We start from the raw sequence: 57247 nt of genomic DNA on the forward strand, positions 1-57247 counted from the left end.
CCGCTGTTGATACGCGCTGTCCCAGAACATCCATTCTAATTTTGCGCCGTTCGTGTAAGCCGCATGCATTTTTTCACGTGTATCTGCATCACAGCGAGCCGCCACTCGATCAATGGTTTGAATCACATTTTGTACAGCGCTGTTGAAGTCTTGACCTGAGTAGGTGTCGATCCATGCTTGGTAAGGGTTATTCGGCACAGATTGGCTGACAATGGCTTTGCCGACTTCAGCATAGATCCAAAAGCAAGGCAGGAGTGAGGCAAGGACCACAGGGTAACTTTCTGACCATGCTGTCGCTGTTAGAAATGAAGTGTAATGATGGCAGGCAAGGGTCAGTGGAGTATTTTCAAACTGTTCTTTGCTGATGTTGAAACCTTGCATAAAGTCATTGTGCAGACTGCGTTCCACCACGATGGCAATTTTTGCCGCTTCAGAAAACTGAATCACATCGTCGGCATCAAACGCCTTGGCTGCACACACTGCAAGCGCACGACCATAGGCCAATAAATAATGGGCATCCTGAATGACATAGTGGCAAAAGGCATCGCGGCTTAAGCTGCCCTGAGCCAATTCCTGATTAAACGGTAGATGGAGAATCTGCTGATATAACGCGGTATTACGTTGCCAAACTTCTTCAGAAAAACGCATTGAACATTCCTGTCGTTAAAAATGAAAGACGGGTCTACACCATGATGCGATGTAATTGAGAGCCTCCATCTTAGAGTGTTTATTCAAAATGTAACGAATAATTTTTGGTTTCAATCCTGAAAAGCGGCATAATTGCGCCATAAACTTAGCTTCAAACTGGGTATTCCCTCATTTTGAAATCTTATTGAATGAATAGGTCGATCTATCATGATGAAACATTTTGGTTTCTCAATCGTCTTTACGATCGTGTGTCTTGCCATTTCTGCATATTGGGGTCTGAATCATGGCCCAAATGCAGGTGTGCAAGCCATGCTGACAGCACTGACCATTACTGTAATTTTGGCAGTGATGGAAGTATCATTGTCATTTGATAACGCTGTAGTGAATGCATCGGTACTCCGTGGTTGGGATCATTTCTGGAAAATGATTTTCTTAACTGTCGGGATCGTGATTGCTGTATTCGGTATGCGTTTGATTTTCCCAATCGTCATTGTTGCTGTAACGGCTGACATGGGCGCTATGGAAGTGGTGCAATTGGCATTGAATAATCCAATTGAATACTCTGCAAAATTGATGGCACATCATGCAGAAATTGCGGCCTTTGGTGGTGCTTTCTTATTGTTGGTGTTCCTGAACTTCTTCTTAGATGAAGGGAAAGATACCCATTGGTTCCGTTGGTTAGAGCGCCGTTTGGCCAATCTTGCAAACGTTCCTGCGATGTCCGTGTTTATTGCCCTAATTGCGTTATTGGTAATGGCAGCAAACGTGGCCGAAGTCTCTCGTCTAGCGGTAGTGATGGCGGGTATCTGGGGGATCGTGGTGTATATCGGTGTCCAAGTACTGAGTCATTTATTGGGTGGTGAACCTGAAGTTGATGAAAACGGTAATGCGGTTGGACATGACGCAAATGGCGTACCGACGGGCGTGATCAAAGCAGGTTTTGGTGGTTTCCTTTACCTTGAAGTACTTGATGCCTCATTCAGTTTTGATGGTGTGATTGGTGCATTTGCGATTACCTCTGATGTGGTAATCATTATGCTCGGTCTTGCTATTGGTGCTATGTTCGTGCGTTCGATGACCATATACTTGGTGGATAAAGGCACCTTAGATGCTTATATCTTCCTTGAACATGGTGCGCATTATGCGATTGGTGCTTTGGCCTTCATTATGTTGGCGAGTGGCACAGGTCTGCATGTCCCTGAAGTGGTAACGGGTCTGATTGGTGTGGCATTTATTGTTTGGGCGGTGATTGCCTCAATTCAATATAAAAAGCGCCAAGAAAGTCTAGGCTAATTTAAATTTGCCTGAAATCTCCCAAAAAGCGCAGCATCAGCTGCGCTTTTTATTTGTCCAATCATCAGGATATTTAAAATCAATAAAAATCCTGCTTCGCTTTAAGCTGAATGTCCTATAATCCCATTCCAAGATTAATGAATTTTTAACCAGCTATGATGAATGCTCTTGAACGACGCTCAACTTTTGCTTTGAGTAGTATTTTCGCCTTACGTATGCTGGGGCTGTTCATGATTATTCCTGTTTTCTCTGTGGCAGGTCAGCAATATGCAGGGGCAACACCGGCACTCATTGGTTTGGCGGTTGGTGTCTATGGGTTGACCCAAGCGATATTACAGATCCCGTTTAGTCTGATTGCAGACCGTTATAGCCGTAAACCGTTGGTGGTCATTGGGCTGCTGTTGTTTGCTTTAGGCGGTGCAATTGCAGCAATGTCCGATAGTATCTATGGCGTAATTATCGGGCGTGCGATAGCCGGTGGTGGCGCTGTGTCTGCGGTAGTGATGGCTTTGTTAGCCGATGTCACACGTGAAGAACAGCGCACTAAAGCCATGGCGATGATGGGGATGAGTATCGGTCTGTCCTTTGTGGTGGCATTTAGCCTTGGACCTTGGCTCACAGGTTTAGTCGGTATCTCGGGTTTATTTTGGGTGACCACCATCATGGGACTTGCTGCGATTGCGATGTTGCTGTTGGTGCCGAAAGTGACGCGTCATCACCGAAATTTCCAACAAGGTTATCTGACGCAATTGAAGCAAGTGCTGAAAATGCCTGATCTAAATCGGTTGCACGTTTCAGTCTTTGCATTGCATTTACTACTCACAGCGATGTTTATTTATGTGCCATCTCAGTTGATTGACTTCGCCAATATTCCCTTGCATTCGCATGGTCTGGTATATTTGCCGCTTTTGGTCGTGAGCCTGTTTTTTGCCTTTCCGAGCATTATTCTGGCGGAAAAATATCGCAAAATGCGTGGCATTTTCTTGACCGCCATTGGTGGCATTATTCTAGGATTGGGCATCTTAATTTTTGGTTTCGAATCTAAATATATTCTGCTTACTGGCTTAGGATTATTCTTTATTGCATTTAATGTGATGGAAGCATTATTACCGTCATGGTTATCGAAAGCGGCTCCAATTCAGTCTAAAGCGACAGCCATGGGCGTGAACGCCAGCAGTCAGTTTCTGGGGGCATTTTTTGGTGGTATGATTGGCGGGCAACTTTTGTTGCTAAATGATACGGCAATGGGATGGGGCATCCTGACAGGGCTAGCCATTTTATGGTTGATCATTAGTTTTGGGTTGGCTCAGCCGCGTTATTTATCGTCTATGGTTTTCAGTTTGCCTGAAGATAAAGAAACGGATGAATGGACTTCTCAGCTTTTAGCAATTCGTGGTATTGAAGAAGTTGTGGTGATGTCTGACCAGCAAGTGGCTTATGTAAAAGTGGATAAGCAGCAGATGGATGAATCTGCGCGACAACATTTAACGCACTTGTTAGGGAAAGAGGTAGCCATTTAACCATAACTCTTATAAAGTAAATAATAGAAACAAATAGGAAGAATACGTCTGATGCGTGGTGTAAATAAGGTCATTTTAGTTGGTACTTTGGGTCGTGACCCTGAAACAAAAACTTTCCCAAATGGTGGTTCTCTCACTCAGTTCTCAATTGCAACGAGTGATTCATGGACAGATAAAAATACAGGTGAACGTAAAGAGCAAACAGAATGGCACCGTATTGTGTTACATAACCGCTTAGGTGAAATTGCACAGCAATATTTGCGCAAAGGTTCTAAAGTTTATATTGAAGGTTCATTACGTACTCGTCAGTGGACAGATCAAGGCGGTCAAGAGCGTTACACGACTGAAATTCGTGGTGAACAAATGCAAATGCTTGACAATAATCGCCAACAAGGCGAACAAGGTCAAGGCGGTGATTTTGGTCAGCCTCGTTTTAATAACCAACAAGGTGGTTATAACAATAACCAAAACCAAGGTGGCTACGGTAATAACTCAAACCAAGGCGGTTATGGCAATAACCAACCGGCTCAAGGCAATAGCTATGGCAACAACAACCCAGGTGGTTTTGCGCCAAAACAACAGCCTGCACCGACACCGGCTCCTGCAGCAGCAGATTTAGATGATGACTTACCGTTTTGAGACACACTAGAGATATATTTTTGTAAAGTTTATAAAATTATTCTTTATATATAGTAAGTTAAAAGAAAGTTTACAGATATTAGAAATAATTCTGTAAACTTTTTTATTATTTTACAGTTCAAAAGTTTTATTTGATTATCAGTAACTACATGACAATATTTGTGACTTTTACCAGTGCCCCATTAGTTCCAAGTAGTGCAGCCTGATAATAAAATACAAATTACTGTTAAAAAATAGACCTCTTTCATAAATCATTTTTACTCAATTCCGAGTTATAGATTCCTGCGATTAAACGGAATCTCAAACCCAGCCTTTTACCTCTATTTCGGTAACGTTCAGCAAGAATTTTAAAGGTCTTCAGGCGACCAAATACATGCTCGATCCCGATTCTTCTTTTGTTGATTGCCTGATTATAGATTTTGAGTTCAGGTTCCAGTTTACAGCGTCTTTTGGCTTTTAACGGCAATAGGCTATTAGGGTACACAGCATAAATTCCCTGATAGCCTTTATCTGCAAGGATAAAAGCACCTGAAGGAATCTGCTTTAAATTGCGTTTTAATAGCTCGAAATCGTGCACCATACCGCGATCAGTGCATAAACTCAGAATTTGCTGAGTTTTATAATGAATGATGGCCTGTACTTTAAAGGTATGCGTCTTTTTCTTGCCACTATAGCTTTTCTTCTGTTTTTTTAGGCCTTTGAATTGGAATTTCTGTGGCATCCACGATCACCACATTCCAGTCGATCCCTTCGCCTTCAGGCAAATTCTTCGGTAAATTAAACAGATTGGATTGAATCAGGCAATCTTCAACATGACGTACAATTCTTGAGGCTGTTGACTCTGAAACCCCGTAACTCGTAGCAACGTGAAATAAAGTTCGGTATTCCCGCCAATAGCTCAGACAGAGTAGAACCTGATCCTCCACACTTAACTTGGGTGGTCTGCCTTTAGCTGGAACATGCTTCTGCAATTGCTCAACCATTAAATAAAAGGTTGACCATGAGATGCCGGTATATCGCTTAAACTGTGTTTCAGAAAGCTTCTTCTTTGAATCAATGTATTTCATCCGCAGATTATGCATGAATGCTAAGAAAGTTAGAGTACAAATATCAATCAAAAAGGTGCTCGTTTTTTGATTTATGCAAGATGTCTAATATAAATTATATTTATTCATTACATTCTCTTAGTACTTAATTTTTTATCAATATATCAATTAAATTTTACAAATTTTGATAAATATAATTTAAACGTATAGTTTAGAAATTAATAACACGATCAATATTTAATAATCGAGGGAAAGACCAATGAAAACAAGTATTAAACTAGCTTTAATGACTTCAATGTTTATAAGTGCTGGTTGCTCCCACGCAAACAATAATTCTGAGGGTTCAAGTTCAATGGTTGATTTAAAAAACGGTAAAAGTTTTTGCGCTGGCAGATACACAATTCAATTGCCAAAAAATGCCGTTCAATTTGGTGGTGGAGATAAATACAACTCATTCCAAATTACGAGCAAGACTGGATCATCTGTAGCTGATTTGAATGCTGAGTATGCAGCAGTAAAGAAATACTTCTCAGGAAATGTTTCTCAGATCACTTTAGATACTGAATTGAAAAAAGTTGGATCTAAGTCAGTGCGTATTTTCTCAGGGAAACCGGGAACTATTAAAAATGCTCCGCTCCAACTTAAATTTTGGGTATTAGATCGTAACACTCTATTCAAATTTGAAATTCCCTACATGCTAGATAAGAAAGAAATTGTATTTGATGAGATGAATAAGATCATTGCGAATATCAGTGCTCGCAACAACAATACAATTCCAAATGAAAAAGGTGTATGTATTTTAAATGGATTTATTAAAGATCCTGATTCACAGTTCCGTAAAAGCACCCATACGATTGCTTTCAATATGAGTGGTATGCCTTCTGTGAAAATGAGTATGCAAGTCGATGCTGTTGCTCAACAATTACCAGATCTAATTACACGTACAGAACGCAATCTTAAGCGTGATGGAATACTTCATTTAACGCATTCATCTTTCAAAACAATCAGAAAAGGTACAAAAAACCAAACTAGTGGTGATCAACTCACTGGATCGGAATGGGTAAGCAAAGCTCCAATGAAAGGCAGAAATGGGATTATTGCAACTTGGGAACATGCAGGAACAGCTCAGAAGATTAATGATCCAGCGGTAAAGTATGAGTTTGATTCTGGATACGATGGAAGTAATGTTCGGACTTCAGACCTTTCAGAAAAAGAAGCCCTAAAAATATATGAATCAATTCTTGAAACAATAAAAAAATTCTAGGAATAATTATGACGATTGAAAAAACTCCTATTGATAGTACTGGGGGATTGCTTCAAGTCTGTTGTGACTCCAAGCACTAATAAAACTATTTGCAATGCCGTTATTGGGCCTAAATTGGTTGTGCCTATTATTTTTATACCGGGCATCATGGGCTCAAATGTTGAACCAATGGAATCTAAGAAAGTATGGTTCCCTGCAACCGAAAGTTATTGTCGGGCATGGTTATCACATAAAGTCAAAACGCCACCATCACACTATAAACAACAGTTTACACAGGCTGCTTGGCAGACCCTCTTTATGGATATAAAGCCTTGCTCTCATTGAAATTGATTGGTTTTCTCGATGGAAAGGCAAAGATTGATTTAAATAGTAAATCTAAAAATCCGATAGTTTTTATAAAAAAGTTCGGTTTTACCTATGATTTGATAAGTCGTATTCTAGCTTCAACAAATAAGCAATCCCTGAAATGAGTTAGAGGAATATCAAATGAGTTTAATTAATACTGAAGTAAAACCATTTAACGCTACCGCTTACCAAGACGGTCAATTTATTGAAGTTTCAGAAAAAGACTTCTACGGTAAATGGTCTGTGGTGTTTTTCTATCCTGCTGACTTTACTTTTGTATGTCCAACAGAATTAGGCGATCTTGCTGATCACTATGCTGAATTCAAAAAAATGGGCGTAGAAATTTATTCAGTATCTACTGATACACACTTCACGCATAAAGCTTGGCACGATTCTTCTGAAGAAATTAAGAAAATCGAATACCCAATGGTTGGCGATCCAACTTGGACACTTGCGAAAAACTTTGATGTTTTAATTGAAGCAGACGGTCTAGCTGACCGTGGTACTTTCGTAATTGACCCTGAAGGTAAAATCCAAATCGTTGAAATCAATGCAGGTGGTATTGGTCGTGATGCTTCTGAATTGATGCGTAAAGTAAAAGCTGCTCAATATGTACATGCACACCCAGGTGAAGTATGTCCTGCAAAATGGAAAGAAGGTGAAGCGACGCTTGCACCATCGATCGACCTAGTGGGTAAAATCTAATTTGGTGATCCAACCGTAGATTTAAAAAAGCCAGAACTCAGTTCTGGCTTTTTTGTGGTCTAGAACATTAAACTAAATAGCCATCAAGCTCCGGAGCATAGTCACGAATTCCAGCGACTAAATAGTCAATTAATCTTTCCATGACTAGGCGCTGACCTTTTCGCGAAGCATATACCAATTGTACCGTACCGACATTTGAGCACCATTCGGGGAAGAGGTGAATTAAACGACCTGCCTCAATATCTGCTTGTACCGTTAAATACGGTAAGTCTGCGATGCCTAAACCATCGAGTACCGCATAATAAGCACCGGCTAAGTCATTGCTTTTAATCCGAGGTTGTAAGGCAATTTCAATCTGCTCTTGCTGTCCCGTATGATGCAAATGCCATTGATAGCGGTTTTTCTGTGTACCCAAAACGATACTCGGAAATTCTGTCAATTCGAAAATATGCTTTAACTCGCGTCCTTGTAAAAGTTCAGGACTAATCACTAAGCAATGCACGGTTTTAATCACGTCACGTACAATAATGCTCGAGTCTTCATTTTTACTAAAATTGGTACGAATCGCTAAATCAATGTCGTCATGCAAGACATCTACACGGCGGCTAGACAGCTCAAGTTCGACCTGAACTTTGGGATGATCTTTTAAAAATTGATTTAACAAGGGGCGAATTTGATGTTCCATCATGACCGGTGGACAACTAATTTTAACCAAGCCTTCAAGTTCACTTTTTTGCTTCAGGAGCACCTGATGCGCACATTCAACTTGTTCGATTACTTTTATGCATTCTTCATACAATTCTTGGCCTAATGTCGTGACCTTAAAGTGTCGGGTAGAACGCTGAATAAGGGTGACATTATATTTGGCTTCAAGATCTAAAATGCGTCGGCTTAATTTTGATTTTGTAATATTCGATGCTTCACTTGCAGCGCTAAAACCGCCATGTTTCACCACCAAGTAAAAGTAGTAATAATCATCAAATGAATGCATGGATCACCTTATGCAGTGAAAATTATTTCAATTCAAATCATCATACGTCAATTTATACATCAGGTATAAAAAAAGCGGCTCGAAGCCGCTTTTTACTACTGAAGGATTATTTCTTTTCAGTATTTTGCGTATAGCTGTTGATTAGGTTGCGGTAGTCCGGTATATGGTTGCCGAAAAGCGCACCTAAACCTTCAATATCATTACGCCAGTCGCGGTGTAATTCACACGCGGTACCAAACCACGTCATAAGCTGCGCACCCGCTTGCGTCATACGTTGCCAAGCTGAGTCACGGGTTAAATGGTTGAATGTACCTGAAGCATCGGTCACCACAAAGACGTCAAAGTCTTCTTCTAAAGCAGACAAGGTTGGAAATGCAACACAAACCTCAGTCACTACACCGGCAATAATCAATTGCTTTTTGCCTGTTGCTTTGACGGCTTTCACAAAGTCTTCATTGTCCCAAGCATTAATTTGACCTGGGCGTGCAATATAAGGTGCGTCAGGGAACATCTCTTTGAGTTCTGGAACCAATGGACCGTTTGGACCTTGTTCAAAACTGGTGGTGAGAATCGTTGGAAGATTAAAATATTTTGCGGCTGCAGCCAGTGCGAGCACATTATTTTTAAATTTATCTGGATCAATGTCGCGAACCAATGAAAGTAGACCTGTTTGATGGTCAACTAAAAGTACCGCGGCATTATCTTTGTCTAAACGAACGTAAGGTTTGCCCCATTTTATTGTCCTCTTTCCTGTTTGCAACTACGCAGGATCAGATGAAATCTGCGTGTTAACTAGATTTAGAATAGTTGTAAAAATGAGACAATGAAATGGGTTTAAATGAGAAGCTCAATCATAAAATTGGGATAATTCATCGTTGTATATGTCTTAAACCTTAGAATTTCGAAATTAATGCTTGGTTTTGAGTGAGGTGCAGATTTTATGTCTGAGTATTGTTCTAATTTTGAGATATAGAATGCTATCTGGAAGATGGTCAGTAAGTATTTCAAAGCTTAAAATAAGCGCTATGTTCATCCTATCGTATGAATATAGGAGCTAAGAAATGAAAAAAGTAATTGGTGTTTATCGTAATCAGCAAATGCACTGGGTGGGCGATGGTTTTCCAGTCAAAAGCTTATTTTCCTATGATCGTCTAGGTCAGGCGATTAGCCCATTTTTGCTTTTGGATTATGCGGCACCTTATCAGTTCGATCCCACCACTGCACGGCATGGTGTAGGTTCACATCCACATCGTGGTTTTGAAACGGTGACTATCGCCTACAGCGGTGAAGTGACTCATAAGGACTCAAGTGGTGGTGGCGGCACAATTCAAACAGGCGATGTGCAATGGATGACCGCAGGGTCGGGTCTGGTACATGAAGAATTTCATTCGCCTGAATTTGCTCAAGCAGGTGGTCTTTTTGAGATGGTTCAATTGTGGGTGAATTTACCGGCAAAAGACAAAATGACCCAGCCTCGTTATCAAGCGATCACACGCCAAGATATTCCTCGCATAGACATGGATGAAGGTGCAGGGCATATTCGGGTGATTGCTGGTGAAATGGGTGGTCACCTTGGGCCTGCACAAACCTTTAGTCCAGTGAATGTCTGGGATGGTGAATTGAAAGCTCAATATGAAACCACCTTACATGTACCTGAAGGGCATAACACCATTTTGGTGGTCTTGAAGGGTGAGGTTGTGGTGAATGAAAGCCATAAAGTTCAAGACAGTTCGATGGTCATGTTTGCCAAAGATGATATCGCCATTCAGCTACAAGCGTTGCAGGACACACAATTTCTGTTACTTAGCGGTGAGCCACTAAATGAGCCGATTCAAGGTTATGGCCCATTTGTGATGAATAGCAAAGCTGAAATTATTCAAGCCTTTGATGATTTCAATAACGGAAAATTTGGTGAAATTGCGCTAGCGCATGAGGCTTAAGTGAAATTCATGCCGTTGAAATAGCCGAAAAAAAAGCCTCTGAACAGTCAGAGGCTTTTTTATTGAGCGCTGTAGTATTTATAGTTGTCATGATTTAAATATCATTTTACTTTTTATAAATTGTGATGAATTTATCACTTTATTATGTGGCGCATCTTAGCGAGACTTGGCTTTAAAGTAAACCGAAAGTTATAAAAATGGTTAATTTAATTGTTTGGTTTTATAGAGTAATTAAAATTTTAAAGAAAAATATGTTTAAAAAACAAAGCTTAAATTGTGTGCTTTTTGACTGTAAATATTTGTAAATTTAACTTAAAAACGGCTGTACTGAAATCCATACAAAAAGTGCGAATCTGGTATTTTTTAATAGCTATTTTTAACTTCTGATCAGTCATACTTTTAAACTGTGTTTTATAGATGGAAAAGAAAATTGGAAATTGCAGTCATCGGTAGTGGCATGGCTGGGCTGGCTACCGCAAGAATTCTTAAAGACGCAGGGCATAACATTACAATTTTCGAAGCTCTGCCTGGTCGTGGTATGGATAGCCACAGCACTGAGTTTGAAGGCGGCTTGATCGATGCCCCTTTGCGTGTGATGAATCCACATCTTTGGAAAAATACCTTAAGTTTGGCGACCCATTTAGGGATTAAAACTTTCCCTGTCCGTACCTATATGGCATGCAGTTGGCTATTTGAAGATCGTACAGAAACGTGGTTGACCACCAGTCGTAGCCGTATTGGTAATTTCCCAATTATTAATAACCGTAAAGGCTTACAACAATATGGCTGGCGTTTAGTCAAAGGAATGTTGCAACTTAAAGCCGCGATCACTCGATTTTTTAAATCAAAAAATCAGGATATTACGCTTGCTGAATTCATTAATAAAAATGAAATTGAAGAAGTATTTTGGCATGGTGCAGTCATGCCTGTGTTGTATACCATTTGCACTTGTAACCCGAAAACGATTGGCGAATGGCCTGCGAAACCGCTGTTGATTTTCTTGCGTCAATTGACCAATGGTGATGCCTTGTTGCGTATCCAAGGTGGTACACCTGCGTTGGTTGATAAACTGATTGAAGGTTTAAATATTCAAAGTGGTACGGCAATTACCAAAGTGCTCGAGCAAGACGATAAAGTCTTGGTGGAAACTGAGGCCGGTGCACATCATCTATTCGATCGCGTGGTTGTTGCGACACCAACCACCAAAACGGAAGAATTTTTAGATTCTACTCAGTTTGCTGACGATATTGAGCTCTTAAAGAAATTTAAATTTGAGCAAGGTCAGTTGGTGATCCACACTGATCAAACGGTGATGCCGCCGAAGCGCAAAGATTGGTCTGTACTAAGTTATATGATGGATCGTAAATTTACTCGTCAGCAATTTACCGTGTGGCTTAACTCAATCGAGCCGAGCTTGGTGGGTAAAACTCCAGTGTTCCAAACTTGGCAGCCAGTGACACCGATTGATCCTAAAAAAGTGATCTCTTCGGTCAGTTTGACACGCGCAGTGGTGGATTCACATACGGTGGCGCTGAATAAAGAGTTACAGCAACGACATTTATCCCCTGAGCGTAAAGTCTTCTTTTGTGGCTCATGGTCTTGCGATGGTCTGCCGATTTTAGAGTCTGCGGTAACGTCTGCTATGCATATTGCAGAAATTTTTGGTGCGCCATTGCCGTTTGTGGGTTTAAAACCTAAAGTGGAGGTTGCCCCTCAACTCGGTTACTAACATGAAATGGCTTCAAGCAATTCGTCAGTACGTCCCTAGCCATAAATATGCGATTAACAGTCGACTACTCGGAGATGATGCGGAGCTTGCTTGGAGCAATTTGGGCTATTGGAATGATGCAAAATCATCCTATCCTGCAGCCTGTCAAAAACTCGCTTTCCATCTTGCCGAATCCATTCAATTAAAATCTACAGATCGTGTTTTAGACCTTGGTTGTGGGCAGGGCGCGAGCTTGGTTTTTTGGATGGAACATTTTCAAATTCAAAACTTATCCGCAGTCGAATTGCAAACCGAATGTGTGGAAAAAATCCAAAAAAATTTAAATTCAAAAATCAAAATACAACAAGATTCATTTTTGAATTTAAAAAATATTTATCCACAAAACTGTATGGATGCCGTACTGTGTATTGATGCTGCGTATCATAGTGATTTGAATTTATTGCTTTTATCAGTTGTTAATGTTTTGAATTCAAAGGGACGCTTTGCTTTTCACTATTTGATGTTGTCCGATGCGTTTTTGAATTTAAATTCAGTGCAACGATTGAAATATCAAAGTCTGTTGAAAGCAGCAGATGTGAATTTGAAAAATTTAAATTCAAAGCAAAATTTACAACACCAAGTGCAACAGGCAGGTTTCGAAAATATCCAGATCGAAGATATCAGCGAATTCGTATTTCAGGGTTTTGCCGATTATATTCAAGAACAACAACGTCAGACGAGCCTGAGTCATGTGGATCAATTCAAAATCAAGATGACGGCAAAATTGTGCGAAAAGTTGTATCGAGACGGGCTGATTCGTTATGTGCAGATTAGCGCGAGGAAGCCATAAAAAAGAGGCTTTAAAAACATCAAAGCCTCACTAAAAAGCGAGGCTAAGAAATGGTGCCGGCACACGGATTCGAACTGTGGACCTACTGATTACAAGTCAGTTGCTCTACCAACTGAGCTATGCCGGCGTTGTGGAATGCATTCTACAGATTTTTTGAAGTGGTGCAAGTTAAAAAAACAGCAAATCGAATGTAATTTATACGTTTGATTTATTCAGCATTCGACCGATGTTTGGCTCTAAAAACCAGAGAAATAAAAATAGGTAATGTTTCGCCCACAAGATGTGGGCGAAAAAATAGGATGGGTGAGCGTTGAGTGCTATTTCATTCTTAAAATTTGGTCTAGATCCTGTGCGCATTCTTCAAGTGTATATGCCATCTCCAGTTGCATTTGGGGGCGGAGTTCATTGGCGAGCTTTCGCCATTCGTCAATCAGACGCTGTGCTTTTTGAATTTTATGTTTATTGATGTCTTTGGCAAGGGTTGGGGTATAGCCACCACGTTTGGCGTTCTTGATCTGCTTAACATAATTCTGGCTGTTATTCATGTTCTCTCCCGAATAGCAGTGATATATGAAATGTGTTTTTTAAGTTTTTCGTTGATCAAGTTAAAAGTACCGCAATCGCGTTTCAGTTCTATGATGTTTAAATTAATGAATAATTTTTTGAATAGTACCTATATTGAGAGGATGATTTATTTTTAGCATAGGCTTAAGTAATTGTCTTTAGAATATAAAATTTGTATTTGTAAATATACGTGTACTTATTGCTGCCAATAAAAAATCCATAAGTCGTGCATTAGGAAAAAAACGTGTGATTGAAATCCGTCAATCAGGACTTAAATACTGTGAAGTTATTGAGCTAAACAAATAGAAGATCAATTAGGGGGATATTTAATATTGAGAACAATAAAATTAAAAAAGGCCTAAATTTTATCAATTTAGACCTTCATTCTGCTTGGCATTGCAGTTTATTCTGGCGGTGAAAGAGGGATTCGAACCCTCGAAACGCTATAAACGTTTACACACTTTCCAGGCGTGCTCCTTCAGCCACTCGGACACTTCACCTTTTGCGCGGTGGATAATAGCGAAAAAAATATATTCTGCCAAGAGAAACAATTGAATTAGACAAAAACATCTTGAGCGGTGCTATGATTCGCAAAAATCCTGTCTAAATTGAAGACAATTATATGCAAAGTACTGCACAAAAAGCCGCATTGCCTGCCATCACCTTGGCAGCTTTGGGCGTAGTATTCGGAGACATTGGGACGAGCCCATTATATGCGCTGCGCCAATGTTTCCTCACAGCACACTTGGCGATTAGCGAAGCGTCTGTGCTGGGTATTCTGTCCCTGATTTTCTGGTGCATCATGCTGACGATTAGTTTTAAATACGTCAGCATCATCATGCGCGCAGATAACAATGGCGAGGGCGGTATTATGTCGCTGTTGGCCTTGAATCTACGAACCACACGAATTGCCGAAAACAAAAAAATCTACCTGATTGCCCTTGGCTTTATTGGGGCATCTTTGTTCTTTGGTGATGGGATCATTACCCCCGCAATCTCTGTGTTATCCGCGATTGAAGGCTTAAGTATTGCGACGCCGATGTTTAACCAATGGCTGCAACCCTTATCGATCGGTATTTTAGCGGGGCTATTTTTAGTGCAACGCCATGGCACAGGCACGATGGGTAAATTCTTTGGGCCTTTAACGCTCATGTGGTTTTTATCCATTGGTGGTTTTGGACTATGGAGTATTTCGCAAACGCCATTTGTATTGACCATGATCAGTCCACATTGGGCCTTCAATTTTGTGGTTCAGCAGCCTTATGTTGCATTTTTGACTATGGGTGCGGTTATCTTGACGATGACGGGTGGTGAGGCAATCTATGCCGATATGGGGCATTTTGGCCGACTCCCAATCCGCTTGGCATGGTTTATTGTGGTGATGCCGTGCTTGCTGTTGAACTATGCGGGTCAAGGTGCTTTGCTACTGCGTAATCCTGAAGCTTTAGCCAATCCATTCTATATGCTGATTCCTGAATGGGCATTGTATCCAATGATTGCTTTGGCAACTGCGGCCGCGGTGATTGCCTCTCAAGCGGTGATCACAGGGGTATTCTCCATGGTCAATCAGGCGATTCAATTGCGTTACTTGCCGCGTTTGACAGTGAAACATACCTCTGAAGTTGAACGTGGTCAGATTTATTTACCATTTATTAACTGGGCATTGTTTATCTCGGTGCTGATCTTGATCTTGCTGTTTGAAAACAGTGCGAATTTGGCCAGTGCGTACGGCGTAGCTGTGACCATGACCATGCTCTGCGGTACGATTTTGATCTCAGTTTTAGCTTATGGTTTATGGCGTTGGCCGGTTTGGAAAGTGGCGATTTTTGCAGTTCCATTTTTATTGATTGATTTGATTTTTGTTGCATCGACATCATTAAAAATCGCAGCGGGCGGTTGGGTTCCAATCCTGATTGGTGCGGTATTGTTTACGATTTTAATGACGTGGAAAGATGGACGGGCATTGGTGCTCAATCGGCTCGGTAAAGATGCTTTGCCTATTGACCTGTTTATTCGCAGTGTTAGCATGGGTAGTGAAACCAAGTTTGTTCCAGGTGATGCCGTATTCTTGACAGGAACGCCTGAGATCGTGCCTCATGCCATGTTGCATAATATTAAGCACAACAAAGTTCTGCATGAACGCAATATTATGGTTACGGTCAACACCCGAGATGTGCCATTTGTACCCGAAAATGAGCGGGTGATCACGGAAAAACTAGATGATCGATTCTATCGAATCACGATGTTTTATGGGTTTAAAGATCAGCCGAATATTCCTGCCGCTTTGGAGCATGCGTATCGTGAATTGGGATTTGAATTTGATTTAATGCAAATCAGTTTCTTTATTTCCAGAGACCGTATTATTCATACCTTGGGTGAAGGCATGGCACCTTGGCGAGAAAAGCTGTTTATCTCTATGCAGCGAAATACCAGTCCAGTCAGCGATTTTTATCAAATTCCAACCAACCGTGTGGTTGAGTTGGGCAGTCAGATTGAAATTTAAGACGTAGATTGAACTTTTAGGCATAGATTTAAAAGTTAGACACGAAAAAGCCAGATCAATTCTGGCTTTTTTTTATCTGTAATAATTAAACTTTTTAGTCCAAAGACATAGAGATCATTCTGTTGCTTTTTCCTGGGAGGAGTATGCGAGCAAAACAACAGAATGAAGATGTTGCGTTATTTGATCCTTGAAAATACGCTGATTAGTTGATTGTCGCGTCTACATCTGCAGAGGCTTCAGGCGCAGCTTGGATGGCTTCGTCAGCAACAGGTGCTTCTGGGTTGGCTTGAATTGATGCATCTGCAGGATTTACACTTTGAGTCTCAGGTGCTGCCATAAAAGCATCTTGTTGTGCTTGAGGAGCTTCAGGCAATGCAGCCGATGCGCTATCGGCATTCACTGGCGCTTCTGCAGAAGAGGCAATGACGGGTGCAGCGTTGTTATCCGCTGATACGGCTTCAGGTGCTTGCTGTGCTGTTTCCACAGGTGCTTCAGTTACCGCGGCTTCAGGTGTATTGGCCACTGCTGTTTGTTCAGTTGGAACGGACTGCTCTGTAGGTGCAGCAGCTACACTTTGTTGTTCATTTGCGAGTGCATTTTCCGCTTCAGTCACGGCTTGTTCAGCATTTGCAGGGACTGCAGGGGCATTCGGATCGATTTGGTTTGCCTGAGCCTGTTCAGGGTTTAAGGGCTGTTCTGTTGCAGCGGCATTGACTTGTCCGGCAGGAGCTTCAACCAATTGAACTTGGCCACTTGAAACTAAGTCCTGAATGGAACCAGGTTGACCATTCACGGTGGTCACAATTTTGACTTTAGATAAGCTTTCTAATGTATCACCGGGTTGAATCGGCGGCTCTGCAAATGCTGCTGCGCTCATTAAACCTGAAATTAAACCTAAACCTAAAATTTTAGAATGCATAATCACTCCGTATATTTTTATCGCAATTTTTCGTATTTTTACCTTGTCATAATTCTTGAGGCGAATTCAATGAAACATACGCAACTGCTTCATGACCTCCTATAAAGAACTGCACAACTGCGACATAAAGTTACATCAACTGCTGCTTTGTTAAACAATATTTGTGTGATTGTTAAGCAAATTAAAAAAGAAAAGTGTACTAAAATATGCACCCTTGCTAAGCTGCGGAAAAATAGTCCTTTTAGAAGTCATTGTTGTAAGTCATGGTCAAAAAGAAACGCAATTCAGCAAATCCACTTTCACAGTTATTTGGGCAAAATGGCATAAAAGTGCTGTTGGGTCTGGTGGCAACAGGAAGCTTTGCTATTGCTTTCGGGCAAGAAAAAATTCAACAACTTGTTTCTATGAGCAGCACTTCAAATAGCGCCTGTTTGGACCAATTTTATCGTGAAGTGCCACCTTATTTGGTCCGTGAAAGCCTACATAAAAACAGTTTTCCACTGTGTTTTAATGGCTTTAATGTCATGTATTCAGGGATATCCAAGACACCGCTTTGGGTTGCAGAAGCATTAACCCCCGCACGCCTGAGTCAAAAAATTCCGCGTGAAGATAACTTTCATGAAGAGACTCGCGTGCCGTCTGAATATCGGGCTTTGCTGTCAGACTATAAATCTTCAGGCTATGACCGTGGACACATGGCGCCAAATGCCGATATGCCCAATAAAGCTGCGCAGTTAGATAGTTTTTCTTTGGCCAATATGGTGCCGCAAGCTCCAAAAAATAATCAGCAAGTGTGGCGTGAGTTAGAAGAAGCCACACGGGCGATAGTGACCAAACAAAAGCAAGATGTCTATGTGGTAACGGGGCCGGTATATAGTGCGAAAAAATTAAAAACCATCGGGCAAGGGGTCATCGTGCCGACCGCTACTTATAAGGCGATCTATTTGCCGAAAAAAGGTGTTGCAGGCGTGTACTATGCGGACAATACCTTGCGTGATACGGCACCGACAGTCAAAGTCATGAGTATTTGTGCGCTAGAAGAACTGACTGGAATTAATTTCTTTCCAGAATTAACTGAAGACCAAAAGCGTAATACCTACCGTTTGCCACTCAAAGCCACCCAAGTAAAAGCAAATCAAGATATCGCTTATTTGCATTGGGATGCTGAAAGCCAGTGTGCTGCAGATGTCGCAGAAGACAAGATTTTAAGTTTGCAAAAAGAGTTTAAATCGAGTGGTGGTTCTGTGGGAGAGACATCCATGGCAAGCAGTGAAAATGACAACAATCAAGATGCCTTGGTCAAACAATTGATTGAAGAAATTCTGCAATATCTGCTACAGATTTTGAAATAATTGAGTAGATAATAGCGCTGAACTGCGAGCGATGAAGAGGATCATTGCTTGCAGTTGAAATCTTTTTCACGTATTTCTATTGCTGCATCACTACAACAAAAAAGAAGGATATCCATCATGTTCAAAGCATTTGAAAATGACACTGCGTCGCATGCAATTCATGACTTAACACTAGAAAATGGCCAAGATCGAATTAATATTTATGGCAATTTACAGGTGACGAAAGACCAAGCAGGTTTAGCTGCAGCGAAAGCTTTACAGGCATTTTTCAATGATGTGGTGACCACGCTTGAGGCAGAAACCAACTTAGCTGAAAAAATAGCGCAGGGCGGTGAAGAAAACGAAGTAGAAAATCCATTTCTTTAAAGCTGTGTCATCGGCCGTCGAAGGAAGCAAAGCTCAATTCGGGATGAATGAAAAAAAGCTCACAGATTGTGAGCTTTTTTATGGTGTCTTCTTCTATTTATTCGTCTTTTGCCATCAGTTTATAGATGACCGCACCAATCACCGCACCAATCACCGCACCAATGATTGGGGCTACCCAAAATAGCCAAACTTGTGATAGCGCAGCAGTTTCAGCAAAGAATGCCACACCCATACTACGCGCTGGGTTGACCGAAGTATTAGTGACGGGAATGCTGATCAGATGGATCAATGTAAGCGCAAGACCGATCGCAATTGGGGCAAATCCAGCAGGGGCACGTTTATCCGTTGCTCCCATGATCACAATCAGGAAGCCAGCCGTCAGCACAATTTCAATGACTAACGCTGAGAGCATAGAGTATTTACCTGGAGATAATTCACCATAGCCATTGGTGGCAAAACCGCCGACTCCTGTAAATCCGGCCTGACCTTGTACAATGATGAATAGAATAAATGCGGCGAGGGTTGCACCCAGCAATTGAGAAATAAGATAGGGTGCTAGTTCTTTCGCTTCAAAACGACCACCGGCCCACAAGCCGATACTCACGGCAGGGTTAAAATGTCCCCCTGAGATATGACCCAGCGCATAAGCAGCCGTTAACACCGTTAAACCGAAGGCCAGTGCCACGCCTGCGAAGCCAATGCCAAGTTCAGGAAAGGCCGCAGCCAAGACCGCACTACCACAACCACCAAAGACCAGCCAAAACGTACCGATCAGTTCTGCTAAATATTTATTCATTTAAAATTCCATTTGTTTTTGTCATTTGGAATAGATTTTCAATCTTTCACTCAGCATGAGTGCAATATAGTTGTGAAGTGTTGTTTTATTCATTTATTGAATATGCATAGCTTTAATGGATTTTGCTGAAAATCACAATATATAAAATGATAACTGCGTCACATTTTAACTTGCTGCTTCAATTTGCGATAAGCGCCATTGCTGTGGGGTTAAATTTCGCCATTGTTTAAAAGCACGTTGAAATGCACTCTGTTCTGAATAACCCAGCAGTAGCGCAATTTTTTGCAAACTTAAATGTGGGTCTCTTAAAAATTCTTCAGCCATCATACAGCGGACCTCCTGCATGCGTTGCTGATAGGTGCTGCCTTGTTGTTGTAAATGGCGTTGTAATTGTCGGACGGACAGATTCAGTTGAGTAGCGACATGTTCAATTTGGAACTGATTTTTTTGTAAACCCATTAAGATGGCTTGCTGTAAGCGTTGGTCGATTTGCGTGGTATTCGGCAGTTTTTCTAATAAAGACTGTGCCTGTTGCATTAACAGTTTTTGTAAGGTCTGATCGCCTTGGGAAAAGGGGCGAGACAGTTCTTGAATGGGAATAATAACCTTCGACTTTTCTTGGGAAAATCGAACTTTACAGCGAAAATATTGTTCATACTGAGCGACATTTTTCGGTGCAGGATTATGAAAATGCACTTCGTGTAAATTGATATCTTCAAAACGCATGAATAATTTTAGAAACTGCAGCATTAAGGCAATCGCAATTTCATCGGTCAATTGATTGGCCATATTCATGGGTAAATCATTCCAACCGATCGAGAAAAAATCATTTTGAATATCAATCAGCAATGGACTACCATCGAAGATTAAGCGATGAAAATCATGGTAGCGGAGCAGCGCTTCGCCTAAGTTTTCACAGGACAGGGCAATATACGCAATGATGCCAATATGTTTGGGTTGCACATGTTCAGCAATTTCTAAACCCAGCGCTGGCTTTTGGATCTTTTGATCCAAATCCATCAATAAATCACGCCAAACGGCATAATCAAAACGTTCTAAGTTTTGAACTTTATTCAGTTTTTCAGGAATAGCAATGCCTTGAGCTTGGTGATAAGCATAGAGCAAATGGCCCAGTCCTCCATAGACCGATCCTGTATAGTCCTTGAGTTGTTGCATATTTTTTTAATTCTAAATTTTGTCGTGTTTTGTCAATAATATTAAAAAAAACGGTCAATATCTAGCCCTCTTCATTACCTATAGTGGAGCTAAGAAAAGGAGATATTGGTCATGTTAAAAGGTTTTATTGCAGGGTTGGTCGTCGCCAATGCCTTTGAATGGGTCGCGCATAAATATGTTTTGCATGGGACACATCGGTCAGGCAAGCCACGTTTTAGTCCAGTACCGAAAAGCATGAAATCACATTGGGAACATCATCGTGAAGTTCGAAAAACAGATTTTCATGATCATGGCTATGTTGAAGGTATACAGAACTGGCGCACGAAAAATGAAATATTGTCTCTGGTGGCAGTTTCAGCTGTATTTGTCCCGCTGTTTTATCCCATTTCCAAAGGAATAAGTTTGTCGGTGCTGTATTGCGCAGGGAATTATTATTATATCCATCGTCGCGCACATCTTGAGCCAGAGTGGGCGATGAAAAAGATTCCATGGCACTATGACCACCATATGAACTCAAATCAGGATGCCAATTGGTGTGTGACTAAGCCGTGGTTTGATTATATTTTAGGGACGCGGGTGATCTCCTCGGCAAAATTACAGGAACAGAACCCATTGGGTGTGTTACTACCGACAGCGATTGCGAAACCATTGTCACACTGGGTCAATCGGGTATTTCCTGCAAAGTGGGTCGCTGAGCGTGAAAAGCCAGTTGCACTTCTTGAAACGGTCTAATATGAATGCACTGTGCGTTTTGACAACGAGCGTTGCTACCCATTTGAGCTGTCGCAATTTGTCAATAAATTATGAATCTACTGTCAATCAAATACAGTGTAAATGCCCTATATTTAAATCATCAAAAGGCTTGTACACGACGAGTTGATTGATGAAGTTGCTATGTATATTTTTTCATTTGTTTTAAGTATCAGACCAAGTGCTGTAGTTTTTCTTGGTTTATAGGAGCCGACAAGGCTCCTTTTTTTATGTCTATCGTTGATGAATTAAATCGACGATTCGCTGCTACAAATCAATGCTTTGCATCAAAAACATCAAAACAAAAAAAGAGCGAATCATCGCTCTTTTTAAATCTTCATTGAAAATGAATCAATTAAAGGCGCATTTCAATGCCTTGTTCTGCTAGATATTTTTTCGCTTCAGGAATGGTGTGTTGACCAAAGTGGAAAATAGAGGCTGCAAGCACCGCATCTGCACCGCCTTTTAAAATACCATCGGCCAAATGTTGGAGATTACCGACACCACCAGAAGCAATGGTTGGAATGGTCACACGGTCATTAATATTACGCATCAGTTCAATGTCATAACCAGCTTTGGTTCCATCAGCATCCATCGATGTGATGAGTAATTCACCTGCACCGAAGTCCGCCATTTTTACCGCCCATTCGATGGCATCGATACCGGTTTCTTTACGACCACCGTGGGTGAAAATTTCCCATTTATTATCGCCGGTTTTTTTCGCATCAATAGCAACCACAATACACTGTGCGCCAAAACGCTGAGAGGCTTCTTGTACAAATTCAGGATTATAAATAGCCGCAGAGTTAATCGAAACTTTGTCCGCACCCGCATTTAATAACAGGCGGATATCTTCTACTTTACGCACGCCACCACCGACTGTTAATGGCACAAATACAGACTCAGCCATACGCTCTACTGTACGGTAAGTAGTATCACGACCATTTGAGGTTGCGGTGATGTCTAAGAAGGTAATTTCGTCCGCACCTTGTTCGTTATAACGGCGTGCAACTTCAACTGGATCGCCTGCATCACGAATATCAAGAAATTGAACACCTTTCACTACACGACCGTTGTCCACGTCGAGGCAAGGAATAATACGTTTAGCAAGCATAATTTTTTCCAAAAATAACAGCCGATTATGAAACTTCGCGACTTAGATGCTACACCTTAGTAGTCGGAGCGGTTATTCTATCAAAAATATGTAAGTTTTTTCGCAGGTTTTCTATGTCGGTTTATACCACTTTGACTTTAAAGGAAGTTCAGGATTTTGCAGCACCTTATGGACTGGAGGTGATTGACCTGATTCCGATTCAAGGCGGTATTCAAAATACCAACTATTTTATTGTTTGCGAAAATGGTACGCAGTATGTATTAACCGTTTTTGAAGAGATGGACGAGCAAGGTGCAGGGGAGCTGGTCCCTGTACTTGAACATTTGGGGCAGGCTGGTCTAGCTGTGCCTGTACCGCTGAATCATTCGGGTAAAGCGATTCATAGCTTAAAAGATAAACCTGCACAGATTGCGCCACGCATGCAAGGTCAACATCCCGTGCCTGCGAGCTTAGCGCAAGCAGAGGCGATAGCTGTGGCTCAAGCGAAAATGCATGTGGCTTTACAAGACTTCCCTTTGGAACGTGCAGAATATCGTGATCATGCTTATTGGTTACAAGTTTCACGTAATATACGTCCAACATTAAATGAAGCAGATACCACGTTGCTTAACAATTTGTTGGGTTTATATGACATCTTAACGGCGATGTATCCAGACCGTCCTGCCGGTTTTATTCATTCTGATCTGTTCCGTGACAATACTCTATTTGAAGGCGATCAACTTAACGGCATTTTAGACTTTTATGAGTTAAATAAAGACGAACTCTTGTTTGATATTGCTATTACTTTAAATGACTTCTGTACTGAATATCCGGATGTGCATTTGAATGAAGACAAAGCCATTGCCTTTTTACATGCATATGAAAGCGTGCGCCCATTAACCGCAGATGAAAAATCATGTCTAGAGTTATATTTGGCAATGGCGGCGGGTCGCTTCTGGATGATGCGTTTACAGGTGGCACAGAAAAATGCTGCAGAAGGCCGTACAGGGGATGATATTTTGCAGAAAAACCCTGCTGAAATGCGTAATATGCTGATTGAACGATTAAAATTCGTCACAGCATAAATTTTAAAAACAACGAGAGGGAAAAGCATGCGTGATCAAGGACGCTTAGTAGAATGGTTTGATGATAAGGGCTACGGCTTCATTCAACCGAACGATAGCACCAAAGATCGCGTATTTTTGCACATTAAAGACTTTTCCCGTCCCGGCCCACGACCAATCGTGGGCTGCGCGTTGGATTATGCTGTGATCTTAGACGAACGCGGACGCTTTCGTGCGCAGCAAGTGCATTATTTAAAAGCCTCACAAACCAAAGCTACACAACGCCCTAATAAAAAAAATGTGGTGCAGATGCCGCGTCAGGCAGAGCCGATGCAAATCTTGTGCATCATTTATATCCTCGCCTTGGCGGGTTTGTCTGTGGCGGGTTTACTCAGTGGCATGGTGCTGCTTTTTGTGAGTATTATCAATGTCCTGACCTATTGGTTCTACGCTCAAGATAAAGAAGCTGCGCAAATGGGGAACCGACGCGTGCCAGAAAATACACTGCATCTTTTGTCTTTTTTAGGTGGGTGGCCGGCGGCATGGCTGGCTCAGCAATGTTTGCGGCATAAAACACAAAAACAACCATTTCGAAAAATATATTTCTGTACTATAGCCTTTAACATATTACTGATTTTATGGCTGATTTCACCATTTAATATCCTGCATATCTAGGGTGGAATGATCCGCAAAATCATCATGACGGAGAGCGAAATGAATTATTCCATTGATAAAGATCCAAACCGCCTGCTCACGATTATTTTGTATATTCTTTATATTGTGGCGATTTTTTCTGCCGGCTTGCTTGCGGTCCTCGCGTTGATTATCAATTACGTCAAACGCAGTGATGTGCGCGGCACGATTTTTGAAAGCCATTTCACTTGGCAGATTCGCACGTTTTGGTGGTATCTCATTTGGAACATCATTGCTTTCGTGCCTTTTATTTTTCTGTTCTTTACCGGCAATAATGCCAATGCTTTTGCAGGTGTAGCACTGGGAGCGAGTACCTTCTGCGTCACGGTAATCGGACTGTCTTGGTTATGGATTGTGTACCGCGCGATTAAAGGTTTAATCCGTGTCAATGACAACCGACCGATGTATGAGTAATGCGAGTTTAAAGATTTTTAGCATAAAAAATCTTGGCATCAAAAAAGCGACCTTATGGGTCGCTTTTTGTTATGGGAAAGGATGCTGAAATTAGCGTTTCTTTAACCGTTTCGGCCGCCATTCACTCACAATCACACCCAGAACAACACACAGTCCGCCAATGAGAGCGAGCGGTGTTAAGCGTTCACCTGCAAGCCGCCCAATGATCGCGGCCCAAACCGGTTCACCTGCATAGATGATTGCTGCCTGTGCAGGATCGACCATGCGCTGCGCCCAGTTCATCACCAGTTGAATTACGGCGCTGGCCAGCCCCAATCCGCAGAGTACAGCGATTAATGGCCATTCAAATTTTGGCAAAGTGGTTTCACCCACCAGTGGAGCGAAGCAGAAACAGAACAGAGAGGCAAATGCCAACTGTAGAACCGTCACTCTGCGCAGATTGACGCGGGGCGCAAAATAGCTGATCAAGATAATTTCAAAGGCAATGGCAATCGAACCGAGCAGCGTAATGATTTGTCCAAAATTGAGCTGAATAGCGCCAAAACCATTACCAGTTAAAAAGACCAAACCAACAAAAGCCAAACACACACCCAGCCATGTCATCACATGTGGTTTATGCCGAAAACACAGCCACATAAAAATCGGAACCAGCGGGACATACAGCGCGGTTAAAAAAGCCGATTCGCTGCTGCTGATACTTTGTAAGCCGACCGTTTGTGTCGCATAGCCAATCGCAATCACAGCGCCAATACTTGCGCCCGCAATGACATCGTATTGAGAAAAATGTCTAAGATATTTGAGCGATAACAGACTCACAGCCAGTGCAGCTGCGGCAAAACGTAGACCGACAAACAGCACGGGACTGCTGAAATTTAAACCGTATTGCACGGTGATAAAACTGGCACCCCAAATCATGGTAATCAGGATGAGTGCGAGCTGCGGGAACTTGGCTTTCCAAGCAGATTGGACGGTTGACATGTGTATTTGATTGTTCGAAGAGGGGAAATAAAAATGAGAAATAAAAAAAGAGGCCCGAAGACCTCTTTTCTGCTCGGGAAAATTACAAGCTTTGTTGATCAAGCAGTAATTGAGCTTCACGAAGGTTCAATGTGCCTTCATAAATTGCACGACCGGTAATCGCACCTAAAATACCCGGCTGGCCTTTTAAGTTACGCACGTCGTCAAGGTTGGTCACGCCACCCGATGCAATAACAGGTAAGCCTGAATACGTTGCAAGGTTAACGGTTTGTTCAACGTTCACACCTTGCATCATGCCATCACGTGCGATGTCGGTGTAGACAATGCTTGATACGCCAGCATCTGCAAAGCGTTTTGCCAAATCAGTAGCTTTCACGTCTGTGACATTTGCCCAACCATCTGTTGCCACCATGCCGTTCATGGCATCGATACCGACAATGATATGGCCTGCAAATTTTTTGCACGCTTCTTCAACAAATTCAGGCTCTTTTACTGCTTTTGTACCAATGATGACAAATGAAACGCCGGCATCAAGGTAGTGTTCAATGGTTTCAAGAGAGCGGATACCACCACCAATTTGAATTGGCAATTCAGGCTGTGCTTTAGCAATCGCTTCAACCACAGGCTTATGAATCGGTGTACCAGCGAAAGCACCGTTTAAATCTACCAAATGTAAGCGACGCGCGCCTTCATTTACCCAATGCTGTGCAGTTGCCACTGGATCGTCAGAAAATACGGTATCGTCTTCCATACGACCTTGTTTTAAACGGACACATTTGCCATCTTTCAGGTCAATTGCAGGGATGATCAGCATGCTTTCGCTCCTTGCTCAATCAAATTAAGAATGAATTTGTGCCTAATCTTATCAAATAAACGGCTATTCACTAAATGCTAATATCAGAATTGATGAATTAAAAAAGCCTGACATAGGTCAGGCCAGTGTAAATAGAGGATTGGATTTTATTCTTGGTCTATAAAAATGCGCTGTGTATTAGTGTTTTTAGTCATTAAACATAAGCGGTTGTTTGTAATAAATCGATGTTTACGGATTGAAGTAAGCTACCGACATCGTATAAGCCTTGATTGAGGGCTGTGGTACTTTCACCGACCACTTGAACGAGATCACCGACCACAGGAAGTTCAGTGGCAATCGATGTAATCGGTGCAATGTCATCCAGTAAGGCATCTAAAGTGCCTGAAACATCTTGCACGACACCACCTACACTTGCTAAAGGATCGTTCAGGACGGATGTTAATAATTCGGTAGGATCAATACTGGCTACATAGTCGCCCGTTTCAGCCAACAAGCCTGTTAAATTCCCCGTAGTTTCGCCTACTGCATCCAATAGACCGCCCAGCAATGGCAGGTCAGAAAGTACATCTGTGATTGGTGCAGCCACGCCACTGAGATGATCAACCAAACCTGCAACTTCCGTCACGGTTTGGCCGACCACACCAGTTACGCCATTGAGAGCGGTCTGTACACCGCCGAGAAGATCACCTGTCGCTAGTTGATCGGCTACCGCATGTAAGCCATCACCTAAGGTGCCAACCAACTGATTTTCAACCGCGAGTACTTTTTCGATGGTCCCACCAATGAGCGGAAGCTCAGTCAGTGCATCCGTTAAGGGCGCTGTTAAGCTACTTACGGTCTCTAATACGCTGTCTACAGTATCTAAAACAGTATTTAAAACCAGTCCAACCGCTTTACTGATCCCTTGTAAAGTCAGGCTGAGTACACCGCTGATTTTTCCTGTAAATAAGTTCAACATGTCAGGTTCTCCAAGCTTTTAAATTATGATGTGTTATGTATTTGGCAGACTTGTTTTAGCAAAAGGAGATTGATGAAAACAAATTATGAAAGTATAGAAAGAAGGAGATAAATCATGTAATTCTGCTAGAAAACCCAGAGAGATCAAAACCTTAGCTGAATAAAAATATAAATGTATATTAATGTAATTAAAATGAGTTAAATCAAAGATATAAATGTACTTAAAAGGTGCGATTTTATTGTTTTTAGACTGTGCTGTGACTATTTTTAAGGCAATAACGTACTGTTTAAATCTCTAGTGCAAATAAACTGCAAATTCATTGGCACTCTTCAGCCGATCTTTGCACTTGGTCATGCCATAGATTGGGGCAATATCCAGTTACAGAGCGGTTACATCGCTGAATATAAATTAAATCATTAAAATAATTAAGGATTTATAAATTCATGTGCGGACGAATTCTTAGTTTGAGAGAAGTATTGGGAATGGTTTTGGGCAATAAGCCACGTTGTAATAATTCTTCAAAGACCAAAACAGGGGCATAGGCATCGGCAGCGGCATAACGAATTTGCTCCGGACTTATGCGCTTTTTGGCCCAATTGGAGGTGCTGACCGATTTAGATTTTGGAAAATTCACACGAAAAAGCAGTGCCATGGCATTTTTTAAACCGACGGGTTGGCTTAAGCCAAAAGAAGCAAAGCACTTGGAGAGTTCCAATACACTATTCAGTTCGATGCCTTTTTTACGAAATAAATGCGCATCATTTTTTAAGCCAAAACCTACTTTAATTTGATCCCGATTACTCAAGATTGGTCTTAAAAAATCCCAAGTGCATTCGTTCATTTGAAACAACCACGCCTGTTGCGCCGTCGCAAGTTGGATTAAATGTGGACCGGTAGAGACCTCACCTTTACGAAAAGTCGGCTTAGATTCAGAGTCGAAACCGAATAAGGCAGTCGTCTGCAATTCATCGGCCCAGTGTTGGCATTGTTCTGCATTGTGAATGACATGGATCTGCTCTGGCACTAAATTTTGGAACAATGGAAAATTTTTAATCTGTTCTTTTGTTGGCAAAATAGGTGTCGGTAGAGCATCAGTCATTGTGATTTAATTCAAAGGCTTGTTGTTGCAGCCTAGAGCGTTTAGTAGGGAAATGCAAATACCGAGATGCGGCGTTGAGCATGAGCCTTTGACTCACCTGCCTGTCATAGCGCGTTGCTATGACAGTGATGAGAGGACTTAAAGACAGTGACCAATAGGCTTAAAGTCAGTGACGACTTAAAATAGAAAACGCGCAGTAAATAATACATTTACCAAGATCAGTAAGAATAAACCGATAAAGAGAAAGGCGAGAACCACCTCCCATGTTTTGGATGCACGTGGCTCACCATATTGATTGGCATTTGCAGACCCGGGGATGAGCATCAGCGCAATGCACATGACGATATTGAGCAACGGAATCAGCTCTAAGAGTGCAAACCAGCCTGAGAGATTAAAGTCATGCAAACGGCGCACTGAAAAAATCATCAAAGGGATCAGCATTAAAACATTTAGGATAAATCCAATCACTTGCGTCATTGGATTTTCAGCGTGAGCTATTAGGGCATTGAGAGTATTGGGCATCATGCTGACAATCAGCAGCATCAGTATGCTTAGCATGAGGCCATAGAAGACATTCCAACCGATAAATGACATGCGATTAAAGCGACCGTCACGGTTCCAGCCAGAGTTAATATTGGGTGAATTATTCATATTAAATGATCTTAAATTATCGTAAAAAGTATTGTTATCATTCATTTTTAGCCGCAAAAAATTGAGCTAAAAACGACATAAAAATGTGAAAAAGTACAGGATTTGATCCTGTACCAAAAAAGCGCGTTGATTATAAAGGTAAAGTACAAAAAAAGCCCACTTGTGTGAGCTTGTTTGAATAGGTGTATTGCTGTTTAGAGCGATCTAGGCGGCATCTAATGATTTATCATTATTGTTGTTGAATCGTGGCTTGTTGAGAGCGGATCACTTAGTTTTGGTAAGACGGAATCATGATCGCAGCAAGTATCCCGACTATAAACACCACGATATACAAAACAGCCAGCACTGTTTCCCAGCCTTTGGTCGGGCGTGGTTGTCCAAAGCTATTACTACCGCTATTACCCGGTGCAAATAACACATAGAGCGCAAACAATATATTCACTACAGGAACTAAGATCAGCAGTGCAAGCCATCCTGAATGGTCTCGGTCATGTAAACGACGGATTAAGAAAATGACGCTGTAATAAATGACGATGGCATACATGATAAAGAAAATAATCATGAGTGGCGTTGACATAGCACCCTCAGTCAGCGCATTTTGCGCACCGGGTATGAGCAGGCCGACCACAACAGCAATTAGCGTAAAAATAATGCCGAGAAGTAGATTCCATGCAAGATATGCGCGACGGCTAAAGCGACCACTGGCTTGGGTCGGTGAGTCAGATGTGAAGGTATTCATTATTATTCCTAGGCGTTGGTATTTTTATAAGTAGGCAAATTCTAAAATGAATATGTAGAAAATAAAAGGATGAAAAATAAACTGTACAAAAAAGCCCGCAAGGAGCGGGCTTTTTTGCGGTGAAGGAATTTTAAATATCCCATTCCACAAAGTTTTTCAGCAATTGCAGACCGGCTGTATGACTTTTTTCTGGGTGAAATTGTGTCGCAAACAAGTTTTCCTTGTGAATTGCGGTACAAAATTCCAAACCATAGTCACAGGTAGCAGCGACAATGCTTGAATCTTGCGGCTCTACATAGAAGCTATGTACGAAATAGAAACGTGCATCTTGCTCAATGTTTTTCCACATCGGGTGGCTAGGGTCTGCCTGATGCACTTGGTTCCAGCCCATGTGCGGCACTTTTAATCCCTCTACGTCAGGAAAGCGTTTAACCGAACCTTCAAAAATACCCAATGCATCTGCACCGCCATTTTCTTCGGAATGCTGCATTAGGGCTTGCATACCGACACAGATCGCAAGCACAGGTTTATTAAATGCCGCTTTACGGACCACTTCATCAATGCCTGCATCATGCATGCCTTGCATACAGTCACGCATTGCTCCCACACCGGGGAACACAATTTTATCTGCTTGTGCAATCAGCTTAGGATCATTGGTGACATCAACAGTTGCGCCCACGTGTTCGAGGGCTTTTGCTGCTGAGTGAAGATTTCCCATGCCATAGTCAAGAAGGGCAATACGGGTCATTACAATGTTCCTTTGGTAGACGCAACAGTATTTTCGGCACGAGGGTCAACTTCACACGCCATACGTAATGCACGGGCAAAGGCTTTAAATACGCTTTCAATTTGGTGGTGGCTGTTTTTACCTTTTAGGTTGTCGATGTGCAGCGTCATTAACGCATGGTTCACAAAACCTTGGAAAAATTCAGAGAAAAGATCCACATCAAAAGTCCCGATGCGCGCGCGAGTGAATGGAATATCCATCCAAAGACCCGGACGGCCAGATAAATCCACCACAACACGACTCAGTGATTCATCAAGTGGCGCATAGAAGTGACCGTAACGACGTAAGCCTTTTTTATTGCCCAGTGCTTGAGCAAAGGCTTGGCCCAGTGTAATCCCACAGTCTTCTACGGTATGATGATCGTCAATTTCAAGATCGCCATCACAATGAATATCAATATCAAACAGACCATGTCGCTTGATTTGATCAATCATATGATCTAAAAATGGAACACCAGTGTTTAAAGTGCCTTGACCAGTACCATCAAGATTCACACGAACTCGAATTTTGGTTTCGTTGGTGTTTCTTACCACTTCACTGATACGATCTGTCATAGACACGTTCCTCAAATACGTCAAAATGATTGATGTAAAAATATTTTCGCGGTGACGAAAAGTCACCGCATATTAGATTGCTCAGGAGGGTTTATCAATGCCTATTACCGTACATGCCTATACTTCTTTGGAAAATGATGAAGTGCGCAGCCAGCTTGAGCGACTGTATGACACCAGCCCTGAGTTTAGCGACGGTTCCGATGCGATTGAACAACTTGAGCAGAACTTAGCTCAGTATACCTTAGTTTATACTGCAGAATTTAATACAAAATTGATTGGCGCGATTTGGTGTACAGGCCAAGGTGAAAGCAAAACCCTTGAATATATTGTGGTACACCCAGCAAATCGTGGGCGTGGTGTTGCAGAACGTTTGGTCAGTGAAGCTACCCGTATGGAGGAAGAAAAAGGTGTAAAAACTTTCGAGCCAGGTTGTGGCGCGATTCATCGTTGTTTAGCACACATTGGTAAAATTGACGTAGTTGAGTAAAGTTCAATTTTTAAAAGACAGTCTCCGTGCTGTCTTTTTTTCGTCTGAATAATTAAATTGACTCAGACTTAAATGTAAATAAGACAAAAAGTAAGCGATTAGTGTGAAATATTGATTTAAAAATAAACATTTGAGAAAAAAGCCCATGCTTATGCTTGACGGCATTCAGCTTAAATTGTTTAATACGCCCCATCGGCGTGATAGCTCAGTAGGTAGAGCAACGGATTGAAAATCCGTGTGTCCCCAGTTCGATCCTGGGTCTCGCCACCATATTCAAAACTGATTTTTCAGTTTATCAATCCCTGATCCCATCAGGGATTTTTTTTGCCTAAAAAATATGCATACGAAAAATATTTTTATAAATATGATTGACTAATTAACTGAGATACGGCTTAATACACCGCATCGGCGTGATAGCTCAGTAGGTAGAGCAACGGATTGAAAATCCGTGTGTCCCCAGTTCGATCCTGGGTCTCGCCACCATATTCGAAAAAACCTCAAACCATTGTTTGAGGTTTTTTTTCGTCTGCTGTTTTTCAGGTGTTGATATTTCGCACAGTTTAACTGCTACAATCCATGCCAGATGATGAGCCCAATGGCTATAAGAAAATTATTAAAAAATAAGGGTTAAGGTTGTGAAGAAAATATTATTTCCTGTTTTGATCGGTATGAGTGTCTTGCTGAGCGCATGTGGTGGCGGGGGCGGCAGTAATGTCGATTCTTCCTATTCTAAAACCATTATTCAAAATGGTGTGACCTATGAATGTAAAAGTGAAAATGCAGCAGCGCTTTGTGATAATGGCAATTGTTCTTCTTGTGAATCATCGCTCGATAAAATAATCACAGCATCATGCAGCACCAGTATTTCCGCAGGGCAAACAATTTTTGCCGTGACCAAAACGGGCTGTGTATCCAATATGAAATCGGGCAGCAGAATAACTGCAGCATGTGATAATGGTCTGCTTAAATTAAAAGTTGGATCTAACTTTAGCTTAAATCAGGTGATTAACACGGGTACGACGATGAGCTCTGGTGAATATATTGTCGGCACAGAAGTGCTCCGCTGCAGGCTTTAATCAAATGAACATAGTTTCGTGGAGTGACAGTTGAAGCGACTTCAATATGCGGCGCTTGGACTGCTCTGTTTTGCACTGGGCTATATTGCGGCATCGTGGAATGACCAACCAAGCTTGACGTCGCCGCCACCTGAGCACTCGCTTGTCTCTTTGGCGACGAATAATCCTGTGGCACGCTTGGCTTTAGATCGAGATACCTCGGATCAGCCTCATTCTAAAGATATACAGCAACAACTCAAAGGCCAACATCTTCAGCTAAAGAGCATTATTCAGCAGACTTCAGATCAACAATTGGGGCAATATTTACAGCAGGCATTTCCCAATTACAGTTTTGCAGGGATTCAAAATAAGCAGCAGTTTGCGCAGCAGATGTTAGACGAATTTCTACAAGCCAAAAATGATCCGCAGCAGCGATTGGCAGGGCAAGCGTATGTGACTGATCAATCACAGACAGATGTAGATCAAGTTTTACCTCGTGAAATCTATGTCACACAGCCGTTGTATGCACATTTTGATACCATGGGTAAAGTTCCAAACAATACGCAAGTTATGGTGCGTTGGACGCATCGTGATAGCGGTGAAGTGCTGCTCTTTACGCCACGCAAAGTTAGTGAGCAACAGCAACAAAACTGGGTGAGTTTCTATCCCATGACTGGATGGAAAACTGGTCATTATGATGTGAAATATTATCAAATGAATGATCAATTAAGCCCGATTGCACAGACCAGTTTTTATATACAGCACGTGATTGAGTAAATATTTGAAGCTCAAATTTTATCGCTGAAGCTATGACTTAAGTGCTAGTTTCCGACCCTAAAAATTCGATTAAAGTGATAAAAAAACAACCAATGAATCCCCGCAATGAAAGACCTTTTCTCTACAGGGAGTGCGCTGTATCAACAATCACGTCCAAGTTATTCTGCTGAAGTTGTCGATAGCATCTTGCAGCATGTTGCCGTGCGTGAACTGGCATGGGACTGTGGTGCAGGTTCAGGTTAATTTACCAAAGGTTTGGCGTCCTATTTTCAACAGGTTTTAGCGACAGATCTGAGTGCCGAACAATTGGCACAAGCACCCAACTTAGATAATGTGCGTTATGAGCAAGCTAGCGCCGAACATTGTCCGCTTGCAGACCATTCAGCGGATTTAATCACAGTCGCGCAAGCGATTCATTGGTTCGATTTTGCTGCCTTTTATGCAGAAGTACGACGCGTATTGAAACCCCATGGTCACATTGCCATTGTGGGCTATGGTCTGATTCAATTTGAACATGCGGAATTAAACCAGCTCTTACAGGATCTGTATTTTATCACGTTAAAAGGCTATTGGGACGCTGAACGTCGTTACATCGATGAAGAATATCGCAGTATTCCGTTTCCATTTCAGGAGTTAGCGACACCTCAGCTGTTTTTAAATTACAGGTGGCGTTCACAGCAAATTTTGGACTATTTGCAAACATGGTCTGGGTTAAAACATTATCAACAGCAACATCCGATACTTCAACCATGTGCAGCTTTGCACGACTTCTTTAGCCGTCATCCGCAGCAAGAGTTTGCTTTGTCATTTCCTGTGCTGTTAAGAATTGGAACAGTATAAAAAAGAAAAAGCAGTGGTAATGCAGATAGGTAAAGGATGATATCTCAAGTCCAGAATGAGCAACGTGAGGTTTAAACTAGCTGTGCTATCCTGCCGTTTGTCGGGGTTAAATCTGGTAAATTGATTAATTGTTGTACAATAATAGCAGTGTAAATTTTTTCAATTTTCTATTTTTAAATCTCTTGGAATGAACATGATGAATCTCCCTAAATCTGTTTCCGTTTTGGTTTTTGTTAGTGCAGCAATGACGGCTATGAGTACATTGGCTGCGGAAAAAGCCACTACAAAAGCTGATGAAACCGAACAACAAGCTATTCAGATGCCTGCTTTAACCATTATGGCAGAGCGTGAAATGCGTGCAGAGACGGGCATTGTTGAGTATCAAGAGCAGGTGGATCGCCGTAAAGCCTTACAGCAACGGGTGATGCAACTTGAGCGTGATACTCAAAACAAAGGTGTCGATGCAACAATCGTGTCAAATATTGATATCTTACCTGCCACAGCAGTGCCAGATATGTCGAATTTATCGCCTTTGATGCAACAGCATGTTTTAAATATTGCCGCAGGTTTGCAGTCTTCTGACCCACGCAATGGTTTATATATTATGTTGCAACCCTTTGGGATTGACCGTAATGCGACCAATGTGCAAATCAGTCGTGAGCAAATCAATCTCGGAAACATCGACCGTCAGTTAAATACCAATCCGATTAAGACCCCATAATCGAATACATCTCTACAGTACATTGAAGGCGAAAATTCATGTTTTATCCATGAATTTTCGTTTTGATGGCATGCGCAATTTAAGTCTATTTACATTGATGTTTTCAAATAGCCTTCTTAAAAAGCATGGCTATTTTATCGTCAATCTTCAAACTTTTGGTTAAACTGAATAAAAGGGCATTCGGAGCTCATTATGCCGCGTATCTTTGTTGTCTTGGCCAGTGCTACGGTATTGGTCTTTGGATGGATGTTTTATCAATATTCAGTACAGCAAAAAGAAGCTGTGCAACTCTCGACCTATGAAACGGTTTTGCGTGAAAAAACCGAGCAAATTTTTCAGCAAGCTCAGCACTGGGAAGAGCCGATACAACTCAATGTGACAGATGCACGGCTAACGGGGGATTATAAAATCATGTCGGATTTTATTTTGAGCCAAATGCTGCAGCGTGCAGAAGCGCGGAATCAATATATTCGTGATCTTAAAGCACTGAATTGGGATAAATTTCTCGATATCGATCGCTTATTAAAAGATAAAAAAAACCAATATCAAGAGACTGAGCAAATGCTGCAGCAGGTGCATGCAGTGGTCGATGCTTATGAACAAAAAACCACACAGCAAGAGGAAAATGGTTTAGCGCAGGCCAAACAGTTGGCGGTCAAACAGGTGTTTCGTCAGCAAATTGCGCAGAGTTTAAGAGACAGTCGTGATAGTGATGAGTCGCATGCTTTATTTGAGTTAGAAAAGCAAAGCTTGGCGAAGGCTGATGAGCTCTGTGCTGTGCTGAAAGCCAATAAATGGGAAAAGAAAAATAAATTATTTATGTTCTATGAAGATGCGCCTTTAAAGCAGTTTAATCAGCTTTATACAGAGATGTTAGCGCTCAATGCACAAATGGATGAGATCCGCCAAAAGAACCGTTCAGAGTTGAAACAAAAGCTTTAACTGACTGTCATCTCTCTTTCAAAATTGCGCGATAAAGTGGCTTATAGCAAGGTTTTACATCATATAGAGGTCCATGCTCATGCGAGCTATTCAGATTTTTGATGATATTCAGCAGGTCTATATCGACTTTATCGCGAACCGCCAATATCCACGTTTGGAAAGTTTAAACAATTGGGGCAAGAACCGTTTTTTCTTCAGTCAGTATTTTCGCATGATTGAAGATTGGCATCTGACTGAACAGATTGTGATTGAATTTAATCAACAATTTTATAGTTTGGATACAGGGACGGCGCCTGACTTTATGGATCAAGATAAATACATGGCTTGGTTGATGGAACAATTACAAATATTAAAATAAGTCCTTTTCATTCAAATTATTCAGCACAACTTCGAGACATGTTATGCAAGTGAAAGCCATCCTTTAGCGGATGGCTTTTTTGTTGTTATCGAGCATCATTTTGGGAACTGAGTTCCGAACTAGCACGAATGGCGCAAAAAACATTGGCTTTAAAACAGTCTTTGATTGTTTAAATTGCAAATTTAATACAACTATCAACCAATAGTGTGACTTAAATCACTTAAAATACGCCGAAAATTTAAACATAACTTTTTAGCCAGCAGCCCATAACGCATAAGAAGCTGAGCTGTATTGAACTTGCAAAAATTCTAACCTTAGACCGATTGGCTTTGAATGAAAGGTTTATCGCCATTTTTAGAGACGATTTTTTTAGCGTATGAAAAAATTAATACTGCTATGGCTTGCCATATGTGCGGTTTCATTGGTGTCGATAGGCTATACCTATGAATTATTCATTAGCCCTGTTTGGGTGGTAAATGCATTCGCTGCCTATGGCATGGTTTTAATGCGAAAGCATTTAAGTCACGATTTACTGATCGTGCTTTATGCTTTTAGTGCGATCTTTGTGGCTTCGCTGATGGTCGATCCTGCCAAAATCTTAGAAGATAAATTTCTCCTGTGTGCGATTTCGGCATTTCAGATTTGGGTATTTATTAAAGCCTATTTAGCGCTGAGCCATTTAAAAAAACGCCGCTTTAAGCGAACCCTAATGTTAGCTGTTCCGAGTATCGTGAGTGCTTTTGCAGGCAGTCTCTTGTTTGTGGCGTGCTTTCAGATGGACAACCAATACTTTGCCTTTGTTGATTATTTTCTAGAGCAATTTGCAACAAGTTTGGCTGTGGTATGTTTATTATTTGGTGTTCAGCGTTGGGTGAATGTGCCGTGGGTGGATTATGGCTATCTGATCGTGGCACTGGCCGTCCAATATGTGATCTCAAATGATCAGATCTTCTATGCTTGCATGGTCTTGCCTTTATTGATGTGTTATTACGCGATCAAATACGAACTCAAAACCTTTTGCTGGCTGATTGGTTTAATGACGCTGATCTGTGGCTGGTATGGTGCCATGCCATTGGCTGGGGAATATTGGTCGGATGCACAAGTACATATGCTCTCGCGGATCAGTTCTTATCGTTTGGCATTGGGTATTTATTTGATCATTTTTCTGTTTATTTGTGAGCTGTATGCACGAAATAAACGTCTATATTTGGCTTTGCAACGTGTAAGTTTTTGCGATGAGTTGACGGGACTGAAAAATCGCCATGCCTTTAAAGAACAAATATTTATAGAGGGTGCGGTTGATAAAGGCTGTGTCATTTTGCTCGATGTCGATAATTTTAAAAAAATTAATGACCAATATGGACACCAAATGGGGGACAGTGTTTTGGTGCATTTGGCAAAAATCTTAAAAAATTGTAGTCCACGCGCGAGTTTTATTAGTCGTTGGGGCGGTGAAGAATTTTTAATTTTGCTCGAAGGTGCCGATTTGGAGCAGGGTAAAATGTTGTGTGAAACAATTTTGGAACGCTGCGAACATGTGCCGTTTCGAAAAGATCAATTAAGGCTAGATGTCAGCTTTAGTATGGGCTTGGCCGAGTTTCAACAGTTGAGTTTGTCTAATTACTCCACGACTTTACAACATGTCGATGCCTGCCTATATCAGGCGAAATCACAAGGGAAAAATCAGTTTGTTTATCAAAAGATTATTCCGTTAGCAGAAAGCAGTATTGCAGTCTAAATAGGCAAAAAAAGATGCCGTGAAGGCATCTTTTTTAGCATTTAATCAATGATTAAGCTGCTTTTTTGAACCAAGAAAAGAAACCTTTTTTCTCAGCTTTCGCTGCTTCAGCTTTTTTCTCTGCACATTTTTTAGCGCAGTCTTTTTTCGCTTCAGCTTTTACTTCTTCAGTTTTAGTTTCAACAGCTTCTTTTGCATCAGTTGCTTTTTCTACAGCTGCATCTTTTGCTTCAACAGTTTTTGCAACGACAGCATCTTTAGTTGCTACAGTTTTTGCTACAGTCGCGTCTTTTGCTGCAACAGTGTTTGCAACAACAGCGTCTTTAGCCGCTACAGTTTTTGCTACAGTTGCATCTTTTGCTGCAACTGCAGTTTCTTTAGTTGCTGCTGCTTTTTCTACAACTGCTTTTTTCATGTCAGCAGTTTTTGCTTTAGTGGTTTCTTTCACTGTTAAAGTTTTAGTTTGAGTCGCTTTTTCTGCAACAGCCACTTGAGTTTTAGCAGCATCTTTAGTTGCTTGAGCAGCAGCTACAGTTGCAGTTTTCGCTTGTGCAGCTTGAGCTTTTACAACTTCAACAGCAGTCGCAGGTTTTTGTTCTACAGCAGTAGTTGCCATAGCAGAAGTTGTAGCAGCAACTAAAGCAACAGCTAAAGTAGTTTTGATCGCGTTCATAGTCATCACTCTATAAAACTTAGTTAAAATAAGGCATTGTAAATTTTATGCCTTATCAACAGCGCTTAGGTTACACGGCACAGAGTGAGGGATTCGATTGTGTGAATATTCCACCAATGTTACAAACGGATAACATGGTGTAACGCAGAAAAACAAACAAAAACAGCGTGCATTGCACAGCATTCGAAATTTTCAATTCAAAGCTGATTTAAAATCACTGTTAAAGCCGTTATGGTGAATATACATTTCCGCCATTGGTATGGCATAAAAATAAAGTCGCATGAGGGATAACATCAGATGCAGCAGCTTATTTGTTATAAACAGCTCCCTGTGTGGACGCAGCAGTCGATTCCACAAGGTTTTAAACAACAGCACAATACCAAAGCAGGCACTTGGGCAAAACTCACCGTACTGCAAGGTGAAGTGAACTTTGCCATGTTAGATGCGTCTGGAAATATCCTTTCCACGCATGTATTTAGCCCAGATCAGCCACCGCCGTTTATCGAACCGCAGGCGTGGCACAAGATTGTGTCTGCGAGTGACGATGTGCAATGTCAGTTGAGTTTTTATTGCTTAGCACAGGACTATTTTTATAAGAAGTATCAGCTCAGTCCAACACATTCAGAAATTTTGGCAGCAACACCATATTTGCAAGGTGGTCGTGCTTTGGATGTCGGCTGTGGGCAGGGGCGTAATTCGCTGTACTTAAGTCAGCTGTCTGAGCAGCGCTTTGAGGTGGATGCATGGGATGTCAATCCACACAGTTTGCACAAGCTGCAAGAGGTGATCGCTGCGGAAGGTATTGAAAATATTCATGTACAGCAGCGTGATTTAAATGCAGACCAAAGCATTACGGGGAAATATGATTTTATTTGCTGTACCGTGGTGATGATGTTTTTAGAGGCCAAGACAGTGAAGCCACTGATTCAGCAGATGCAGCAAGCGACAAGTGTAAATGGCTATAACCTGATAGTTTGCGCTATGGATACACCTGATTTACCTGCGCAGCCTGACTTTCCATTTAGCTTTAAAGCAGGAGAGTTAAGTGCGTTGTATGAAGGCTGGAATATTGTGAAATACAATGAAAATGTCGGTGAGCTGCATCGGGTGGATGCTGAAGGGCAGCGAATTCAACAGCATTTTGCGACGTTGTTGGCGCAGAAAATTTAAGCCAAGAATTGTAGGATGTTGAGTTGAAGAGTTGGGGATCAACTCAACACTTACTTTACTTAAACTGAAAAAAGGGAACCATTTTTGAGTTAGTCAGGGTGTATGTGTACTTAGAAAATTCAACCAATTAAATATGATCATACTCTGATTTAAGGCTGATAAATAAAGCCTAAAGCTTTTAAAGGCAATTGAATGATGTCGATTGTGAGTGTTAAAGGCAATAGTGGTAATTCTGCCAATTTTTCCTGCCCTGACTTTTTGACATAGCCACTTTGGTCTTCGTAATGCTGGATACGGATCTTATATGGATGGCTTAAGGGCTTTAAATCTGCGGCATTCGCAACTTTTGGGTAAACCGTACCTGCAATTTCTAAGTTAAAGAGATGATCTTGCTGTTCTGCCTTTGAACAATCACATGGTGCTACGCCATATTGGTTGAATAATGCCCTTTCCGTAGGACTTAGTGTTCCATTGGGAGGCGCATAATAAAATTTAAAGCTTCCGCTAAATTTAGTGCTGTTCGGGCTCGGAGAATTAAAGTCAAGTTCTCGATGGAGACGAATATATTGTGGATTGAGTTGGCTTATCAGTTGAATAAAATCAGCACCGCCTTTATTGATCACATAGCTGTATTTATTGCCTGCGACTACGATGCTATCGATTGGTTCATTGGGTATTGCTTTAGCGGGTTTGCCAAATGCGATCACATCATCTTCAAGGATTGTTCTCCATGCATATTTTGTTTCGTATTTTTGAAACAGATCACGGGAGAGTTCACCGATTTGATTATTTGTAACGCAAGCTGTAAGAAAAATAAAAGTGCTTAGGCAGCTCATCTTTAAGAGGTAGTGAAGTCGTTTATTTATCATTATTATGCATATTTAAGTTTTGGTTCAGGCCTTACCATAATTCAAAAATCGCTGAAAATCGAGAATTAACGTATTAACTTTAAAAATATGCTGAGGCGTTTTTACGGTTTGTTTAGCACGGTTTTTTGTTGAAGATTTTTGAACAAAATTTATTGCACTATGAAATTTCCCTCTCCTTTTAAGGAGACTTGCGCAGAATACCGCTCAGGGATAGGATTTATATGAAAAATTTCCCCTCATCCTCTTGTGGTGCATGCTGCTCACCCCAGAGGGAGAAGGGGCTTCTAGTATTATTCATGCGAGTTTAGTTAACAAATAAAAAACCCCGCACTAAACGGGGTTTCTTTTATCTCAGTATTTAATTAAAAATTAAACACGTTCGATAATGGTCGCGATACCTTGACCCAAACCGATACACATAGTCGCAAGACCGATTTGCGTATCTTGCTGTTCCATTACGTTCAACAATGTTGTTGTGATACGCGCACCAGAACAACCCAATGGGTGACCCAATGCAATTGCACCACCGTTCAAGTTCACACGGTCTTGTTGATCATAAATGCCTAAGCCTTTAAGAACAGACAAACCTTGTGCTGCGAACGCTTCGTTCAATTCAAAAGTTTGAATATCAGCAATCGATAAGCCAGCACGTTTAAGTGCTTTTTGCGTTGCTGGTACAGGACCATAACCCATGATCGCAGCATCACAGCCTGCAACTGCCATAGAGCGGATGACAGCACGTGGCTTAAGACCTAAAGCTTGAGCACGTTCAGCAGACATCAGCAACATTGCAGACGCACCATCAGACAACGCTGAAGATGTTGCAGCAGTTACTGTACCGCCTTTCGGATCGAATACTGGACGTAAAGCTTGGAATGCTTCAAGGTTTGCATCAGGACGAATCACTTCATCAATATCGCACAGAATTTTGAAGCCATTTGCATCGTGACCTTCAACGCCCACGATTTCATTTTTGAAACGACCTTCTTGTGTTGCAGCCCAAGCACGGCGGTGTGATTCAACACCAAACGCATCTTGTTCTTCACGAGAAATACCGTTCATACGACCTAACATTTCAGCCGTTAAGCCCATCATGTTAGATGCTTTTGCATAGTGCTTAGACGCTTCAGGGTTGATGTCGATGCCGTGCATCATGCCAACGTGACCCATGTGTTCTACACCACCAATGATGAAGATATCACCTTGGTTGGTTGCAATTTGCGCAGCCGCTGTGTGGATTGCTTGCATAGAAGAACCACAAAGACGGTTCACTGTTTGACCTGCAACAGTACGTGGTAGGTCTGCTAACAATGCAATGTTACGACCAATGTTCATACCTTGCTCTAGGGTTTGGTTTACACAGCCCCAGATAACGTCTTCAACTTCATTGGTATCAAACTGGTTACGAGCAACAAGCGCGCGTACTAATTCAGCAGATAAGCTGTCAGCACGGACGTTACGGAACATACCATTTTTGGTTTTACCCATTGCTGAACGTACGCCATCAACGATGACAACGTCACGTGGATTTAAAGTAGCCATTCACGTTGCTCCTTAACCGTAGAATTTTTTGTTGTTAGCAGCCATGTCACGCAACATTTGTGGCGCTTCATAAGCCTTACCTAAATACGCATATTTGTCGCAAAGCGCTACGTATTCAGCGACACCTGTTTGGTCGATGTAACGGCATGGACCACCACGGAATGGAGGGAAACCTACACCCATGATCATCGCCATATCTGCTTCAGCAGCAGTCGCTACGATGTTGTCTTCTAGGCAACGAACAGTTTCGTTACAGAAAGTCAGCATCATACGGTCAATGATTTCTTGAGCATCAAATTCACGTTTTTCCGCAGTTGCAACAGAAGCCACAAGTTCGTAAGCCACTGGATCAACCACTTTGGCTTTCTTACCTTTACGGTCAAGTTCGTATTTGTAGAAACCAACGTCGTTCTTTTGACCAAGACGTTTGTTTTCGTACATGGTTAAAGTTGCGCCTTTGTAGTCTGGCTTCATGCGGTCAGGGAAACCTTCCGCCATTACTTCCGCACCGTGTACGCCTGTGTCGATACCCACAACGTCGATGAGGTAAGCAGGACCCATTGGCCAGCCGAATTTTTCCATCACTTTATCAACTTGCTGGAAGTCAGCACCGTCTTTCAGTAGAAGGTCAAATGCACCGAAGTAAGGGAACAATACGCGGTTTACCAAGAAGCCTGGGCAGTCGTTAACTACGATTGGTGTTTTACCCATTTTCTGAGCAAGAACCACAGTTGTCGCGATTGCTTCAGCAGATGTTTTCTCACCGCGGATCACTTCTACCAATGGCATCATGTGAACAGGGTTAAAGAAGTGCATACCTACGAAGTTTTCAGGACGTTGTAGGTTTTCAGCCAAACGTGTGATTGAAATTGTTGAAGTATTTGAAGCAATGATCGTATTGTCACGAACATTTTTCTCAGTTTCAGCAAGTACGATACCCTTAACTTTCGGGTTCTCTGTTACTGCCTCAATCACGATGTCCACTTCTTTGAATTCGTCATAGCTTAATGTAGGACGGATGCGAGCAAGAGTTTCACCCATTTGAGCAGGTTTCATCTTCTTACGTTCAACTTGTTTGGTCAGTAAGCCATTTGCTTCTTTCATACCTAAAGCAAGTTGTGGGTTACCAATGTCTTTCATGATGATTGGTGTGCCTTTGCTTGCCGCTTGGTAAGCAATACCACCACCCATGATACCCGCGCCTAATACAGCGGCTTGGTTGACAGGGTGCGCACCTTTTTCATATTTCTTCGAAGTTTTCTTCACAATTTGGTCGTTAAGGAATAAACCAATTAACGCACCTGCTTGTGGCGTTACCGCAGCTTTAGCAAAACCTTGCGCTTCGATTTTCAATGCTTCATCACGTGGAAGGCTTGCACCTGCTTGTAATGAGTCTAAAAGAAGTTTTGGCGCTGGGTATTGAGCAGGATTTGCTTTTGCAAGAACTGCACCTTTCGCTGTATTGAATGCCATCATTTGTTCAAGCATGTTCAATTTAACAGGATCTAATTTTTCTTGACGTTTTGCTTTCCAGTCTACACGGCCAGCAATCGCTTGTTTTACAAGGTCAATTGCAGCGTCTTGTAGTTTGTCTGCAGCAACAACTGCATCAACAGCACCGTCTTTGAGCGCAGCAGCCGGCTTTTTCGGTGCAGCCATTGCCATCCATTCAACCGCATTGTCGATACCAATCACGCGGCTTAAACGAACCGTACCACCAAAACCAGGGTAGATACCCAGTTTGATTTCTGGAAGGCCAACTTGTGCAGCATCTGACATCACACGATAGTCACACACTAAGCACATTTCAAAACCGCCGCCCAATGCCATACCATTGATTGCAGCAACTTTAGGAACGTTTAGATCTTCAAACGCATTGAAGATGTCGTGAACAGGCAATGCCCAATCCACAATCGCTTGTTCGCCTTGAGCGAAGTTGTCACCGAATTCAGTGATATCTGCACCCACGATAAATGTAGATTTACCTGAAGTAACGATTAAACCTTTGATGTCACCGTTTGCTTTAACAGCGTCAATTGCAGCTTTAAAATCTTCAATTGTTGCGCGGTTAAATTTGTTGACCGACTCACCTTGTAAGTCAAAGCGGAATTCTGCAATTCCGTCCGAAAGCATTTGGACGGTAATGGCATTGCCAGCGTGGATCATGCCTGATCTCCTTTATTTTGGAGGACTTCTAAGTTGATGTTGTGAAGCGAGTACGCGGTTCCTGCGTACACTTTATGCCTCGCTAATCTTACGATAACTATATCTAAAAAGAACATAACAAGTTGTATCAAGCCGTGACGCTAGGGTCATCAAAATTTCTTTTGGAAATAGACTTTGGATCTGCCTTTAATCGCTATCGCTCTAATTAAATATGTTGAAGCTTATGTTTCAGTTCACATTTTTTTATAAATGTAAGCTATAGATTGAGATGCAAAAGAAAAATTCAATAAAAAAGCAAGTGTATTTTTCGGCAGAATGGTCAATTCACTTTTAACATTGTCGTCCATCTTTGCTGAGACACAGTGTTCTATGCTGCTTATTTAAGCGTCACTGAGCACTATGCTATACTCGCCGCGTTCTCAAAAGTTAATTTTTCATTAAGCACAATGCTTATTAGCACCAGGTCCTCATATGATTAAGTGGATTATCCTGGCGGTCTTTGTCATTTCTGCGTTTTATATTCAGCAACGCGGTAAAGTCCGTCATTCATTTTATCGTCAGTTTTTTGATCATTCGACATTGCTCGCACCGATCAATTTTCTCATGTACATGTTTTCAAAAGTGCCGAGTCAACCCTATATCGACACGCAGCATTTTAAAGATTTAAAAGTCTTAGATGAAAACTGGGAAATGATTCGTGATGAAGCCAAGGCCTTGTATGAAAAAGGGGGCATCAAAGCATCGAGTACTTATGATGACCTTGGATTTAACTCGTTTTTTAAAACAGGTTGGAAACGCTTTTATTTAAAATGGTATGACTCAGCCCATCCTTCGGCTGCTGAACTTTGCCCAAAAACCACGGCCTTGTTAAAAAACCTACCCACGATTAAAGCTGCGATGTTTACCGAGTTGGCGCCCGACAGTCGTTTAGTCCGTCATCGTGATCCCTATGCAGGTTCATTGCGTTATCACTTGGGCTTACTGACGCCGAATGATGACCGTTGTTTTATTGATGTCGATGGTCAGCGGTACTCATGGCGTGATGGCGAGAGTGTGGTGTTTGATGAAACTTATATTCACTATGCTGAAAATAAAACGGATCAGAACCGGATTATTTTCTTTGCAGACGTTGAACGGCCATTAAAGTCAAAGTGGATGGAAGCTTTTAACCATTGGTTTGGTAAAAATGTCATGACTGCTGCGAGTTCACCGAATGAAAGCGGTGATAAAACGGGTGGTTTAAATAAAGTATTTGGCTATGTCTATCAAATTCGTATAAAAGCCAAAGCCTTGAAAAAAACCAATCGTTCACTGTATTACTTTTTAAAGTGGTTCCTAATGTTGGGGCTGTTCTTCCTGATTTTTGTACGCCCATATTTATTTTAAAAGTAGAATAAATATTGAAAAAATGCGCCCTTAGGGGCGTTTTTTTATGCTGACAGTCAGCAAAATATCAGTTATCGGGCAAGCAGAATAAAAATAATTATGCAGAGCAAATCTGCAAAAAGCAGAAATAGTGTTAGCCAGAATAAGCTAGAACCAGAATAAGCCAGAAAAAGTGAGCCAATAGACGAGGAATATGATGTTGACGTCCGAACTTAAGCCCATGCAAAACCGTTGAGCTGAAAGAAAAGCGTCATCATCAATGATAGCCAAAACCCAAAGGTGAACGGTTGAAGCTTTGCATGCAGGCATGAAGACCTACTGCATAGAAACCCTGTTTAAACGCCTGAAGGGATTGATTTGGCGGGAAGGGGATCCGATTCATGAAAGCAACCAACCAAACATTGATGCATCAAATGCATATTTCGATGCAAGATATAGAACGACGTAAACAGTTGCTTGGCTTGACTGATTTAGAGCTAGCGGAACTGGCTTCGATTGGTGGGATTGTGTCGCCGATCCTCGACAGTATGGTCGATGAATTTTATGAAAATCAAACCTCAATTCCTGAAATTGCCACCTTGATTGGTGACCTTGATACCTTGAAGCGTTTGCAACGCGCGCAGCATCAGTATTTATTGGACTTATTTTCGGGGCGCTATGACAGCGCTTATGTGAATAACCGTTTACGGGTTGGTTTGGTTCATAAGCGCATAGGTGTAGAGCCGAAATTGTATCTCTCTGCGGTGCATACCCTAAAGACCATGTTGTTTCGCTTAATTCAGCGTACATTTAATGATACCGAACAATATCAGCGGATTATTAACACGTTGGAAAAGCTCTTTATGTTCGATACTACATTGGTGGTGGAAACCTATGTATGGAGTTTGATTAATGAGGTGAAGATCTCCCGTGAAAAAATGGAACAGTATGCGCATGCGCTAGAGTTTCGTGCACAAGAAATGGAAGAGCTTTCACAGCGCGATCCATTAACAGGACTGTTAAATGTCCGGCATTTATCGACCTTATTGACCAGTATTTTATATACCGCACAGCGTAATCATGAACCTGTGACAGTAGTGTTTATTGATATCAATGATTTTAAAAAGATCAATGATGAACAAGGTCATCCACGTGGAGATCAGGTACTACAAATGGTTGCTGCGGCCATAAAGTCGGTTGCACGTTCGGATGATCATTGCTTCCGTTATGGCGGAGACGAATTTTGTTTGGTCTTGCCTGGTTGCAGTGAAAAGCATGTGGAAGCGAGTTTGATTCCTCGTTTATTAGAAGCGGTGGCTGAAATGGAAGCAGGCTTAAGTTTAAGTATTGGGCTGTGCCAAACAGACCATCAGCAAGGCTATGTAGATGCCATGAGCTTGGTACAACAAGCCGATGCTAAAATGTATCAAGAGAAAAAGAATTATAAACGTTTGCAGGAACAACTCTTGCCGAAAGAAGCGTGATCCGAGCGTAAATAACGCCAAAAATAACAATAGATGACTAGCGAAACTTGAGCTAAATGGATCTCCATATTCTTGAAAATAATGTGATAAGTATGCTTATTTCCTGCAAAAATAAAGCTGAAATAGCAGATGCATCCTGCAAAATCTTGTATAGAATAAAAGCAGTTGATGGGGGATAAGATGCAAGTTTTTCGTTCAAAAAAAGATTGGTGGGTGGTCGCATTTATTATTTGTATGAGTGGCTTGCTCATTCAATTATTACTGACGATGCAAGCTAAAGGTACCATGCAGCAATATCCTGTTCATACCGCCGTGTACGTGTTGACGGTGCTGATTTTATGGTGGCCTTTCAATACGCGTTATCAAATCACGAAAACACATTTGAATATCCGCAGCATGTTTGTGCGTTGGCGTATTCCATTGGTCGAGATTCAGCGCGTTAGTCCAAGTCAGGATTTATCTGCTGCGCCTGCGCTTTCGATTAAACGTTTAAAAATCGAATATGTGCAGGAGGGGAAAGCCAAATTTGTCATGGTTTCACCCAAAGACCAGCAAGCTTTTGCGCAGGCATTGGGCATCAACTTAAGTTGATTATCAATTTGGTTGCTTAAAATCAATAGAAAGCACGCGATCACGTGCTTTTTTATGAATTAAGTTCGTCGGTGATCACCAACTTGTCGTGTTGTGCATCTAAGTGTAATTGAGTTTGTTCAGGATACTGTAAAAAATACATCGCCAAAATTGGCTCAAGTTCTACTCGTATTTTTCGTGCTAAATGTCGTGCGCCATAACGAATATCATGGTTCTGATAAAAATGTGCTTTGGCTGCATCTGTGAGTTTGATACTGCGTTTTTGATGTTGTAGGCGTTGATTAAGTTTTTCCAGTTCAATCTCCACCAAACGGGGCAAGGCATCATCTTGAACGGGTTGATATTGCAGTACACGGTCAATACGGTTAATAAATTCAGGGTCGAATTTACGTTGCATGACTTTTTCAATAATGCTGCTGACCGGCACGCGTTTGAGACAAACCTTCTGTATTTTTTCGGGTAAAAAATTTAACTTATCTAGATATTGCTGTGCCGCTTGTGCACCGACATTGCTGGTCATAAAGATCATACAATTACGAAAGTCGATGGTTTTTGTACCTGAGGTTAGGGTTAATTTTCCGCTATCCAGCACATTCATTAAGCCGCGAAGCACTTCGGTTGACGCTTTTTCCAGTTCATCAAAAAGCACGATGCCCGGTCGGGTATGACTACCTGCAATGGCAACTTCATCAAATAAACTATGGCCTTCTTTAGAACCGACATAGCCCGGAGGCGCGCCAGTAATGGCAGCCGCATAATGTTCCTGTGCGAGCGTGTTCATATCAATACGGCAAAAGGCATCAGGTCGGCCATAAATCACTTCACTGATTAAACGCACAGTTTCGGTTTTACCAACACCTGTCGGTCCAAGCATTAAGGTTACGGAGAGCGGTCGTTCAGGACTGGAAAAATCAGCCTTGACCACATGCAGCATTTTTTCAATTTCGTCTAATGCTGCTTCTTGTCCAATGATCCGTTGCTTTAGGTGTTGCATAACGTCATGCGGTTCAAAATGAAAACGCGGCTTACCCATCAAACGGTTTTTTTCAGCAGTGCTATGCGTCGAAGTTGTCGGGTGTACGACATGGATGGCGGGATTGGCGTTCGTCATGCATCATGTTCCTAAAGCGGGATGTTTTGAGCATAGCAAATTTAGAATTTTGCATTAATAGCTTTTAACAATCAGATCATTGCTATGAGCAACAATAAATTTGCGGGATTGCTTGAAAATGCAGATAAAAGCATCACATCATGTCAAAGAGCAATATCGAAGACGGAACAAGGCAAAAGTGAACGAAAACGCACGCGAACATATTGAAAAAATTCTGGCTAATATGACGACTCTACCCGGTGTTTACCGCATGCTGGGTAAAGACGGTGAGTTGCTGTATGTGGGTAAAGCAAAGAATTTAAAAAATCGTGTGTCGAGCTATTTTGTTAAAACCATTGAACATCCGAAAACACAGGCCTTAGTGGCACGAATCTACGACATTGAAACCTTGGTGGTGCGTTCTGAAACCGAAGCTTTATTGCTCGAACAAAACCTGATTAAGCTGCATCGTCCGCCCTATAACATCATGCTGCGTGACGACAAATCCTATGTCTATATTTTTATTTCAGCCGATAAACCCTATCCACGAATTGCCGCAGGGCGAGGCAAAGCGAAGCATCAGGCCGGTAAGTTTTTCGGGCCTTATCCGAGTGCTTATAACGCGCGTGATACTTTGGTGGTGCTGCAAAAACTGTTTAATGTGCGTCAGTGTGAAAATAGCTATTTTTCACAGCGCAAACGACCATGCCTGCAATACCAAATTAAACGTTGTTCCGCGCCTTGTGTGGGGTTGATCTCACCCGAAGATTATAAAGAAGATGTCAATAACTCGATTCGTTTCTTACAAGGCGACACCAAAGAGCTCAATCAAGAGTTAATTGGAAAAATGGAAGCTGCTGCCGAAGCTTTGGAGTTTGAAAAGGCGGTGTTTTATCGTGATCGTATGGCGCTGCTGCGTGATGTGCAAACTCAGCAAGCGATTTATAAAGTCAAAGGTGAGGCTGATATCATTGCCATTGCTTATCAAGCCGGTGTGACCTGTGTGCAAATCATGCATGTGCGCAATGGCAAAATGCTCGGCGGAAAGAGTTATTTCCCTGATATGCAGGGTGATGATCTAGGTCAAATGCTCTCGGACTTCATTGCCAATTTCTACTTTCAAGTTGCAGATGAGATTCCAACTGAACTCATCATCAATGTCGATATTCCAGATCGCAAAGACATGGAAGATGCACTACATCAGCACTTTGATAAAAAAATTCAAATCAAACATAAAGTGCGAGAAACTCGTGCCGAATGGCAAGAGCTTGCACAAATGAATGTGCAGCATGCGATTAAAGGTAAACTGGCTGATCATTTTGAATTGAATGAACGTTTTCATCAGTTAGAACAAGTGGTAGGGCGACCAATTGACAGTATTGAGTGTTTTGATATTTCTCACACTATGGGGGAGGCAACTATCGCGTCTTGTGTGGTCTTTGATGCTGGCGGTGCAAGAAAACGCGACTATCGCCAATTTTCCATCAATGACATTACCGAAGGCGATGATTATGCTGCCATGCGTCAAGCACTGACCCGCCGCTATAAAAAGCATATGTTGCCCGATTTGCTATTAATTGACGGAGGCAAAGGTCAATTACACATGGCGATGGAAGTCATGCAGGAGCTCGAGCTCGATGCCTTTATGGTCGGTGTGTCCAAAGGCGAGGGGCGTAAACCAGGTCTGGAAACCTTGCACTTTACCGATGGTGAAAAAATCCAATTGCCCGAAGACCATAAAGCCCTGCATTTGATTCAACAGGTTCGTGATGAAGCCCACCGCTTTGCTATTACTAAACATCGAGCGAAACGAGATAAAAAGCGTGGCTCATCGGTACTTGAGGTGATTCCGGGCTTAGGGCCAAAACGTCGTCGGGATCTGTTGACCCATTTTGGTGGCATTCAGGGGGTACTCAAAGCTTCGGAAAATGATTTAAAACTTGTACCGGGATTAGGCGATGTGATGGCGCGCACCATTTATAAAATCCTGCATGAATAGCGCGAACTAAGCCCAATCGATGACGCATCAAGTCTGAATTTGCCAAAATGCTCATTGACGCATGAGTCACTGATCATTCACATCATTTGATTTTTATACAATGATATAAAAATCAAAAATATGATCAGGGATGATGATGTCACTCGCACAGTTGTATCAACATATTGAACACAATGAATGGGTTGAGATTCCAGAAGGATGGTTGCAAGGACGTACGATCTATGGCGGCTTAGTGGCTGGCATGATGATGCACAAAGCCGTTGCCACCATTGCCGATCCGCAGCGACGTTTACTCAGTTGTAATGTGACCTTTGTTGGGCCAGTACAATTGGCGCCCGTGCGTTTAAGTGCTGAAATTTTAAGACAGGGCAAATCCGTCACCACCATCGAAGTTCGACTTTGGCAAGATGATGCCGTACAAAGCATTTTATTGGCGAGCTTTGGTGTTCCACGTGAATCAAGCATTGCCGTCAATCAGGAGCGTCAAGCACCCGATTTTCCTGAAGTGAGCAGCTTAAAGATTGCCGAACATCATCCACTTGCACCACAGTGCTTTCAGCAAATGGATTTGGCCTGGGTAGATGGGCAGTATCCGTGTACTGCAAGCAAAAAGCCTGACTTTAGTGGTTGGATGCGTTTTAATCCAGAACGCCACGATAATCGTAAGATGACCGTAGCCGATTTACTGGTCTCGATGGATATGTGGCCGCCCGGCGTGCTGCCTATGTACAAAACCATGGCGCCTGCGAGTTCTTTAACATGGACATTGACCTATGTGCATCCCTTGCAATCAAGCTTGCGTAATTGGTTTAAATATAAAGTATTTACCGACTATGCCGCGGATGGCTACGCCACGGAATATGCGCATTTATGGGATGAAAATAACCAGTTGATAGCGATTGCGCGACAGACTGTTACGGTGTTTGCCTAGTGACACTGCGGGGCATTTCGTATAAAGTGAGTGCAACTAACGATGGATAAATCCTCAAATTATTCTGCATTTTCATCGTGCATGAGGGGAAAACTGGGGTGTCTATGACAACAGGTCGAATCCTGAATATTCCTAATATTTTAACATTGGCACGAATTGCTTTAATTCCTGTGTTTTTGTTGGTGGCGTATTGGCCACCTGCAATGGGCGTGGGTGAGCATGCTGCAAGCATGTCACGTCATATATTGCTGACCGCTATTTTTGTGATCGCAGCTGTCACTGACTGGTTTGATGGCTATCTTGCGAGAAGTTTAAATCAGACTTCAGCATTTGGACGTTTTCTCGATCCTGTTGCAGATAAACTGATGGTCGCAACAGCCTTGATCGTCTTGGTGCAATGGCAACCAACCATTTCGATGGCCTTTGCAGCGATTGTGATTATTTCACGTGAAATCACGGTGTCTGCGCTACGTGAGTGGATGGCTGAATTAGGCGCACGTACCAGTGTTGCGGTTTCAACCGTTGGTAAATATAAAACAGCATTTCAGATGATTGCGATTTCAGTGTTCTTGCTGAATTGGCAGCCCCTAGAAATGTTGGCCTATGGATTGCTCTATACAGCTGTTGTTTTAACGTTATGGTCGATGTTTATATATTTGAAAGCCGCATGGCCGTATTTAAAACAACCTTGATTTAAAAGTAAGTTATGAAAAGCTCCGTTATCGGGGCTTTTTTATTGCCGAGCTTTTAAAAAAATTGAGGGTTTGACTAGTTTGAACAGCGCTTCATTTGATTAGAGCTTGACGTTAAATGTGAGACGTTGGCGCAAATTTTGGATAAAAAAATTCCCAGATTTTGGGGGAAATCTGGGAAGGAAAATCGGGGTTACTTATCGCTATTATGGAAGATGTTTCCATCTCCTTGATTGCTATTATAGGAAAGCAGATTTAGAAATACATGGAGTTTCTTGTAGTGTAATGTTGTGTTTTATTGAGAAATGTATCACAAATTTACATTAATAATTTTTGATACAAATTGGCCGATAACTTTGGTAGGTTTTGTTTGGATTTAAACGATAAAAATCGATATATGTGATGATAAAAATACAATTAACATTATTTAAATAATAGATTCATCTATTTAAGTTTAAATAAAATTGATCAATGGATAAAAGATTTTTCAGCAATGATAAAGATCATTTCTGAATGAAAGCTTACACAGACGTCATCTTTGTCTTACGAAAAAAAGCAGTGCTCCTAAGCACAAAAAAAAGGAGCCTTTTTAGACTCCTTTTTGAGATTTGAAGCTACGCGCTTCGCTTGTCTTGCATCATTTGTAGAATAGCAAAAAAGAATCCCCAAACTTGGAGATTCTTTTCAATTAAAGCCCACGCGCAGCATAGCTGCTTGTCTTGCGGCGTGGCGGAGTATAAAAAAAGGAGCCCCTTTGGACTCCTTCATGACATTTGAAACTACGCGCTTCGCTTGTCTTGCGTAATTTTTAGAGCAATAAAAAAGAATCCACAAGATTAGAGATTCTTTTCAATTAAAGCCTACGTGCAGCATAACTGCTTGTCTTGCGGCGTGGCGGAGTATAAAAATAGGAGCCCCTTTGGGACTCCTTCATGACATTTGAAACTACGCGCTTCGCTTGTCTTGCGTAAAACTTAAAGCAACGCTTTAAGTTTTACTCAGGCTTTAGGCCTTCGGCTTTTTCTAAAGATTCATCATTGCTGAAGAATTTTTCACGTTGCTCTTCAAGGAACTTTTTCGCGTCAGCTTCAAACACGTTTAAACGTTTTTCATTGATCAACGTCGTTTGGTGTTTTAGCCATTCTTGCCAAGCTTGTTTAGATACCGTATCAAACAATTCTTGTCCCTTTGCACCAGGGAATGGTGCAAAGTCTAAACCTTCCATTTCAGCCTGATATTTACGGCAAAAAACTTGTCGAGACATATCAATACTCCATTTAACTTGAAAAAGTTATGCGTAAAGTTTTTCTAAACGTGCGTGTGCGCGTTCAATTGCTGCTTCAACTTGAGCAGGTGCAGTACCACCAATGTGGTTACGTGCATTGACAGATGCTTCAAGTGTTAATGCTTTTTCGAAGACATCGGCTTGAATCAAGTCAGAGAATTGTTGAAGTTGCTCAAGGGTTAATTCTGAAAGGTCTTTGCCTTCTTGAACACCGAGGGCAACCGCTTTACCCACAATTTCATGCGCATCACGGAATGCTACGCCATTTTTAACGAGGTAGTCGGCAAGGTCAGTTGCAGTTGAGAAGCCACGCAGCGCTGCTTCACGCATGATGTCAATGTTTGGCACTAGTGCAGGGATCATGTCGGCAAATGCCATGAGTGAGCCACGAACAGTATCAATTGCATCGAATAGTGGTTCTTTATCTTCCTGGTTGTCTTTGTTGTATGCCAATGGTTGACCTTTCATCAGGGTCAATAGGCTCATCAAATCACCATATACACGGCCAGTTTTACCACGGATTAACTCAGGAACGTCTGGGTTTTTCTTTTGCGGCATGATTGAAGAGCCAGTGCAGAAACGGTCAGGAATGTTCACAAATTTGAACTGAGCCGATGTCCAAAGAATCATTTCTTCTGACATACGTGATAAATGCATCATGATGAGTGATGCCGCAGCATTGAATTCAATACCGAAGTCACGGTCAGACACAGCATCTAAAGAGTTTTCTGCAACGGCTTCAAAACCTAGTAATTCTGCAGTGAATGCGCGGTCGATCGGGTAGGTTGTTCCAGCAAGTGCAGCAGAACCTAAAGGCATGCGGTTGGTACGTTTACGGCAGTCAATTAAACGCTCTGAGTCACGAACCAACATTTCAAACCACGCCATTAGGTGGTGGCCAAAAGTCACTGGCTGTGCAGTTTGTAAATGCGTGAAGCCCGGCATGATGGTATTGGTATTTTTCGCCGCTAAGCCTAGGATGCCTTTTTGTAATTTTTTCAATAATTCTAAAATCGCATCGATTTCGTCGCGAACATACAGACGGATATCGGTTGCAACTTGGTCATTACGGCTACGACCGGTGTGTAGTTTTTTACCTGTAATACCGATACGTTGAGTCAAGCGTGACTCAATATTCATGTGCACATCTTCTAGGTCAATGCGCCATTCGAAGTTACCCGCTTCAATTTCTGCTTTAATGGTGTTTAAGCCATTAATAATATCGTCACGCTCTTGTTCAGTTAGAACGCCAACTTTTGCAAGCATGGTTGCATGTGCAATTGAACCTGCAATATCTTGTTTATAAAAGCGTTGGTCAAACTGTACAGATGCTGTAAATTCAGCAACAAAAGCGTCAGTAGCTTCGGAAAAACGACCGCCCCACATGCCTGAAGTTTGGGCTTGTGACGGATTTGAGGAATTAGAAGATGTGGTCATGTCGGCTCAATAAGATAAAAAGCATAGAACTGAGCAAGAGTATAGCAAATTCGAACCCAGTTGCCGAAGGGCAAGTTGATCAAACTTTTAGACAGGGTTTAGGTCTATGACAATTTCAGTATTTTCAGGAAAAATGGGCCGTTGGCACTATCTGTGGGAGCTTTTTCTTGCGGGCAATATTGTGGCTTTGGTTTTGGTCTTGGCCCAAGCTCAATCGTGGCAAGCCTTAAGTGTTTCCAGTGTCATGCAGCATGTGTTGTTTATTAACTGGATATTATTGGCATTTGCAGCATTTTCAGAGCTTTTGCAGAGCAAGACGCGTGGTTTAAGCATGAAAATGCTCATGTTTAGCGGGTTTGTTTTATTGCAAGCTTTGGTGTTATTCACCACCATAACTTTAAATGTTTTGATCTATTTTGGTGAAAATTTCAGTTTAGCTGGTTTGAGTGCAGACGTTTTAACTGCTGGTGTGGTTTTAAATCTGAGCTATGGGGTATTACTTGGGGCATTTTGTTTTCGATATTTATATTTAAGAGAACAGTGGGGTCGACAACATCATAGTGAATTAAACTCACGCATTCAGGCTATGCAAGCTCGGATTCATCCACATTTTTTATTTAATAGCTTAAACAATGTGATTAGCTTGATTGCGATTGACCCAGATAAAGCGGAGCAAATGCTACTGAATTTATCTCGATTGTTCCGTGCAAGTTTTCAAGAATTGAAGTTGGTAAGTCTCAAAGATGAGATCGATCTGTGTCAGCGTTATTTGGCCATTGAACAAATGCGTTTAGGTGATCGGCTTAAGGTGGAGTGGAAACTAGAAGGTACTGAACAATACGCTCAAGTACAAATTCCACTATTAACTTTACAACCTTTATTAGAAAATAGTATTTTTCATGGAGTTGAAAAGATTTTGACAAAGAGTACGATAAATATATTGATTGAAATATTACAAAATCAAATTAATATCGTTATTACAAATCCCTATACACAGGATACAATTAAATTACGTCAGGGGAATGGTATTGCCATCGAAAACGTGAAACAGCGACTTGAGGCATATTATGGTCAGCATGTCACTTTTCAAACCTACGCAGGCGAGGGAATGTATACGACTGTGGTGCAATATCAATATAAATAGAAATCTCAGTTGACCAATAAAAATAAATGACGTTAACGAGATAAGGAGGAGAAATGGACATCCTAATCTGTGATGATGAGCCTCTAGCAGTAGAGCGATTGTCACGTTTAGTCACTCAACTTGGACATCAAGTGGTTGCGAAAGCTTCACATGGTCAACAAGCGATTGACTTGGCTCAAAGCCTCGAGCCTGATGTCATCTTACTAGATATACAAATGCCTGAAATGGATGGGTTGACTTGCGCGAAATTGTTGCGTGAATTAGACCCCATGCCCGCTATTATTTTTTGCACTGCATATGATCATCATGCACTTGATGCATTTAAATCGAATGCAGAGGGATATTTACTAAAACCAGTTATGCAACAGGAATTGCAGCAGGTTTTAGATCATTTAACTAAATTAACCCAAGCTCAATTGAGCACGATAAAACAAAAAGAAAATATGGACGAAATTAAAATCAGCCGCCATCAAATCGCGGCAAAGACTTATCGTGGTGTAGAACTGGTCCCTGTGGAAAATATTTATTATTTTCTTGCAGATCAGAAATATGTCACTGTTCGGCATAAAAATGGCAATGTACTTATTGATGAAACGCTGAAGGATTTAGAGCATGAATTTGGTGATCGCTTTATACGCATCCATCGTAATGCCTTGGTGTCTGTGAGCTTTT

The 57247-nt window shown here is 41.7% G+C and carries 56 protein-coding genes, 4 tRNA genes and 2 pseudogenes (2 of these 62 only partly in view); 34 read left to right on the forward strand and 28 right to left on the reverse strand.

Features of this window, described 5'->3' with window-relative positions; genetic code table 11:
• Nucleotides 1-648: the 5' portion of a thiaminase II gene (gene tenA, locus FTU36_RS03630; protein ID WP_180022380.1), read on the reverse strand. 18 nt of this gene lie to the left of the window's left edge; the window shows 648 of its 666 coding nt (coding positions 1-648); its start codon is at nt 646-648; its stop codon lies off the left edge, out of view.
• 207 nt (nt 649-855) lie between these two features.
• Here tenA and FTU36_RS03635 point away from each other — a divergent pair, with 207 nt between their 5' ends.
• The 3 genes from FTU36_RS03635 to ssb all read left to right on the forward strand — a co-directional run bounded on the left by FTU36_RS03635 (nt 856) and on the right by ssb (nt 4100).
• Nucleotides 856-1941 (forward strand): DUF475 domain-containing protein, encoded by a 1086-nt coding sequence (locus FTU36_RS03635; RefSeq protein ID WP_180116824.1) that lies wholly within the window; start codon nt 856-858, stop codon nt 1939-1941.
• Nucleotides 1942-2096: 155 nt separating this feature from the next.
• Entirely contained in the window at nt 2097-3461 is a 1365-nt protein-coding gene (locus FTU36_RS03640) for an MFS transporter (protein ID WP_180002751.1), read from the forward strand.
• Nucleotides 3462-3512: 51 nt separating this feature from the next.
• The gene (gene ssb, locus FTU36_RS03645) at nt 3513-4100 is read left to right on the forward strand and encodes a single-stranded DNA-binding protein (RefSeq protein ID WP_078190523.1); all 588 of its coding nucleotides are present in this window, start codon (nt 3513-3515) and stop codon (nt 4098-4100) included.
• Between the two features lie 244 nt (nt 4101-4344).
• On the opposite strand, the gene FTU36_RS16610 is transcribed toward ssb, so the two are convergent.
• Nucleotides 4345-4821, reverse strand: coding sequence for a transposase family protein (locus FTU36_RS16610; RefSeq protein WP_218946159.1), 477 nt, complete (start codon nt 4819-4821; stop codon nt 4345-4347).
• Nucleotides 4769-5167 (reverse strand): transposase family protein, encoded by a 399-nt coding sequence (locus tag FTU36_RS03655; RefSeq protein ID WP_180010615.1) that lies wholly within the window; start codon nt 5165-5167, stop codon nt 4769-4771. The genes FTU36_RS16610 and FTU36_RS03655 overlap by 53 nt, the downstream gene beginning before the upstream one ends.
• A 238-nt stretch (nt 5168-5405) precedes the next feature.
• On the opposite strand from FTU36_RS03655, the gene FTU36_RS03660 reads away from it, so the two are divergent.
• Nucleotides 5406-6410 (forward strand): T6SS immunity protein Tli4 family protein, encoded by a 1005-nt coding sequence (locus FTU36_RS03660; protein WP_180116825.1) that lies wholly within the window; start codon nt 5406-5408, stop codon nt 6408-6410.
• A 486-nt stretch (nt 6411-6896) separates the two neighbouring features.
• Entirely contained in the window at nt 6897-7460 is a 564-nt protein-coding gene (gene ahpC, locus FTU36_RS03665) for an alkyl hydroperoxide reductase subunit C (protein ID WP_078190520.1), read from the forward strand.
• A gap of 67 nt (nt 7461-7527) precedes the next feature.
• Here the strand turns inward: ahpC and FTU36_RS03670 are convergent, their stop codons facing one another.
• Entirely contained in the window at nt 7528-8451 is a 924-nt protein-coding gene (locus tag FTU36_RS03670; protein WP_180025914.1) for a LysR substrate-binding domain-containing protein, read from the reverse strand.
• Nucleotides 8452-8557: 106 nt separating this feature from the next.
• A complete protein-coding gene (gene ycaC, locus FTU36_RS03675) occupies nt 8558-9190 on the reverse strand; it encodes an isochorismate family cysteine hydrolase YcaC (protein ID WP_180025950.1) in 633 nt (210 codons plus the stop codon).
• 322 nt (nt 9191-9512) lie between these two features.
• On the opposite strand from ycaC, the gene FTU36_RS03680 reads away from it, so the two are divergent.
• From FTU36_RS03680 to FTU36_RS03690, 3 genes are all read left to right on the forward strand, one after another.
• On the forward strand, nt 9513-10391 hold the full coding sequence (locus tag FTU36_RS03680) for a pirin family protein (RefSeq protein ID WP_180025915.1): 879 nt from the start codon (nt 9513-9515) through the stop codon (nt 10389-10391).
• A gap of 430 nt (nt 10392-10821) precedes the next feature.
• Nucleotides 10822-12120 carry an FAD-dependent oxidoreductase gene (locus FTU36_RS03685; RefSeq protein WP_180002759.1) on the forward strand — a complete coding sequence of 433 codons (1299 nt, stop codon included), beginning with the start codon at nt 10822-10824 and terminating at the stop codon, nt 12118-12120.
• A 1-nt stretch (nt 12121) separates the two neighbouring features.
• The gene (locus FTU36_RS03690; RefSeq protein ID WP_180116826.1) at nt 12122-12949 is read left to right on the forward strand and encodes a cyclopropane-fatty-acyl-phospholipid synthase family protein; all 828 of its coding nucleotides are present in this window, start codon (nt 12122-12124) and stop codon (nt 12947-12949) included.
• A gap of 51 nt (nt 12950-13000) precedes the next feature.
• Here the strand turns inward: FTU36_RS03690 and FTU36_RS03695 are convergent.
• The 3 genes from FTU36_RS03695 to FTU36_RS03705 form a co-directional block, all read right to left on the reverse strand.
• Nucleotides 13001-13076, reverse strand: a tRNA-Thr gene (locus FTU36_RS03695).
• A 190-nt stretch (nt 13077-13266) separates the two neighbouring features.
• Nucleotides 13267-13494: a hypothetical protein gene (locus tag FTU36_RS03700; RefSeq protein WP_078190515.1), complete on the reverse strand. Its 228-nt coding sequence runs from the start codon at nt 13492-13494 to the stop codon at nt 13267-13269.
• Between the two features lie 428 nt (nt 13495-13922).
• A tRNA-Ser gene (locus FTU36_RS03705) sits at nt 13923-14013 on the reverse strand.
• A 122-nt stretch (nt 14014-14135) separates the two neighbouring features.
• Here FTU36_RS03705 and FTU36_RS03710 point away from each other — a divergent pair.
• Entirely contained in the window at nt 14136-16016 is a 1881-nt protein-coding gene (locus FTU36_RS03710) for a potassium transporter Kup (protein WP_078193161.1), read from the forward strand.
• 202 nt (nt 16017-16218) lie between these two features.
• On the opposite strand, the gene FTU36_RS03715 is transcribed toward FTU36_RS03710, so the two are convergent.
• The gene (locus FTU36_RS03715) at nt 16219-16935 is read right to left on the reverse strand and encodes a hypothetical protein (protein WP_180022375.1); all 717 of its coding nucleotides are present in this window, start codon (nt 16933-16935) and stop codon (nt 16219-16221) included.
• A 263-nt stretch (nt 16936-17198) separates the two neighbouring features.
• Between FTU36_RS03715 and FTU36_RS03720 the strand changes: the two genes are divergently transcribed.
• Both FTU36_RS03720 and FTU36_RS03725 read left to right on the forward strand, forming a co-directional pair.
• Nucleotides 17199-18287, forward strand: a complete 1089-nt coding sequence (locus tag FTU36_RS03720; protein ID WP_078193159.1) for a DNA/RNA non-specific endonuclease — start codon at nt 17199-17201, stop codon at nt 18285-18287.
• Between the two features lie 117 nt (nt 18288-18404).
• Complete coding sequence (locus FTU36_RS03725) at nt 18405-18653, forward strand: hypothetical protein (protein ID WP_180002780.1); 249 nt, start codon at nt 18405-18407, stop codon at nt 18651-18653.
• A gap of 97 nt (nt 18654-18750) precedes the next feature.
• Here the strand turns inward: FTU36_RS03725 and aqpZ are convergent, their stop codons facing one another.
• Both aqpZ and FTU36_RS03735 read right to left on the reverse strand, forming a co-directional pair.
• Nucleotides 18751-19449 carry an aquaporin Z gene (aqpZ, locus tag FTU36_RS03730; RefSeq protein ID WP_180116827.1) on the reverse strand — a complete coding sequence of 233 codons (699 nt, stop codon included), beginning with the start codon at nt 19447-19449 and terminating at the stop codon, nt 18751-18753.
• Nucleotides 19450-19614: 165 nt separating this feature from the next.
• The gene (locus FTU36_RS03735) at nt 19615-20625 is read right to left on the reverse strand and encodes an AraC family transcriptional regulator (protein ID WP_180054213.1); all 1011 of its coding nucleotides are present in this window, start codon (nt 20623-20625) and stop codon (nt 19615-19617) included.
• A 111-nt stretch (nt 20626-20736) separates the two neighbouring features.
• On the opposite strand from FTU36_RS03735, the gene FTU36_RS03740 reads away from it, so the two are divergent.
• Nucleotides 20737-21357, forward strand: a complete 621-nt coding sequence (locus tag FTU36_RS03740; RefSeq protein WP_180116828.1) for a hypothetical protein — start codon at nt 20737-20739, stop codon at nt 21355-21357.
• Between the two features lie 373 nt (nt 21358-21730).
• On the opposite strand, the gene hisF is transcribed toward FTU36_RS03740, so the two are convergent.
• On the reverse strand, nt 21731-22492 hold the full coding sequence (gene hisF / locus FTU36_RS03745) for an imidazole glycerol phosphate synthase subunit HisF (RefSeq protein ID WP_320109244.1): 762 nt from the start codon (nt 22490-22492) through the stop codon (nt 21731-21733).
• Nucleotides 22493-22602: 110 nt separating this feature from the next.
• Between hisF and FTU36_RS03750 the strand changes: the two genes are divergently transcribed.
• The 3 genes from FTU36_RS03750 to FTU36_RS03760 are packed head-to-tail and all read left to right on the forward strand — an operon-like array spanning nt 22603 to nt 24639.
• Nucleotides 22603-23553, forward strand: a complete 951-nt coding sequence (locus FTU36_RS03750; RefSeq protein WP_180116829.1) for a homoserine kinase — start codon at nt 22603-22605, stop codon at nt 23551-23553.
• A 27-nt stretch (nt 23554-23580) separates the two neighbouring features.
• On the forward strand, nt 23581-24207 hold the full coding sequence (locus FTU36_RS03755) for a DUF1294 domain-containing protein (protein WP_180116830.1): 627 nt from the start codon (nt 23581-23583) through the stop codon (nt 24205-24207).
• Between the two features lie 39 nt (nt 24208-24246).
• Complete coding sequence (locus FTU36_RS03760) at nt 24247-24639, forward strand: hypothetical protein (RefSeq protein ID WP_168378990.1); 393 nt, start codon at nt 24247-24249, stop codon at nt 24637-24639.
• Between the two features lie 90 nt (nt 24640-24729).
• Here FTU36_RS03760 and FTU36_RS03765 read toward each other — a convergent pair whose 3' ends face one another.
• The 8 genes from FTU36_RS03765 to hisB all read right to left on the reverse strand — a co-directional run bounded on the left by FTU36_RS03765 (nt 24730) and on the right by hisB (nt 31219).
• Nucleotides 24730-25617, reverse strand: a complete 888-nt coding sequence (locus tag FTU36_RS03765; protein ID WP_180116831.1) for a DMT family transporter — start codon at nt 25615-25617, stop codon at nt 24730-24732.
• 82 nt (nt 25618-25699) lie between these two features.
• Complete coding sequence (gene hisA, locus FTU36_RS03770; protein ID WP_078190493.1) at nt 25700-26431, reverse strand: 1-(5-phosphoribosyl)-5-[(5-phosphoribosylamino)methylideneamino]imidazole-4-carboxamide isomerase; 732 nt, start codon at nt 26429-26431, stop codon at nt 25700-25702.
• Between the two features lie 193 nt (nt 26432-26624).
• Entirely contained in the window at nt 26625-27389 is a 765-nt protein-coding gene (locus tag FTU36_RS03775) for a hypothetical protein (protein WP_180116832.1), read from the reverse strand.
• A 433-nt stretch (nt 27390-27822) separates the two neighbouring features.
• Entirely contained in the window at nt 27823-28488 is a 666-nt protein-coding gene (locus FTU36_RS03780) for a 3'-5' exonuclease (RefSeq protein ID WP_180116833.1), read from the reverse strand.
• 177 nt (nt 28489-28665) lie between these two features.
• Nucleotides 28666-29139 carry a DUF805 domain-containing protein gene (locus FTU36_RS03785; protein WP_180009274.1) on the reverse strand — a complete coding sequence of 158 codons (474 nt, stop codon included), beginning with the start codon at nt 29137-29139 and terminating at the stop codon, nt 28666-28668.
• Between the two features lie 268 nt (nt 29140-29407).
• Complete coding sequence (locus FTU36_RS03790) at nt 29408-29878, reverse strand: DUF805 domain-containing protein (protein ID WP_168378999.1); 471 nt, start codon at nt 29876-29878, stop codon at nt 29408-29410.
• A gap of 130 nt (nt 29879-30008) precedes the next feature.
• Nucleotides 30009-30626 carry an imidazole glycerol phosphate synthase subunit HisH gene (gene hisH / locus FTU36_RS03795; protein WP_078193147.1) on the reverse strand — a complete coding sequence of 206 codons (618 nt, stop codon included), beginning with the start codon at nt 30624-30626 and terminating at the stop codon, nt 30009-30011.
• Nucleotides 30626-31219 (reverse strand): imidazoleglycerol-phosphate dehydratase HisB, encoded by a 594-nt coding sequence (gene hisB, locus FTU36_RS03800; protein ID WP_078190487.1) that lies wholly within the window; start codon nt 31217-31219, stop codon nt 30626-30628. Before hisB ends, hisH begins: the two co-directional genes overlap by 1 nt.
• A gap of 97 nt (nt 31220-31316) precedes the next feature.
• On the opposite strand from hisB, the gene FTU36_RS03805 reads away from it, so the two are divergent.
• From FTU36_RS03805 to FTU36_RS03850, 10 genes and pseudogenes are all read left to right on the forward strand, one after another.
• Entirely contained in the window at nt 31317-31706 is a 390-nt protein-coding gene (locus FTU36_RS03805) for a GNAT family N-acetyltransferase (RefSeq protein WP_078193146.1), read from the forward strand.
• A gap of 194 nt (nt 31707-31900) precedes the next feature.
• Nucleotides 31901-31976: transfer RNA gene (locus tag FTU36_RS03810), tRNA-Phe, on the forward strand.
• Nucleotides 31977-32113: 137 nt separating this feature from the next.
• A tRNA-Phe gene (locus FTU36_RS03815) sits at nt 32114-32189 on the forward strand.
• A gap of 152 nt (nt 32190-32341) precedes the next feature.
• A complete protein-coding gene (locus FTU36_RS03820) occupies nt 32342-32782 on the forward strand; it encodes a hypothetical protein (protein WP_257245672.1) in 441 nt (146 codons plus the stop codon).
• A 30-nt stretch (nt 32783-32812) separates the two neighbouring features.
• Nucleotides 32813-33538, forward strand: a complete 726-nt coding sequence (locus FTU36_RS03825; protein WP_180116834.1) for a hypothetical protein — start codon at nt 32813-32815, stop codon at nt 33536-33538.
• 105 nt (nt 33539-33643) lie between these two features.
• A pseudogene (locus tag FTU36_RS03830) lies at nt 33644-34378 on the forward strand (class I SAM-dependent methyltransferase).
• A gap of 193 nt (nt 34379-34571) precedes the next feature.
• Entirely contained in the window at nt 34572-35099 is a 528-nt protein-coding gene (locus FTU36_RS03835) for a hypothetical protein (protein ID WP_373683023.1), read from the forward strand.
• Nucleotides 35100-35291: 192 nt separating this feature from the next.
• Nucleotides 35292-36041, forward strand: coding sequence for a hypothetical protein (locus FTU36_RS03840; protein ID WP_180116835.1), 750 nt, complete (start codon nt 35292-35294; stop codon nt 36039-36041).
• 79 nt (nt 36042-36120) lie between these two features.
• Entirely contained in the window at nt 36121-36399 is a 279-nt protein-coding gene (locus FTU36_RS03845; protein ID WP_078190480.1) for a hypothetical protein, read from the forward strand.
• A 376-nt stretch (nt 36400-36775) separates the two neighbouring features.
• Nucleotides 36776-38137, forward strand: a complete 1362-nt coding sequence (locus FTU36_RS03850) for a GGDEF domain-containing protein (protein WP_180116836.1) — start codon at nt 36776-36778, stop codon at nt 38135-38137.
• Nucleotides 38138-38189: 52 nt separating this feature from the next.
• Here the strand turns inward: FTU36_RS03850 and FTU36_RS03855 are convergent, their stop codons facing one another.
• Nucleotides 38190-38810, reverse strand: a complete 621-nt coding sequence (locus FTU36_RS03855) for a hypothetical protein (protein WP_180116837.1) — start codon at nt 38808-38810, stop codon at nt 38190-38192.
• A 297-nt stretch (nt 38811-39107) separates the two neighbouring features.
• Here FTU36_RS03855 and tehB point away from each other — a divergent pair, with 297 nt between their 5' ends.
• Nucleotides 39108-39980 carry an SAM-dependent methyltransferase TehB gene (tehB, locus tag FTU36_RS03860; RefSeq protein WP_180062998.1) on the forward strand — a complete coding sequence of 291 codons (873 nt, stop codon included), beginning with the start codon at nt 39108-39110 and terminating at the stop codon, nt 39978-39980.
• A 149-nt stretch (nt 39981-40129) separates the two neighbouring features.
• Here the strand turns inward: tehB and FTU36_RS03865 are convergent, their stop codons facing one another.
• From FTU36_RS03865 to fadB, 3 genes are all read right to left on the reverse strand, one after another.
• Complete coding sequence (locus FTU36_RS03865) at nt 40130-40849, reverse strand: hypothetical protein (protein ID WP_168379007.1); 720 nt, start codon at nt 40847-40849, stop codon at nt 40130-40132.
• Between the two features lie 369 nt (nt 40850-41218).
• Nucleotides 41219-42391, reverse strand: a complete 1173-nt coding sequence (gene fadA, locus FTU36_RS03870) for an acetyl-CoA C-acyltransferase FadA (RefSeq protein ID WP_180010561.1) — start codon at nt 42389-42391, stop codon at nt 41219-41221.
• 12 nt (nt 42392-42403) lie between these two features.
• Complete coding sequence (fadB, locus tag FTU36_RS03875) at nt 42404-44557, reverse strand: fatty acid oxidation complex subunit alpha FadB (protein WP_180066930.1); 2154 nt, start codon at nt 44555-44557, stop codon at nt 42404-42406.
• Between the two features lie 471 nt (nt 44558-45028).
• On the opposite strand from fadB, the gene lpxO reads away from it, so the two are divergent.
• Nucleotides 45029-45943, forward strand: coding sequence for a lipid A hydroxylase LpxO (gene lpxO, locus FTU36_RS03880; protein WP_078190472.1), 915 nt, complete (start codon nt 45029-45031; stop codon nt 45941-45943).
• Nucleotides 45944-46199: 256 nt separating this feature from the next.
• On the opposite strand, the gene FTU36_RS16680 is transcribed toward lpxO, so the two are convergent.
• On the reverse strand, nt 46200-46325 hold the full coding sequence (locus tag FTU36_RS16680) for a hypothetical protein (protein ID WP_257220820.1): 126 nt from the start codon (nt 46323-46325) through the stop codon (nt 46200-46202).
• Between FTU36_RS16680 and FTU36_RS03885 the strand changes: the two genes are divergently transcribed.
• Complete coding sequence (locus FTU36_RS03885) at nt 46324-47406, forward strand: diguanylate cyclase domain-containing protein (protein WP_180116838.1); 1083 nt, start codon at nt 46324-46326, stop codon at nt 47404-47406. The two genes, FTU36_RS16680 and FTU36_RS03885, sit on opposite strands and share 2 nt — an antisense overlap.
• Before the next feature lie 180 nt (nt 47407-47586).
• Nucleotides 47587-47997 (forward strand): PH domain-containing protein, encoded by a 411-nt coding sequence (locus FTU36_RS03890; protein WP_180025935.1) that lies wholly within the window; start codon nt 47587-47589, stop codon nt 47995-47997.
• 52 nt (nt 47998-48049) lie between these two features.
• Here FTU36_RS03890 and FTU36_RS03895 read toward each other — a convergent pair whose 3' ends face one another.
• A complete protein-coding gene (locus tag FTU36_RS03895; protein ID WP_180065789.1) occupies nt 48050-49108 on the reverse strand; it encodes an AAA family ATPase in 1059 nt (352 codons plus the stop codon).
• Nucleotides 49109-49286: 178 nt separating this feature from the next.
• Here FTU36_RS03895 and uvrC point away from each other — a divergent pair, with 178 nt between their 5' ends.
• The 3 genes from uvrC (at nt 49287) to pgsA (ending at nt 52709) form a co-directional block, all read left to right on the forward strand.
• Entirely contained in the window at nt 49287-51086 is a 1800-nt protein-coding gene (uvrC, locus tag FTU36_RS03900) for an excinuclease ABC subunit UvrC (protein WP_180050756.1), read from the forward strand.
• A gap of 136 nt (nt 51087-51222) precedes the next feature.
• On the forward strand, nt 51223-52017 hold the full coding sequence (locus FTU36_RS03905; protein ID WP_180066941.1) for a thioesterase family protein: 795 nt from the start codon (nt 51223-51225) through the stop codon (nt 52015-52017).
• Between the two features lie 104 nt (nt 52018-52121).
• On the forward strand, nt 52122-52709 hold the full coding sequence (pgsA, locus tag FTU36_RS03910; RefSeq protein WP_078190467.1) for a CDP-diacylglycerol--glycerol-3-phosphate 3-phosphatidyltransferase: 588 nt from the start codon (nt 52122-52124) through the stop codon (nt 52707-52709).
• Between the two features lie 994 nt (nt 52710-53703).
• On the opposite strand, the gene FTU36_RS03915 is transcribed toward pgsA, so the two are convergent.
• Together FTU36_RS03915 and argH are read right to left on the reverse strand one after the other, a co-directional pair.
• The gene (locus FTU36_RS03915; protein WP_078190466.1) at nt 53704-53973 is read right to left on the reverse strand and encodes an oxidative damage protection protein; all 270 of its coding nucleotides are present in this window, start codon (nt 53971-53973) and stop codon (nt 53704-53706) included.
• 27 nt (nt 53974-54000) lie between these two features.
• Nucleotides 54001-55431, reverse strand: coding sequence for an argininosuccinate lyase (gene argH, locus FTU36_RS03920; RefSeq protein ID WP_171319324.1), 1431 nt, complete (start codon nt 55429-55431; stop codon nt 54001-54003).
• Between argH and FTU36_RS03925 the strand changes: the two are divergent.
• A pseudogene (locus FTU36_RS03925) lies at nt 55422-56575 on the forward strand (sensor histidine kinase). The gene argH and the pseudogene FTU36_RS03925 sit on opposite strands and share 10 nt — an antisense overlap.
• Before the next feature lie 53 nt (nt 56576-56628).
• Nucleotides 56629-57247: the 5' portion of a LytTR family DNA-binding domain-containing protein gene (locus FTU36_RS03930; protein ID WP_180012128.1), read on the forward strand. The gene runs 122 nt beyond the window's last position; only the first 619 of its 741 coding nucleotides appear in the window; its start codon is at nt 56629-56631; its stop codon lies off the right edge, out of view.

Origin of the sequence: Acinetobacter sp. YH12096, from assembly GCF_013419215.1 — a bacterium.
Classification (GTDB): domain Bacteria; phylum Pseudomonadota; class Gammaproteobacteria; order Pseudomonadales; family Moraxellaceae; genus Acinetobacter; species Acinetobacter amyesii.

What these genes read in the sequence shown, in the direction of transcription:
- FTU36_RS03635 (WP_180116824.1), top strand. Translation starts at nt 856, where the DNA reads ATGATGAAACATTTTGGTTTCTCAATCGTCTTTACGATCGTGTGTCTT.
- FTU36_RS03640 (WP_180002751.1), top strand. Translation starts at nt 2,097, where the DNA reads ATGATGAATGCTCTTGAACGACGCTCAACTTTTGCTTTGAGTAGTATT.
- ssb (WP_078190523.1), top strand. Translation starts at nt 3,513, where the DNA reads ATGCGTGGTGTAAATAAGGTCATTTTAGTTGGTACTTTGGGTCGTGAC.
- FTU36_RS16610 (WP_218946159.1), bottom strand. Translation starts at nt 4,821, where the DNA reads ATGCCACAGAAATTCCAATTCAAAGGCCTAAAAAAACAGAAGAAAAGC.
- FTU36_RS03655 (WP_180010615.1), bottom strand. Translation starts at nt 5,167, where the DNA reads ATGAAATACATTGATTCAAAGAAGAAGCTTTCTGAAACACAGTTTAAG.
- FTU36_RS03660 (WP_180116825.1), top strand. Translation starts at nt 5,406, where the DNA reads ATGAAAACAAGTATTAAACTAGCTTTAATGACTTCAATGTTTATAAGT.
- ahpC (WP_078190520.1), top strand. Translation starts at nt 6,897, where the DNA reads ATGAGTTTAATTAATACTGAAGTAAAACCATTTAACGCTACCGCTTAC.
- FTU36_RS03670 (WP_180025914.1), bottom strand. Translation starts at nt 8,451, where the DNA reads ATGCATTCATTTGATGATTATTACTACTTTTACTTGGTGGTGAAACAT.
- FTU36_RS03680 (WP_180025915.1), top strand. Translation starts at nt 9,513, where the DNA reads ATGAAAAAAGTAATTGGTGTTTATCGTAATCAGCAAATGCACTGGGTG.
- FTU36_RS03690 (WP_180116826.1), top strand. Translation starts at nt 12,122, where the DNA reads ATGAAATGGCTTCAAGCAATTCGTCAGTACGTCCCTAGCCATAAATAT.
- FTU36_RS03700 (WP_078190515.1), bottom strand. Translation starts at nt 13,494, where the DNA reads ATGAATAACAGCCAGAATTATGTTAAGCAGATCAAGAACGCCAAACGT.
- FTU36_RS03710 (WP_078193161.1), top strand. Translation starts at nt 14,136, where the DNA reads ATGCAAAGTACTGCACAAAAAGCCGCATTGCCTGCCATCACCTTGGCA.
- FTU36_RS03715 (WP_180022375.1), bottom strand. Translation starts at nt 16,935, where the DNA reads ATGCATTCTAAAATTTTAGGTTTAGGTTTAATTTCAGGTTTAATGAGC.
- FTU36_RS03720 (WP_078193159.1), top strand. Translation starts at nt 17,199, where the DNA reads ATGGTCAAAAAGAAACGCAATTCAGCAAATCCACTTTCACAGTTATTT.
- FTU36_RS03725 (WP_180002780.1), top strand. Translation starts at nt 18,405, where the DNA reads ATGTTCAAAGCATTTGAAAATGACACTGCGTCGCATGCAATTCATGAC.
- aqpZ (WP_180116827.1), bottom strand. Translation starts at nt 19,449, where the DNA reads ATGAATAAATATTTAGCAGAACTGATCGGTACGTTTTGGCTGGTCTTT.
- FTU36_RS03735 (WP_180054213.1), bottom strand. Translation starts at nt 20,625, where the DNA reads ATGCAACAACTCAAGGACTATACAGGATCGGTCTATGGAGGACTGGGC.
- FTU36_RS03740 (WP_180116828.1), top strand. Translation starts at nt 20,737, where the DNA reads ATGTTAAAAGGTTTTATTGCAGGGTTGGTCGTCGCCAATGCCTTTGAA.
- FTU36_RS03750 (WP_180116829.1), top strand. Translation starts at nt 22,603, where the DNA reads ATGTCGGTTTATACCACTTTGACTTTAAAGGAAGTTCAGGATTTTGCA.
- FTU36_RS03755 (WP_180116830.1), top strand. Translation starts at nt 23,581, where the DNA reads ATGCGTGATCAAGGACGCTTAGTAGAATGGTTTGATGATAAGGGCTAC.
- FTU36_RS03760 (WP_168378990.1), top strand. Translation starts at nt 24,247, where the DNA reads ATGAATTATTCCATTGATAAAGATCCAAACCGCCTGCTCACGATTATT.
- FTU36_RS03765 (WP_180116831.1), bottom strand. Translation starts at nt 25,617, where the DNA reads ATGTCAACCGTCCAATCTGCTTGGAAAGCCAAGTTCCCGCAGCTCGCA.
- hisA (WP_078190493.1), bottom strand. Translation starts at nt 26,431, where the DNA reads ATGCTGATCATCCCTGCAATTGACCTGAAAGATGGCAAATGTGTCCGT.
- FTU36_RS03775 (WP_180116832.1), bottom strand. Translation starts at nt 27,389, where the DNA reads ATGTTGAACTTATTTACAGGAAAAATCAGCGGTGTACTCAGCCTGACT.
- FTU36_RS03780 (WP_180116833.1), bottom strand. Translation starts at nt 28,488, where the DNA reads ATGACTGATGCTCTACCGACACCTATTTTGCCAACAAAAGAACAGATT.
- FTU36_RS03785 (WP_180009274.1), bottom strand. Translation starts at nt 29,139, where the DNA reads ATGAATAATTCACCCAATATTAACTCTGGCTGGAACCGTGACGGTCGC.
- FTU36_RS03790 (WP_168378999.1), bottom strand. Translation starts at nt 29,878, where the DNA reads ATGAATACCTTCACATCTGACTCACCGACCCAAGCCAGTGGTCGCTTT.
- hisH (WP_078193147.1), bottom strand. Translation starts at nt 30,626, where the DNA reads ATGACCCGTATTGCCCTTCTTGACTATGGCATGGGAAATCTTCACTCA.
- hisB (WP_078190487.1), bottom strand. Translation starts at nt 31,219, where the DNA reads ATGACAGATCGTATCAGTGAAGTGGTAAGAAACACCAACGAAACCAAA.
- FTU36_RS03805 (WP_078193146.1), top strand. Translation starts at nt 31,317, where the DNA reads ATGCCTATTACCGTACATGCCTATACTTCTTTGGAAAATGATGAAGTG.
- FTU36_RS03835 (WP_373683023.1), top strand. Translation starts at nt 34,572, where the DNA reads ATGATGAATCTCCCTAAATCTGTTTCCGTTTTGGTTTTTGTTAGTGCA.
- FTU36_RS03840 (WP_180116835.1), top strand. Translation starts at nt 35,292, where the DNA reads ATGCCGCGTATCTTTGTTGTCTTGGCCAGTGCTACGGTATTGGTCTTT.
- FTU36_RS03845 (WP_078190480.1), top strand. Translation starts at nt 36,121, where the DNA reads ATGCGAGCTATTCAGATTTTTGATGATATTCAGCAGGTCTATATCGAC.
- FTU36_RS03850 (WP_180116836.1), top strand. Translation starts at nt 36,776, where the DNA reads ATGAAAAAATTAATACTGCTATGGCTTGCCATATGTGCGGTTTCATTG.
- FTU36_RS03855 (WP_180116837.1), bottom strand. Translation starts at nt 38,810, where the DNA reads ATGAACGCGATCAAAACTACTTTAGCTGTTGCTTTAGTTGCTGCTACA.
- tehB (WP_180062998.1), top strand. Translation starts at nt 39,108, where the DNA reads ATGCAGCAGCTTATTTGTTATAAACAGCTCCCTGTGTGGACGCAGCAG.
- FTU36_RS03865 (WP_168379007.1), bottom strand. Translation starts at nt 40,849, where the DNA reads ATGATAAATAAACGACTTCACTACCTCTTAAAGATGAGCTGCCTAAGC.
- fadA (WP_180010561.1), bottom strand. Translation starts at nt 42,391, where the DNA reads ATGGCTACTTTAAATCCACGTGACGTTGTCATCGTTGATGGCGTACGT.
- fadB (WP_180066930.1), bottom strand. Translation starts at nt 44,557, where the DNA reads ATGATCCACGCTGGCAATGCCATTACCGTCCAAATGCTTTCGGACGGA.
- lpxO (WP_078190472.1), top strand. Translation starts at nt 45,029, where the DNA reads ATGATTAAGTGGATTATCCTGGCGGTCTTTGTCATTTCTGCGTTTTAT.
- FTU36_RS03885 (WP_180116838.1), top strand. Translation starts at nt 46,324, where the DNA reads ATGAAAGCAACCAACCAAACATTGATGCATCAAATGCATATTTCGATG.
- FTU36_RS16680 (WP_257220820.1), bottom strand. Translation starts at nt 46,325, where the DNA reads ATGAATCGGATCCCCTTCCCGCCAAATCAATCCCTTCAGGCGTTTAAA.
- FTU36_RS03890 (WP_180025935.1), top strand. Translation starts at nt 47,587, where the DNA reads ATGCAAGTTTTTCGTTCAAAAAAAGATTGGTGGGTGGTCGCATTTATT.
- FTU36_RS03895 (WP_180065789.1), bottom strand. Translation starts at nt 49,108, where the DNA reads ATGACGAACGCCAATCCCGCCATCCATGTCGTACACCCGACAACTTCG.
- FTU36_RS03905 (WP_180066941.1), top strand. Translation starts at nt 51,223, where the DNA reads ATGTCACTCGCACAGTTGTATCAACATATTGAACACAATGAATGGGTT.
- pgsA (WP_078190467.1), top strand. Translation starts at nt 52,122, where the DNA reads ATGACAACAGGTCGAATCCTGAATATTCCTAATATTTTAACATTGGCA.
- FTU36_RS03915 (WP_078190466.1), bottom strand. Translation starts at nt 53,973, where the DNA reads ATGTCTCGACAAGTTTTTTGCCGTAAATATCAGGCTGAAATGGAAGGT.
- argH (WP_171319324.1), bottom strand. Translation starts at nt 55,431, where the DNA reads ATGACCACATCTTCTAATTCCTCAAATCCGTCACAAGCCCAAACTTCA.